This is a genomic window from Vibrio tetraodonis, from assembly GCF_003350295.1.
Taxonomy (GTDB): domain Bacteria; phylum Pseudomonadota; class Gammaproteobacteria; order Enterobacterales; family Vibrionaceae; genus Vibrio; species Vibrio tetraodonis.
This window is the reverse complement of sequence record NZ_QLYY01000022.1, coordinates 57,672-113,686: the sequence shown is the minus strand read 5'-3', so window position 1 is coordinate 113,686 and position 56,015 is coordinate 57,672. Positions and strand designations below refer to the sequence as shown.

The following is a 56,015-nucleotide window of genomic DNA, read 5'->3' as shown; positions in this document are numbered from 1 at the left end:
TTGTAGAACTAGCAGAAGCGCTAGATTCTTACATTCCAGAGCCAGAGCGTGCAGTAGACATGCCGTTCCTAATGCCGATTGAAGATGTATTCTCAATCCAAGGCCGTGGTACAGTAGTAACAGGTCGTATCGAGCGTGGTATCCTAAACGTAGGTGACGAAGTTGCTATCGTAGGTATCAAAGAGACGACTTCAACGACTTGTACAGGTGTTGAAATGTTCCGTAAGCTTCTAGACGAAGGTCGTGCGGGTGAGAACGTTGGTGCCCTACTACGTGGTACTAAGCGTGATGAAGTAGAGCGTGGTCAAGTACTAGCGGCTCCAGGTTCAATCACTCCACACACTAAGTTTGAGTCAGAAGTCTACGTACTGTCCAAAGATGAAGGTGGTCGTCACACACCATTCTTCAAAGGCTACCGTCCACAGTTCTACTTCCGTACAACTGACGTAACTGGTAACATCGAGCTACCAGAAGGCGTAGAAATGGTAATGCCAGGCGATAACATCAAGATGACTGTAGAGCTAATCGCACCAATCGCAATGGACGAAGGTCTTCGTTTCGCGATCCGTGAAGGTGGCCGTACAGTAGGTGCTGGTGTTGTTGCTAAGATCTTCGATTAATTCTCAAGAATTTAACGAAATCTTGCATTGTTTTCTTCTTGTATGAAGAAAGCAGGCATCGAGAAAAAGAGAAGCCTAAGCTTCTCTTTTTCATTATCTGGTTATAAAAAAAATCGTTTTATTTTCATCTCTAGTGTCTCCCCTTAGTCTTTATTGTTCCGTTAATTCAAAGAGCTAGATTTAATCTAGAAATAAACAGCCTCTTTGATTCGCTGGTAAGTATTCTTGTCGTCAGTTCTTACTGTTTTTATATAACAAATCATTCTTAGCGTATTTTTTACATTATTGGTAATAATAGTAATTATCGTTTGTGTTTGTTTTATGGTTTTTATTATGTATGTTTGTCTATGTCATGGTGTATCTGACAAGAAAATCAAACAATTGATTTTGGAGGAAGGTGTAACAGATATAAAGCAGATAAAGAAATGCACCGCACTTGGTAGCCAGTGTGGCAAATGCGTAAAAATGGCCAAAGAAATTCTAACCGAAACCGGAACGATAGAATACTCAGAAGCTAGCTGAGGATAGTTTTATTGTCTTTGACACCCCTTGAATTGGTTCTACAGTTTAAATTGGACCAACAGGAGGCGGTATGTCATGAAAGGCGATCCCATCATCATTCAACATCTCAATAAAATTCTCGGCAATGAATTGGTTGCGATAAACCAATACTTTCTCCACGCACGAATGTACAAGGATTGGGGGCTAAAACATTTAGCCGACAAAGAATATCATGAATCCATTGATGAAATGAAACATGCGGATCATTTGATAGAGCGAATCCTTTTTCTGGAAGGCATCCCTAACTTACAAGACCTTGGCAAACTCATGATTGGTGAAGACACCAAAGAGATGCTTGAATGCGATCTTAAACTCGAGATGATGGCTATTCCGGATCTCAAGTCTGCCATAGCGTATGCTGAAGACAGCCATGATTATGTATCGCGCGACTTATTTCAAGAAATCCTAGAGGATGAAGAAGAACACGTTGATTGGTTAGAAACACAACTGGGCCTGATTGAAATGACAGGTATACAAAATTACCTTCAAGCTCAGTATGTTGACGAAGAGTAACTCCACAATTCCATCCTAGTGTTAAAAGCAGCCTAAACGATCATCTTTTGATGGTTGGCTGCTTTATTATTTTCCTTGCTTAAATAGCTTTGTTTCTGTACTATTCGTGCTCCTTAATCTCAGTCAATTATCTTTAGTTCCTTGCTTCCTCTGGATGACTGAGCCATTTGTGGAAGCTGAATAATCCGTAAGGAGCAACCAATGCGTCATTACGAAATCGTATTCATGGTGCACCCAGATCAAAGCGAGCAAGTTGCTGGCATGATCGAGCGTTACACTGGTTCAATCACTGAAGCTGGCGGTACTATCCACCGTCTAGAAGACTGGGGTCGTCGTCAACTGGCTTACCCAATCAACAAGCTTCACAAAGCTCACTACGTTCTTATGAACGTTGAAGCTGACCAAGCTGTAATTGATGAGCTAGAAACTGCGTTCCGTTTCAACGATGCAGTTCTACGTAACATGATCATGCGTACTAAAGCGGCTATCACTGAGCAATCTATCATGCTTAAGCAGAAAGAAGAGCGTGCTCCTCGTCGCGAAGAGCGTGCTGAAGCTAAGCCAGAAACAGCTGCTGAGTAGTTGATACTCAGATTTAGTACTCAGCCTAGTTAGAGCCAAGAATTTATTCTGACCCTAACCTAGGCAGATAACTTTACTCAAATTTAAGATCAGGAGATAGCCCATGGCTCGTTTCTTCCGTCGTCGTAAATTCTGCCGTTTTACTGCAGAAGGCGTACAAGAGATTGATTACAAAGACGTAGCAACTCTTAAAAACTACATCACTGAAGCTGGTAAAATCGTACCTAGCCGTATCACTGGTACTAGTGCTAAATATCAGCGTCAGCTAGCTCGCGCTATTAAGCGTTCTCGCTACCTAGCTCTACTACCGTACACTGATAAGCATCAGTAATCGGTTCGTTTTATTAAGAAAGAGGATTAAACAATGCAAGTTATTCTACTTGATAAAATCGGTAACCTAGGTGGTCTTGGTGACACTGTAAATGTTAAGTCTGGTTACGCTCGTAACTTCCTTATCCCTCAAGCTAAGGCAGTTATGGCAACTAAAGCTAACGTTGAAATGTTCGAAGCACGTCGTGCTGAGCTAGAAGCTAAAGTTGCTGAGCAACTTTCTGCTGCCCAAGCGCGTGCTGAGAAAGTTAACGCTCTTGAAGCGGTTGTTATTGCTTCTAAAGCTGGTGACGAAGGTAAACTGTTCGGTTCTATCGGTACTCGTGACATCGCTGACGCAATCACTGCGGCTGGCGTTGAAGTAGTGAAAAGCGAAGTTCGCCTTCCAGAAGGTGCACTACGTAACACTGGTGAGTTCGAGATCAGCGTACAACTTCATTCTGAAGTATTCGCGACAGTAGCTCTTCAGGTTGTTGCTGCTGAGTAATTCAGTATCAAAGTATAAAAAGCACCTTCTAGAAGGTGCTTTTTTTATATAGAAAATAAAATATTGATTGAGAAGATGCTATCAGCATTTTGCAGACCTTCGGGAACCCGATCATGATACTGCCGAGAATAGGAAACTTTTAACGCTATATGTTCTGTTATGCTGTTTGTTGCATTAAGGTCAGTATCCGTTCTCACATTGCTATCACCGGCTACGAGTGTAACTGCCGCTGATAAATTCAAGCTTTTGGTGATATGCCAGTTACTTTTGACATGACCACGAAAGATAGCTTCTTGAACGGTTTCATCAAAAACGATGTCATCGTCGTCAATTTCATCAGTATTGGGCTCTTGATAGCGATAGCCTGGTCCAAGCTCGAGTTCAAGCAGAAACGTTTCTGTGTTGTAGAACTGGTAACCTAAACCACCAGAGAGTGTATAGTCTTTAAAATAAGCGCTATAACGTGAATCAACACCTTGAAAGTTACTGTAAAGGTACGTTTTAGGCCCAAGCTTGTAGTCACTCTGTGCTAAATACGTTGACTGTTTTTTGTCTTCTTCGCCATCTTTGTACAACTGGTAATATTTCCATTCTCCTGTTGTACGGTGACGTCCTGATAGATACTCAGCGCTTAACCTTGAGTTGACCGAACGTGAGTCAGAATTTCCCGTGTGCGATTGATAACCAAACTCTATTTCGCTCTTCCAAGGGGAGGGGACGTCAATCTTGTTTTGGCTTTGTTCTGATTCATCTGCATAGACGACTGAGCTGAGCAGTAGGCTAGTCGTTATGAGCCCAAGTTTTGTCACTCACTGCCTCTTTTTAATCATTGTATTAGGTGAATAGTAGAGAGTTTTTATATAATTTCAGTCAGTTCTAAGTTAATTCTATATGAGATGGATTTAAACCCCTTGTTAAATACAGACATCAGGTTCATTCTAGCTATAATGAGCGATCACAATTTTGTTGTTGAGCAATAGCATGGCAGATTTTAAAACAGACAATCGTAATAAAAAGCCAACCGACGCCCAAGTAGACGCAATCAAAGCGCCTCCTCATTCTATCGAAGCGGAACAATCCGTTATTGGTGGCTTATTACTTGATAACGAGCGTTGGGATACTGTGGCAGAGCGTGTTGTTGCTAAAGATTTCTATAGTCGCCCTCATCGCTTGATGTTTGAGGCGTCTCGAATGATTCTTGAAGAAAGCAAGCCGCTCGATTTAATTACTTTGTCAGAGTACCTAGAGCAGCGTGAGCAATTAGATGACGTTGGCGGATTCGCTTACCTTGCTGATTTGGTGAAAAATACACCGAGCGCGGCGAATATTAATGCCTATGCTGACATTGTTGCAGAACGTGCTTTGACCCGAGACTTGATAGGTGTTGCAAATGAAATTGCGGATGCCGGTTACGACCCTCAGGGACGCTCTTCTGAAGATTTGCTGGATATGGCGGAAAGTAAAGTTTTTGCCATCGCTGAATCAAGGGCCAGTGATAGCGACGGTCCGCAAAATGTCGAAAGTATCCTTGAAAAAACGGTTGAACGGATAGAAATCCTATATAAATCACCCCAAGATGGTGTCACTGGTGTGACAACAGGATTTACCGATCTAAATAAGAAAACCGCAGGTCTGCAAGGTTCTGATTTGGTGATTGTCGCCGCACGTCCTTCTATGGGTAAAACAACTTTTGCAATGAACTTGTGTGAAAACGCAGCGATGGAGCATGATAAACCTGTACTCATCTTTTCTTTAGAAATGCCATCAGAGCAGCTTATGATGCGTATGCTCGCGTCACTTTCGCGTGTTGATCAGACTAAGATACGTACTGGTCAAATAGATGATGAAGATTGGCCTCGTATTACTTCTGCTATGGGTTTGTTAATGGAGAAGAAAAACATCTTTATCGATGATAGTTCAATCTTAACCCCAACAGACCTGCGTTCAAGAGCTCGGCGAGTTGCTCGTGATAATGGTGGTTTGTCGATGATCATGGTTGACTACCTTCAGCTGATGCGAGTGCCGTCTCTCACTGAAAATCGAACCTTAGAAATTGCTGAAATATCCCGCTCACTGAAAGCGCTCGCGAAAGAGCTGAATGTGCCTGTTGTTGCTTTGTCTCAGCTCAACCGTTCATTGGAACAAAGAGCAGATAAACGTCCGGTGAATTCTGACTTGCGCGAATCAGGCTCTATTGAACAAGATGCTGACTTGATAATGTTCATTTATCGAGATGAAGTTTATAACCCAGATAGCCCGATGAAGGGAACGGCAGAAATTATTATCGGTAAGCAGCGAAACGGCCCGATAGGCTCAGTTCGACTGACGTTTCAGGGGCAATGGTCTCGTTTTGATAATTATGCAGGTCCTGCATTTGATGTGGATGATGAATAACCTATGAGTTATATGAAAGCCGCAACTGCGTGTGTCGATTTAGGTGCATTAAAGCACAATCTTAACCAACTCAAATCCCAAGCTCCCAACAGTAAGATCATGGCAGTGGTGAAAGCCAATGGGTATGGTCATGGCCTGCGACATATTGCCACCAACGCCGAGGGTGCTGATGCCTTTGGTGTGGCTAGAATTGAAGAAGCACTGCAGCTGCGCGCTAGTGGTATTGTAAAGCCAATCTTACTTCTCGAAGGCTTTTATTCAGCAGGTGATTTAGCCGTGCTGGTGACTAATAACATTCAAACGGTTGTGCACTGTGAAGAGCAGCTGAATGCATTGGAAGCGGCGACCCTTGATACTCCAGTCGTAGTCTGGCTCAAAATCGACAGTGGAATGCACAGGCTCGGCGTGAGACCAGAGCAATACCAAGAGTTCATCGCTCGTTTGAAAGCCTGTCCTAATGTAGCCAAACCGCTGCGCTATATGAGCCACTTTGGTTGTGCTGATGAATTAGATAAACCAACCACGACTGAGCAGACTGAATTATTTATGTCTTTAACTCAGGGCTGTGAAGGGGAGCGCTCTCTCGCTGCCTCGGCTGGTGTTTTGGCTTGGCCTGAAAGTCAATTGGACTGGATACGCCCTGGCATAATTATGTATGGCGTGTCACCGTTCGGGGACAAAACGGCGGAACAAATGGGTTACCTACCCGTGATGACTCTAAAATCCCACTTGATTGCTGTGCGAGAGGTTAAGGCTGGAGAAAGTGTCGGATACGGCGGGGTATGGACTTCACCTAGGGATACAAAGGTCGGGGTAATAGCAATAGGTTATGGCGATGGCTATCCAAGAATGGCGCCCAATGGAACCCCAGTCTTAGTCAATGGTCGTAAAGTCCCTGTCGCCGGCCGAGTGTCCATGGACATGTTAACCGTTGACTTGGGGCCAGATGCAGTTGATAAGGTCGGTGATGAAGCTGTTCTATGGGGTCGAGATCTGCCTGTGGAAGAGGTGGCTAACCATATAGGCACCATTGCTTATGAATTAGTGACCAAGCTCACTTCGCGAGTTGAAATGGAATACCTAAAAGCCCAAAAAAGCTAACCGTTTCCTTATCACCGTTTTATATCCAGATGACAGTCAGCAATAGCTCCTTTAGTTGGAGCTATTGTCTTTTCAGGCTTTTTCACCTTGCAAAGTGGCGATAATGTTACGATTTCCAGCCAGATCTCTGTGCTCACCTAAATAGATACCTTGCCAAGTTCCAAGTGCCAATTGACCATCTTTAATAGGAATATTGACGCAATTTCCCAAGATAGACGCTTTGATATGTGCTGGCATATCATCATCCCCCTCATAGGTGTGTTGATAATACTTGGCTCTTTCAGGAACAAAGTGGTTAAAATGCTGCTCCATATCGTGGCGCACCGTCGGATCTGCATTTTCATTTATGGTCAAACTTGCGGAAGTATGTTGGATAAATAACTGTAATATTCCCACAGAAATTGATGCTAATTCCGGTAATTGTTGTTCTATTTCATCGGTTATAAGATGAAATCCACGTACTCTCGCTGTGAGTCGAATGGTTTGTTGGCTCCACATACAGCCCCCTCTAAAATCTATTTGGCAAATGACATCATTATCGGTATCGTTATGCGTCAATGTTGTTTTAAGTCGACAAGCTTAATTAGTGTCTAATGTGATTTGACTCAATAATCTTATTGTGTGACTGAGTCATAATGTCGACCTGAAAATTTATTACAAGTTTTTGTTCACTTGTTTAGCTTTGAGAACAGAACTACTTTTGCTTAATTGGGACTGCTACTGATCGCAGTTTTCCTCACTATCATGACCAAACCAAGTAGAATTGTATCTACTCTAACACTGGGAACGTCACAATGTTGAAAAATATTAATCCAACACAAACACCAGCCTGGAAAGCGCTTACACAGCACTTTGAGTCAGCACAAGATATGGATCTAAAGGAGCTATTTGCTCAAGATGAGACACGCTTTGAGAAGTTCTCTGCTCGATTTGGCTCTGATATTCTCGTCGACTACTCAAAGAACCTAATCAACGATGAGACACTCAAGCATTTATTTGCATTGGCAGACCAAACTGAGCTTAAGTCGGCGATTAACGCTATGTTTGGTGGTGAGGCTATCAACAAGACTGAAGGTCGCGCCGTATTACACACCGCGCTGCGCAATAGAAGTAGCAATCCTGTGTTGGTTGACGGTGAAGATGTCATGCCTGCGGTCAATGCAGTGCTGGATAAAATGAAGTCTTTTACTGATCGCGTCATCGGCGGTGAATGGAAAGGGTACACAGGCAAAGCAATCACAGATATTGTCAATATTGGCATTGGTGGTTCTGATCTTGGCCCTTATATGGTCACAGAGGCCTTGGCACCGTATAAAAACCACCTTAATCTGCACTTTGTATCGAATGTGGACGGTACTCATATCGTTGAGACGTTAAAGCCATTAAATCCAGAAACCACGTTGTTTTTGGTTGCTTCCAAAACCTTTACAACTCAAGAGACTATGACGAATGCTCATACTGCTCGTGATTGGTTCCTCAAATCGGCTGGTGACAACCTTCATGTTGCCAAGCATTTTGCCGCGCTTTCTACCAATGCAGAAGCTGTGTCTGAGTTTGGGATCGATACCAACAATATGTTTGAGTTTTGGGACTGGGTAGGTGGTCGTTACTCGCTTTGGTCAGCGATTGGTCTCTCGATTGCCCTTGCTATTGGTTTTGACAATTTCGTTGAGCTGCTTGAAGGCGCGCATGAAATGGATAACCATTTTGCCTCGGTAGAACTAGAGGATAACTTACCTGTCATTCTGGCTCTGATCGGCTTGTGGTACAACAACTTCCATGGCGCTGAGTCAGAAGCAATTTTACCTTATGATCAATACATGCATCGTTTCGCTGCCTATTTTCAGCAAGGTAATATGGAATCAAATGGTAAGTATGTTGATCGGGATGGTAAAGCTGTCATCTATCAAACAGGACCTATTATTTGGGGTGAACCAGGCACTAATGGTCAGCATGCTTTTTATCAGTTGATTCATCAGGGAACAAAATTAATCCCTTGTGATTTTATTGCGCCTGCACTTAGCCATAATCCCTCTGGCGATCATCATCAGAAATTGATGTCTAACTTCTTTGCTCAAACTGAAGCACTAGCTTTTGGTAAGAGTGAAGCTGCTGTACGAGAAGAATTTGCAAAAGCGGGTAAGAGTGAAGAACAAGTTGCAGATCTGATTCCTTTTAAAGTCTTTGAAGGTAATCGCCCTACAAACTCTGTATTAGTCAAGCAAATCACGCCTCGTACATTGGGCAATCTTATTGCAATGTATGAGCACAAGATTTTTGTTCAAGGTGTTATCTGGAATATCTTTAGCTTTGACCAGTGGGGGGTGGAGTTAGGTAAGCAACTTGCCAACCAAATTCTACCTGAACTTGCTGATGAGTCAGAAGTGGTGACACACGATAGTTCAACCAACGGACTGATCAATGCTTTTAAAGCTTTTAAAGCATAAGGTCTAACCTTGATTAATAACGCCAGCTAACTATCTGGCGTTTTTATACCGGCATATCAATCTGATCAGACAGTATGGTCAATACTACCTTGGGAGTCTGTATGAGCGATGAATTTTTGGCTCAGCAGGGAAACCAATTGATCATAATATTGCATGTTTGGTTTGTTACCCAGCAGTTTACATAATTCATTACCCGTAGGACTAAAACGATAGTACAGCAGGCGAACACCTTTAGCATGAGCTTGCAGTGACAGTTGCTTACCTTGGTAATTAAGTGGCAATGGAGAGTCTAATTCTATCTCTCCAGACTCAAGTTCGGTTCCATGCATTAAACCAAGTTCAAACAAAACTAGCAGACTTGAATAGGGAAGTTGGAAGCTACCAACATTGATATTGCCGGTAATGTTACGTTTACCAAAGCTAAAAATCCCCCCTTGTGCACGAAAGCCGATTAAGAGTTTACGGCTAGTATCTCCCCCAAAACTGCAGGCTAGAGCAGCCGCTCTTTGTAATACCTGTGCTTCTTTAGGCGACATATCTTTGAGCGTTTTCAGTGCTTTCATCGAGGTAGAACCTGGGTTAGTTACCTCACGCTTGAGAACTTGAGCCCAAAGGCGCTGCATGGAAGGGTTGTAAACTTCTTGTGCCATATTGAAAAAGCGTTGTAACCAATCATGGTCAGGATCGCCTGCCGTTTCATTTTTACATGATAGATGGGCAAGTTTCAGGATTTGCTCAAGATTTTTTTGCTGTAGTTCTTTTTGTCGTCGCTCTCGGACTAGGGCTCGTTCCAGCGCCGTCTTTTCAGGTGTCTCCTTTTGCAACAGTGCATCAAGCCCATGAGAATGGGCGATGCTCATAATTCGGCTAGCGCTATCCTTGATGTAATTAGGTTTTTTCTCATGTCGAGATTCAGAGTTTGACTCATGATCGATAACCACGGGTTTTTGCTTCTCGGACATGTGAATACCTAGGGCCTATGGACCGCAATAGAAACGAACATCCCTTAAATCTACCTCTTAACAGGCTTATCTGCCAGAGCAACTCTGTGAGCAACCTTTGAAAATTGATTCTATGCCAAATGATAATAACTTGTTAAAATTGTTATGGATGCTTGGGGGGCTATATGAAGTTTTTAAATGATAATAAACTAAGAAAGCACCTATCAATTACCCTATTGTTTCTCGTATATCTGGCTGTATTAGTCTATTTGTCTAAATACGTGTGAGCAAAGCGGATAATTGACAGGTTGTATTCATGTTATGACATGTACTTTTTAGTAGTCATCGTATTCTTCGATACTGGTGCCTTCTAACATATAACCAGTCTCCGCTAATTCATGACTCATGGTGACCGTCTTCAGTTTTCCCACCACATAAATGACATCCCATAGCTGTTGTACCGGCGCCCCTTTGGGTAATTTAACATATACGATTTGATTTGGTGGCGGTGGTGGCACATGTATACATGCCCCAAAATAAGGAACGAGTAGAAACTCGGTCACTTTGTTAGCATCGCCCTCTAATGGAATAACAAACCCAGGGATTTTGACTGAGCTACCGTTAAGATCCTGACGTACTTTACCCGCTAGAGATTGCTTGGCGGCGCTGCCAGAGTGATTTTGAACAGGCATGCCTTGAGCGTTGAACTGGTTGCGTTCGCTTTTGGGGATCAAGTCTATCCAATCTAGTTGAAGAACACCGCCTTTCTTATTGTCCACAGCCTTGTTCTGATCGTTTTTGTTTTCGGCCTTTTGTTTTTGTTCAGCAGAAACTTTGGGCGGCGTTTGTGTGGCGTCTTGCTCAATATTCTTATTGTCTGCAATCTTGCTTTCGACCTTTTGTTTTTGTTCAGTAGAAACTTTGGGCGGCGTTTGTGTGGCGTCTTTCTCAATATTCTTATTGTCTGCAATCTTGCTTTCGACCTTTTGCTTTTGTTCAGCAGAAACTTTGGGCGGCGCTTGTGTGGCATCTTGCTCAATATTCTTATTGTCTGCAATCTTGCTTTCGGCCTTTTGTTTTTGTTCAGCAGAAACGTTAGGAAACTTTTGTGTGGTTTCTTGCGCAATATTGTTAGTATTGTCTTCCTTGAAACTCGCCAAGCTTACTACCAATGAAGTTGCTACAACAAAAAGAATAAGTAATTGTTTTTTCATAGTTAAACTCGAATTGTCATCCCATCACTTAGTGATTGTTTATAGGCGCGAAAGGCCGGTATGAAGCCTATTACTGTACCTGCTAGTTGCACAGCTGCAAGAAGCTTCCACTCGTAATGAGATAAGGCGACCATTTCAATATTAATTCCATAATTTTGTTGGATGAAAGGAGTAATACTTGCCAATACACCATACAGTATGGTGACTCCAGCGACCAAACCAAGCAAGGTAAGCGTACTAGCTTCGAGAACAAGTAGGGACAGTATATGTCTTGGCCTTGCGCCCATCGCCCGCAAAATAGCCATTTCGCGGCGACGTTCTTGCAGGCTAGTCAGTAAACTTGACAGCATCCCGAGAAGTCCCGCAATAACAACAAACACAGAAATGACCATGAGTGCTTGCTCTGCAACTGACATCATCCCCCAAAGTTCATGTAATGCCACGCCAGGAAGAATGGCACTTAAAGGCTCTTTTGGATAGGTGTTGATTTGTCGCTGTAATGAAAAAGCTTGAATTTTGGACTTTAAGCCGATGAGCATTGCAGTGATTTGCTTTGGCTGAAAATTCTGCTTTTCCAATTGCTGGGCACTTGGTGTGTTACCAAGGTGGGCTCCTGATTCCCAACCTACATGAATAGCTTCAATTGCCTCAAGTGATACGTGTACGGTTTTATCAACAGGGGTTCCTGTTGGTGCAAGTATGCCAACTACTTTAAATGGCAGGTTGTCATGCCGACTGAATCCAACATCACTGATCCCATGAGCAATAATAATTTCAGTCCCGATTTGGTATCCCAGCTCACGTGCTACGTCTGAGCCGATAACGGTCTCGAACAGACCTGAGAACTTTCTACCTTCTGACAATTTTAATGGGGATTTTTTCCCATAGCGGTAATGTTCAAAATAACTATGGTTGGTTCCCATAACCCGAAACCCTTTGTGAGAGTCCCCCAAAGAAATCGGAATTGCCCATTTTACTGCTCTGTGCTGACTGAACTCTTGATAACTTTTCCAGTCGATATTATTTGTGGCGTTACCAATTCGAAATACAGAATATAGGAGTAAATTAACTTGGCCTGAACGACCACCAACGATGAGGTCGGTACCGGAAATAGTATTCGCAAAACTGCTTTTGGCTTGAGTACGAACGCGCTCGACACCAAGTAGTAATACTACCGATATCGCAACCGTCATGATCGTTAACATAGCGGTGACTCGGCGGTTGCGGACGCTCTTCCAAGCAAGCATAAGTGTTGGGCTCATGATGTCACTCCTGCTCGATTAATTTCATTAAGGTGTAGAGTTCGATCAAACATACTTTCTAAGGTTGGATCGTGACTGACAAACAAAAGGCTTGCTTGTGCTTGTTTGATCTGATCCATCAAAAGCTCGATAAAAGCAGAGCGATTGTCATAGTCCAGCGAGGAAGTCGGCTCGTCGGCAATGATTAAAGCAGGTTTGCCAATTAGTGCTCGCGCCGCGGCCACCCGTTGCTGTTGACCAATACTTAATTCAACCACGGGCTTATGCATTAAATCACTCGGCAAGTGAAGGCTGTTGAGTAGGTCTTTTGCCTCGTTGGTCATAGGTTTGTCCAGTTTGGATTTTCGCAACTTGGAAAACTGACAGGGAAGAGTGACATTTTCAATCACGCTAAGGTAAGGCAACAGGTTAAATTGTTGAAAGATATAGCCAATATTATTGGCACGGAATGTATCTCGTTGGCTACCAGACATTTGTACCAAGTCTTCTCCCAGTACACTTAGTTTTCCAGTATCGATAGTCTGAATACCAGTCAAAAGCCCCAGTAAGGTTGATTTTCCACAGCCACTTGGACCTTTGATAAATAGATGCTCTCCTTCTTGGACAGATAAACTATCTATATTCAGTGTTGGCGTTTGGTTGCCCGGCCAAGTAAAGGACACTTGCTCCAGCTCTACTACGCCGTGATTAGTATTTTTTCTCATCGGACATAACCTGAACAGATAAGCCTGAAGGGTATACCTTCAGGCTAATGAGTTTTAAAGTGAAATCTTAGTCGTGCTAGGAGATAGTTCTAGGGCCGTCTGGGCCTTATCCGTTAGTAGATTAACACTGATTGACTTTGTCGATGGAAAGTGAGTAAACCATTGGGTATTGATAGATGAGAGAGCATCAAGATTGTCACACTGGTAGTGGTATTCAACCGCAAATTCTCCATGCCCACCCTCATGATCATGATGATGTTCTTCGTGCTTATGTTCTTCTTCATGATCATGATGACCTTCGTGACCATCGTGACCATCGTGACCATCGTGACCATCGTGACCATCGTGACCATCGTGACCATCGTGACCTTCGTGACCATCGTGACCATCGTGACCATCGTGACCATCGTGACCATCATGACCATCATGACCATCATGACCATCATGACCATCATGACCATGTTCATCATGTTCATCCGAACTCAAAGTATTGGTGACAGATTGATGCATGATTTTGCATCCAGCACTGGCAGTCAGAGCAAATAGAGAATCAGCATTTTCTAGTTTTGCGATGGTTTGCTCTAATGCTTTTTGTTGCTGCTCATTTTTAGGCGCATGCTCAAAGCCTAATACATCAGCTCCAGGTGCATGAATTTCCATGAGTAACTCATCACCATCTTGGGCAATATTGAGTTCTACGTGACCATGCTCGTGGGCTTCATGCTGGCGAAACTCTTCATCGGCTAAGGCTGAAGTACTTAAAACTAGGCTAATAATTGTTGCGACTTTTGTAATGGAATGCATTGTAAATCCTAATCAATGGTAAATTAAAAATGGGGGCTGTGTTTTGAGACAACCGATTGTATGACATTTCTTTGCTTAGATTAGGTTCACTGGTGGAGAACGAGCGAGGTAACTAAAAACAGTTTGCTCATATAAAGCATAATATTGGCCCAAGCCAAAAATATGGGTTGAGGGATTATTCGATACTGTGATCAGAGGATGGTTAAAGCCATGCTGTAAACAGGAAAAAAGTTGGCAGTGGTGCTCATCATGGTGGTTTGTACTGAATTGATACTGATGGAAAATAAAAGCCCAACTCATCCAGAGCACGAGCACGATTGCAATCACAGTCAGTGTGCTTGAATGTCGCGTTGGTGTTCGATGAGGTTGAGTCATAGCGCTTAAAGTCGTGTTTAATGTTAAAGTTGTTATGTTATAACAACTAGGCTGCAAGCGCTATGTTCAAATTTGTATTAAATGTTGTCTTTGATTAAAGATAGAACTTGCTCAATTTCGCTTTGGTTTAGCGCGCCTTCCTTGACGAAAAGAACTTTCCCTTGTTTATCTTGTACAATAATTGCCGATGATTCTTCCTGTAGATCCCAAGCTCCAGCCACTTTGCCATCTTCATCGAGTACCATAGAAGACCAAGGGAAATCTTTTTTGCTATCTTCCGCTGAAGACTTTACAAAAGAGCCTGTTCCCCAGATAGCATCATCTTGATTGATGATCGACGTGGTTTGATAGCTGTCCTGAGCAAACTTAGAATCTGTAATAGCTGCCATGAGTGGTTGGTTGAGAGCTTTTGAACTGCTGCGGCCTGCAATGGCCTGAATGACTCTTACTTTGCCGAGCATATCTTGAGATGACCACTCTTGATAACTAATGTCATCTCCTTTAACTAGGATCTCGCCGTAATTTTGAACTTCAACCAGAGGCAATGCCTGATCGACTTTGATGTTGTGTGCTGAAGCTGTAAAACTGCATGCCACCGCTAGGGCAACCAGGGTTTTTATTTTCATTTTGTTTTTCCTCTGGGTTGAGTGTACCGATTATATAGTGAAAACTGCTCACTGGGTCAGTGATATATTGATGCACAAAACTTTGTTGCATAATTGTGATCTCAACTGCAGCTAACTCAGAGTGGGTTGTCTAAAAACGAGGGTTACATTTTGGCGGCGAGCAACAACCCAATATCTAGCTTGATGTTATAGCCAGCACTCTTGCTGGCTAAATAGGACGAAACAGGACTATTCGGTTTATCCATTTGATGGAAAACAGACGCCAGTTCCATTTAAGCCACAATAGCCATTGGGGTTCTTAGCTAAATATTGTTGGTGATAGGTTTCGGCGAAGTAGTAGTGACCAGCTTTTTCAATCTCTGTCGTGATGTTGGAGCCGTTAGAGTTAAGCAGTGTTTGATACTCGTCTCTGGAATCTATGGCTTGCTCTAGTCGTTGTTCATTGTATGTATAGATGGCTGAGCGATACTGAGTGCCCATATCATTGCCTTGACGCATTCCTTGAGTTGGATTGTGGCGTTCCCAAAAAGTGCGCAGTAATTGTTCAAAGGAAATGATATCTGGATTAAAAACGACTCTCACGACCTCTGTGTGTCCGGTCTTCCCAGAGCAGACCTCCTCGTACGTCGGGTTGGGAGTATAGCCGCCAGAATATCCGACAGAGGTGCTGATAACCCCTTCTAACTGCCAAAATAAACGTTCTGCCCCCCAAAAGCATCCCATACCAAATAAGACTTCTTGGCAACCTTGAGGAGGTTTTGCTTTGATGTTTGATTGATTCACATAGTGCTTATCATCAACGTTTAGTGGCTGATCACGACCAGGAAGTGCTTGTTGGGAGGTGACGGGGGTTTGTTTATCGAGCATGATTCATCTCCTTAAAATGATATTCTTGGGAGTAGACCGCTTAATTGACGGTTTTCGTACAGACATCTTTTTGCAGTGACGTTATTATTTCGTAACGACGTATAGGCTACCAATAAACCATGATAAAACCGTTTTTTCCAGCGATTCTACTTTTAAGCAGTGTTTCAGCCTTCGGGCAAGAAGTATCGTTGTCGATTCGCGGAGTATCCGGAGAATTGGAGCAAAATGTTGAAACCTATCTGCAGGCAATTCCTAGCCAAGACTATAGTACCAGTTTGCGTTTTCAAGCTCGGGTCGAAAAGCGTTTAACTGAAGCACTCAATGCACTTGGCTACTATCATCCAAATTTTTCATTTGAGGCAAACAGTGGAGAGCAGGAATTAGTCATCACCATTGTGCCCGGAGAGCCAGTCTTGATTGCGCTGGTGGACATAGAGTTGAGTGGTGAAGCGCATGATGATCAAGCCTTTAAGACCTTGATTGAGCGCAGTGGTCTCAAACAGGGGCAAGTATTAAACCATAGTTTGTATGATGGGCTGAAATCGCGCATTCGTAACCTTGCTTTACAAAGAGGTTACTTTGATGGAGATTACACGGTAAGTCGACTGGAGGTGTCGCCAAATTTAGACCAAGCCTTTATTCGACTTCACTTTGATAGTGGTATGCGTTATGCCTTTGGTCAAAGCTCGATTACTGGTAGCCAAATAGACTTGATGCGTGTTGAATCCTTGTCACCTTACAAACAGGGCGATCCCTATTTGGCTACAGCAGTAGGCGAATATAACCAAAACCTGTCCAATACGGAATGGTTCTCATCTGTCCTAGTTGAACCTGATCTTTCTCATCTTGGAGAAGGGAGAGAGTTACCTATGAAGGTCTCTTTAGCGCCGCAGGCGAGAAATCAGCTAGAAACAGGCCTTGGTTACTCAACAGATGTTGGTGCAAAAGGATCGCTCAAATGGAAACAACCTTGGGTCAATAGCAGCGGTCATAGTTTCACTAGCCGTTTTTCAATTTCTGGGCCAGAACAAACCGTCACAGCAGGTTATAAAGTCCCACTAGAGGATGCTCTAAATGAGTATTATCAGCTTAAGTACGGTATGAAAAATCTAGATAATCGAGATACGCAAAGTTTAGAGTCGAATCTAGCCCTAGAGCGTCATTGGCTACTTGATAACGGATGGCACCGAGCCCTTTATATTCGATATTTGTTGGAAAACTATGAGCAAGGCCTCCAAGATGACTCTGGACAATTCTTATTGCCTGGTTTTAGTTTTAGCCGCAGCAGAATACGTGGCGGGGCAATGCCAAGTTGGGGAGATAAACAATCGCTGAGCCTTGAATTTGGTGACGACAGAGTATTATCAGAGACTAGGGTTATCCGCCTACAAGGTGGGATGACATGGATCCGCAGTGCAGGGCAAAATCATAGAGGGATCTTTCGTTTAGATGGAGGTGCCAATATCACTGAAGACTTTGAGCGATTATCACCGTCTTTGCGCTTTTTTGCTGGTGGTGATAACAACTTGCGTGGCTATAACTATCAATCTATTTCACCGACTGACAGCAGTGGAGCCTTGACGGGTGCTAAATATATGGCGACTTCTTCACTGGAATATCAATACCGAATTTATGGCAATTGGTGGGGAGCGGCTTTTTACGACTATGGCGATGCGTTTAATGATGAACCTGACTTCAAACGTGGTACAGGAGTAGGTGTTCGCTGGGAGTCTCCCGTGGGACCAGTCAGATTAGACTTTGCTTGGGGGTTAGATGCCACCCCAGGTGATGAGTTTAAAATTCATTTCACATTGGGCCCAGAGCTATGACCCAGTTTGTTATAAGGTGGTCTAAGTGGTTTTCAATTGCGGCAATGACGCTAATATTTGCTGTTGTTCTCGGCCTATCGGTTATTTTGTTTACCACTTCCGGGTTAAAGTTTGTCATTTGGGCGGCCGAAAAGTCGCTGCCACAGCTTGAAATCGAGTCCTACTCTGGAGCGGTTTTTCCGCGCTTCACTCTCAATAAGGTCTCATATCAAGACCAAGCACTCAATGTGGATGTAGGCGTCAATTCTATCACTCTTGGTGTTGATGTTTCGTGCCTTGTAGGGGCAAGTATTTGTATTGACGAACTTACCCTTAATGGCCTCAAGTTTTATATGCCTGAAGCATCATCAGATGCACAAAGTTCCGCTGAGCCAGAAACAGGTAGCCAAAGCAGTGTTAGCTTACCGATACCGCTTACTGCTAAACGTTTATCACTGTCTGATCTTGATCTCAACATTCTTGGTTATCAGGCTCAAGTCGGGGTTTTCACCACTGGATTGAGCTGGGTGGGACAGCGCTTAACTATTGATAAAAGCTTGTTAAGTAAGACTCGTCTAACCTTGGCGCCAGAACAAAATACGCCAGAACCAGCTAGCGCCGCATCGACAAGTCAGCAGCATGATATTGAGTTACCTAGTGTCGTTTTACCCTTGGATATTAACCTGAAAGGATTAGATATTCATGATTTTACTTTGGTACAAGACACACCTATTGTGGTAAACAATTTAGGAATTGAAGCACAGGCGGTAGGTTCAAAAATTAATCTACGAGCCATGCAGCTAGATATGCCTCAACTGGCTGCTAAGCTCAATGGTGAAGTTAATTTGGTAGAAGATTACCCTATCAGTTTGGATTTGAAAACGACCATTAAACAGCCGATTGCTAAAGGTCAAATCATCCATCTTAATGCTTCGGGCAGTGTTGCTAACCTCTCCTTAGACGCCGAGTTTGGTGGTTTAGCTAAAGGTCAAATTCAAGCCTTTGTTCAACCATTGCGCAACAACCTTCCATTTGAACTTTCCTTATTAGACGTTCAGGCCCAGTGGCCCTTATTGGGAGAGGGAGATTACTTTGTTGCTGTGGATAGCTTGAAGAGTAAAGGCTCGTTAGAGCGCTATGATATTGCTCTCGACGCCAAGTTTTCGGGAAAAGAAGTGCCCGAATCCAAGTTGACTATATTCGGTCAAGGTAATCTTAAACAAATTGATTTAGATACGCTTTCTTTGAAAACATTAGGGGGCGAAGTATCAGGTCAGTTAATGGCGAATTGGCAAGCCCCAATTAACTGGTCTACCGATCTCTTACTGACAGATATTCAGCCAGGTATACAATGGCAAGATGCTGAAGGAAAAATCAGTGGCCGTTTGGCTACCTCTGGTGTTTTGACCGACCAAGGTGGATGGAAAATAGAGGTTCCTAAGTTAGATGTTGACGGTGTTGTACGTGATTATCCACTCAAGCTCTTGGGTCAACTGTCAGCCTCTGATGAGACTGGAACAGGAGACATCAGGGTGACCACGTCGGGGCTCGCTTTATCCCATGGGCCAAACTTTGTGAAGGCCAGTGGTGTCATTGAGCAAGCGTCGGATATGAAGGTGGAGGTTTCTTTTGCGGATATGTCGCTAACCGTGCCTAATCTACGCGGTAACGTAAAAGGAAACCTAATATTGAAAGACAGTATCCAACAGCCTAGGGTTGGTGTGATGCTCAAAGCGAGGGATGTCGGCTTGGGTAAAGATATCGATGCTAAAACTATTGATTTAGAAGGTGAGTTATCCCCGCTTACTCAAATCGCAGGCAACATAAAACTATCGGTATTTAATGCTCACTATCAGAATTATGTTATCGATCAGGTTTTGTTAAATACAAAAGGTAATGAGAAAAGTCATACGCTTAGCTTAGATGTCATGTCGGATATCGTTTCCACTCAACTCAATCTCCGCGGAGAGCTAGAACGTCTTCCAGAGCTGGTTTGGAAAGGTAATTTAGATGGGATGTTTATTAAATCAAAACAAGGGGTATGGACTTTAGAGGGCGTGACTCCAGTGGGGTACTCCGCTCAATCTCAGCAAGTATTTGTTGCAGCTCACTGCTGGCAGCAAGAAGGGGCCTCAATTTGTTTGGATAAGGATATGAATGTTGGCCAAAAAGGTGAAGCCAAGGTTTCCATATCCAATATCGACTTTAGTCAGTTGCAATCTATGTTCCCTAAAAAGACAGAGCTTAAAGGCGATCTTAATATTTCCGCTATGGCGAGTTGGGCTCCTGATACTCCACCAGTCCTCACAGTGGACCTTGGGATGGGGCAGGGCATGGTGAATGATCATGGTGCACATCCAATTCGTTTGGGCTGGGAGAGCGTTAGCTTAAAGGCGGCATTAAAAGATAATGTATTATCAACTAATTGGCTAATTGATTTGGCTGACAATGGAAATTTTTCAGGTCATGCCAAGGTATTCAATGTTGTCGATACAAACAAGTCCTTGGATGGAAAACTGCAATTGACTGAACTCAAATTGGATTTTCTAGAACCATTTTTGGGCGACTATAGTCAGTTTAAATCAACACTTAATTCTCAATTGTCTTTCACAGGCCCGATAATGAAGCCCAAATTAAAAGGGCAGTTTGTGCTTGATGATCTCCTTCTAAAAGGCGAAGTAACCCCTGTAGAAATTGAGTCTGGAAATATTGATGTCAACTTTTCTGGATACGGTGCCAACTTGACTGCAGCTGTTGATACGCCTGATGGACAGTTACAAGCGAAAGGAGAAGCCGATTGGCGAGATCTTAAAAAGTGGCAAACTAATCTGCGAGTGTTTGCTGATGAGCTCATGGTAGATCTTCCTCCTATGGTGAAAGTTAAAGTTATACCTGATATGACAATATCAGCCTCGCCAAAACAAGCTCGCATCGACGGTACGATAGCTTTGCCGTGGGGAAAGATTGTGGTTGAAGAGCTGCCTCCTAGTGCTATTGGCGTGTCTAAAGATCAAGTGCTCCTAAACGAACATTTAGAACCAGAAAGTATACAGCCGACGATTCCGTTTAGTATCGAAACCAATGTTAATATTAGTATTGGCGACGAGCTTAAGTTGTCAGCTTTCGGTCTTGAAGGTGATTTGTCTGGAAACTTAAATGTCTCGCAGAGAGATAAAGGACCATTTGTGACTGGAGAGGTAAATATTATAGATGGCTCTTATCGGTCTTTTGGTCAGGATTTGATCATCCAACAAGGAAAAATCTTGATGAATGGACCTGTTGATCAGCCTTTTGTGCAAATCACCGCAATACGTAATCCAGATAACACTCAAAACGATTACATTGCAGGAATTAAGGTGATAGGTCCGGTTGATGAGCCAAACGTGACGATATTTTCAGAACCAAGCTTGCCACAAGCGAATGCATTATCATACTTACTACGTGGTCGAGATATTGATGGAGAGTCTGGAGGTAACACTGTGACTTCCACTTTAATCGGTCTCAGCTTGGCTAAGAGTGGTCGAGTGGTGGGTGAGATCGGTGAAGCATTTGGTGTTCAGGATCTGCAACTTGATACAGCAGGCGCAGGTGACCAATCACAAGTCACGGTTAGTGGCTATGTGCTTCCTGGTTTACAAGTTAAATACGGTGTGGGTATTTTCGATTCTGTTGGAGAGTTCACGGTTCGCTATCGTTTAATGCAAGATCTATACGTTGAAGCCATATCTGGGTTAGATAGTGCGGTTGAGTTACTTTACCAGTTTGAGTTTAATTAATAAGTGAGATTGCAGGATGCAACATTTAGTTTTTGTCTATGGCACATTGAGGCAAGGAGAAAGAAATCATAATTATCTTGCGGGGAATCAATGTTTAGGCCAGTGTGAGACCTTTCCTCATTACGCCCTCTATGATCTTGGCTCATATCCTGCCGTGGTCGAAGGCCATGACTCTATCTTAGGTGAAGTTTATCTTATAGATGATCAAACGCTTAGCCAATTGGATCAATTAGAAGATGTGCCGGTTGAATACCGGAGAGATAAGGTTGAAACTCCCTTTGGTCAAGCTTGGATATATATCTACCAAAACAGCAGTAAACTCGATACGCTCATTTCATCAGGAGATTGGTGCCAAAGGGTATAGTCTTGTTAAAAAAGAGCCCAAGAGGCTCTTTTACCATAATTACTTTTGTGCGCGTTGGTAAGATTCGAGGATCTCTTTTCTTGCTGACTCGACATCTTCCCAACCGTCTACCTTGACCCATTTTCCAGATTCAAGCTCTTTGTAGTGCTCAAAGAAGTGGGTGATTTGTGCTTTAAGCAGTTCAGGTAAGTCTTGAACATCTTGAATATGATCATATTCTTTAGACAGTTTGCTATGCGGCACAGCGACCACTTTGGCATCTTCGCCAGACTCATCTGTCATTTTCAAAACACCGACAGGGCGGCAGCGAATAACAGACCCCGGCATCAAAGGATGTGGTGTTGGCACTAGCACATCAACTGGGTCACCGTCGAGTGACAAAGTGTGGTTAACGTAACCATAGTTACAGGGGTAAAACATAGGTGCAGACATAAAACGGTCGACAAATACAGCCCCTGATTCTTTGTCTACTTCATATTTGATTGGGTCTGCGTTAGCTGGGATTTCAATCACCACGTAGATATCATCTGGAAGCGATTTGCCTGCCGGCACGTTATTTAAACTCATTTAGGTAGTTCCTTGTTTGTACTGACTTCTTCTAGGATCGGTTTTCTTACTGCGAAGCGTCGCTTAAAACCTTAAGGTGAGCCTTTGGAAGTACTGGGCTATATAAGATCGCAATACCTTACTGCTAAACTCGGTTTTTTGTAAACTGGATAAGGCGAGATTTGGTTCAAGAAAATGTTAAAAAGGCGCTAATTAGCGCCTTTTAGTTTAATCTTCTTGGTACTTGAGTAAAAATTCTTCTACTTTCTTAACCATGTTTTTAGAGCCGACAAAGAAAGGTACACGTTGGTGTAATTCTGTTGGTTTTAGATCCATGATTCGATTTTGGCCATCTGATGCCGTGCCACCAGCTTGCTCAATAATATAAGCCATAGGATTGCACTCGTAGAGTAGACGCAATTTGCCATTAGGGTGGCTTTGAGTACTTGGGTACAAGTAAATCCCGCCCTTCAGCAGATTTCGATGGAAGTCTGCGACTAGCGAGCCAATATAGCGAGAAGTGTATGGCCTGTGTTCAGTTGGCTCGTTTTCTTGGCAATACTTAATGTATTTTTTTACGCCCATAGGGAAGCGAATATAGTTCCCTTCATTGATCGAGTAGATGGTTCCATCGTCAGGTATCATCATATTCTCATGGGAGAGGCAAAAGGTACCTAAAGAAGGGTCATAGGTAAAACCGTTGACTCCTTTGCCCGTTGTGTACACCAACATGGTGGATGAACCATAAATAACGTAACCAGCGGCCACTTGTTTATGTCCGGGTTGAAGAAAATCTTCCTGAGTTGGTGGTGTACCAATAGGAGAAACGCGACGATAGATAGAGAATATGGTACCAACAGAGACATTAACATCGATATTGGATGAACCATCAAGAGGATCCATGAGGACCACATACTTAGCATTTTTGTTGAGCTCTTTATTAAAGGCTACTGCTTCATCTTCCTCTTCACTTGCTACGCCACAAACTTGATCTCTGGCTTCTAATGCTGCTTTGAACTTATCGTTCGCGTAGACATCGAGTTTTTGCTGATCCTCACCTTGGATGTTCTCACTTCCAACGGCACCTGTAATATCGCCTAGACCAGCGGCGTTAATTTCACGGTTAACAATTTTGGCTGCAAGACGGATTGATGAAAGTAGAGATGACAAGTCACCGCTAGCGTGGGGGAAGTCCGCTTGTTTCTCGACGATAAACTCGCCAAGCGTGCGCATACCAGACATGGTTTTTCCTTTAAGTCACTTCAATAGTAGGGTATTGGCTTTGGTGTTCTCTGACGGAGCACTCTATTGCCAAGCCTTATTCTAAAAGCTATTTCTTATTATTGGTAATAAACTAACTGACCAAGATCTCGTTTTACTGGTTATGTAACAAAACTTTTCGCTAGAGTCGGCTGAATTCCCTATTTTAGCTTCTCTTATCTCAGGTAAAAGCCATTCATTTTTAGTTTTACTATGTTGGAGGGCCGATATTTGTGGCTTTTCAACCAAAACCTAACCAAAGGTTCTCGCATTTACGCGTATAATCACCATAATAGCTAGTCAACTCTAACCTGTGGAGAAGGTTGTAGATGCATATTCATATCTTGGGGATTTGTGGCACTTTTATGGGCGGAGCTGCGGTTTTGGCTCGTCAGTTAGGCCATAAAGTTACTGGTAGTGATACAAATGTTTACCCGCCGATGAGTACTTTACTTGAATCTCAGGGTATCGATATCATTGAGGGTTTTGACCCTTCTCAGCTTGAACCCGCTCCCGATCTTGTTGTGATTGGTAATGCGATGAGCCGTGGTAACCCTTGTGTCGAACATGTTCTCAATAGCAATATGCGTTACACATCAGGTCCTCAGTGGTTGCAGGAGTTTCTTCTTCATGACCGTTGGGTGCTTGCAGTATCTGGGACTCATGGCAAAACCACCACTTCAAGCATGTTGGCATGGATCTTAGAAGAATGCGGTTATCAACCCGGATTCTTGGTTGGAGGGGTATTAGGAAACTTTGGTGTCTCAGCCCGTTTGGGCGAAAGTATGTTTTTTGTCGTTGAAGCCGATGAATATGACAGCGCTTTTTTCGATAAGCGGTCAAAGTTTGTCCATTACCACCCTCGCACCTTGGTGATCAACAATCTTGAATTCGATCATGCAGACATATTCGATGATCTTGAGGCGATCAAGCGCCAATTTCATCATTTAGTCAGAACGGTTCCTGGAAACGGACGTATTCTTGTACCACAAAATACAGACATTGATGATGTACTTGAGCGTGGATGCTGGAGTGAAAAAGAAGTCACAGGTTTACAAGGTGATTGGCGAGCAGAAAAAATGGCGGCAGACGGCTCTCAATTTAAGGTGCTTTTCCAAGGTGTGGAGTCTGGTGTGGTTAAATGGGACTTGGTCGGAGATCATAATGTTGACAATGCTCTGATGGCGATTGCTGCAGCTCGCCATGTTGGCGTTGTACCAGAGCTGGCATGTCAGGCGCTAACTAAATTTATTAATACCCGACGCAGACTGGAGCTAAAAGGCGAGGTTAACCAAGTTCGAGTCTATGATGATTTTGCTCACCACCCAACAGCGATTGAACTTACTCTTGGTGGATTGCGTAATAAGGTTGGCAGTCAGCGTATCTTTGCTGTGCTCGAGCCGCGCAGTGCTACGATGAAAAAAGGCGTGCATAAAGATACACTGGCTGCTTCACTCGACCAAGCTGATGAGGTCTTCTTGTATCAGCCAGACAATATTGAGTGGTCTGTTGCCGATATTGCAGAGCAGTGTAACCAGCCTGCATATACGTCAAACAGTGTCGATACTATAATTGATATGGTCATCGAGAGAATTATGCCAGGCGATCAAATCCTGGTAATGAGTAACGGCGGTTTTGAAGGCATACAAGAAAAGTTGTTGGCCAAACTAGCCGAGTAAATGAATCTAGTAGTATGAATCAAATAAACAACAAAGCGATAACATTAGCCTTTACAGGTGCGTCGGGCGCACCATACGGATTGAGGCTTCTGCAATGCTTACTAGCCGCAGAGTATCAGGTTCACTTGCTGATATCTTCTGCAGCACGAGTGGTGCTTGCCACTGAGCACGCTATGAAATTGCCCGGTAACCCTCAAGCAATCCAAGAAACACTTGTGGAGTACCTTGGTTGCGATGCAGAACAATTGCACGTTTACGGTAAAGACGATTGGTTTTCTCCCGTGGCATCAGGTTCTGCAGCGCCGAAACAGATGGTGGTTTGTCCTTGTTCTTCAGGTAGTGTTGCAGCAATTGCTCATGGTATGTCAGATAATCTTATTGAGCGGGCGGCAGATGTGGTCATAAAAGAGCGCGGCCACTTACTCTTGGTTGTGCGAGAAACACCGTTTTCGACTTTGCATTTGGAAAATATGCTCAAACTGTCTCAAATGGGCGTCACTATCATGCCAGCAGCACCTGGCTTTTATCATCAGCCGTCTTCAATTGAAGATTTGGTGGATTTTATGGTTGCTCGAGTTTTGGATCATTTAGGTATAGAACAAAAGATGGTGCCACGCTGGGGATATGACTCTAGATAAATAACTCAATTCCCATTACAATCCGGTCAACACTCAACGGGGCGCTGGTTATCACTATTGTTGATAAGGCTGAGATAAGGTATCGCCTTGGACCCGTATACCTGAACCAGATAATACTGGCGTAGGAATTGAGTCAAAATATTTGCGATAAATATTTACTCAAACCTGTGCCGCTCAATCAAGGAGAGCGAGCAGTGAAAACCCTTCATAGCACTATAGCTTTAGCGCTACTTACATCATTTTCAGCATCATCAGCGGATAATACATTAACCGTTTATACCTATGACTCCTTTGCGGCTAAGTGGGGCCCTGGCCCTAAAATAGAGCAAGCATTTGAGGAAAAATGTCGATGCGACCTGAATTTTGTTGCTCTAGATGATGGTGTATCAATTCTTAATCGCTTGCGCTTAGAAGGTAAAAATAGCAAGGCAGATATCGTACTCGGCTTAGATAAGAACTTAATGCCTGAAGCAAAGAAAACTGGCTTGCTCACTGAACATCAGGTTGATACAAAAACGGTCGACTTGCCTAATGGCTGGAGTGACTCAGTATTTCTGCCCTATGATTTTGGTTATTTTGCCTTTGTATATAACAAGGAAAAATTGTCAAAGCCGCCTAAAAGCCTTAAGGAGCTGGTTGAATCTCGTGACGACCTTAAAGTCATTTATCAAGATCCGCGTACTTCAACTCCGGGTCAAGGCTTGATGTTATGGATGAAGTCTGTCTATGGCGATGCAGTCTCTCCTGCTTGGCAGCAGTTAGCGAAGAAAACAGTGACAGTCACGAAAGGGTGGTCTGAAGCCTATTCGCTATTTCTTGATGGTGAAGCCGACATGGTACTCTCGTATACCACATCTCCTGCTTATCACTTGATTGCTGAGAATGACGCAAAGTTTGCTGCTGCGGATTTTAGCGAAGGCCATTATACCCAAGTTGAAGTTGCTGCTAAGGTCAAATCATCAAAAAATCCTCGCTTGGCTGACCAATTTATGGCCTTTATTTTGAGCGATGACTTTCAATCTCTGATGCCTACGGGTAACTGGATGTATCCGGTCACAGACGTCACTTTACCTGACGGCTTTGACACTCTCACCATTCCCAATAAAGCACTCAGCTTGAATGAAGAAGAGGTGGCTCAAAACCGCAAGGCGTGGATTAGAGAATGGCAAAGCGCTTTGACTTTCTAAGGGTACCTTTTGTATAAAATCCCTAAATTAGGACTCTTGGTCGCGATATTCATCGCGGCCTTTGTTGTTTGTGCCATTGGTGCATTACTATCTTTCGCTCCTTCATTAGAACCATCACAAATATGGTCTGACCCTTATTATCGACACGTCACTAAGTTCAGTTTCTATCAAGCCTCATTATCAACTTTGTTGAGTGTAGGGCTGGCTATTCCCGTTGCTCACGCTTTGTATCGTAATTCATTTGTTGGTAAGCAGTGGGTGCTCAAGCTCTTTTCCTCCACTTTAGTATTACCTGTGTTGGTCGGAATATTTGGCTTGGTGTCCATCTATGGCAATAAAGGGTTAATAGTTGAACTACTTGATTGGATTGGGTTTGAAGCGTCATTTTCTATTTACGGCCTGAAAGGCATTCTACTTGCCCATGTATTTTTTAATTTGCCCTACGCCAGCCGACTATTACTTATGGCACTAGAGTCTATTCCTTGTGAGCAACACAAACTTTGTGCTCACCTTGGAATGACACATTGGCACAAATTTAAATGGATAGAGTGGCCTAGGCTGCGTCAGCAGCTACCCCATGTACTTGGTTTGGTGTTTATGCTGTGCTTTACCAGTTTTGCAACTGTAATGGCACTGGGGGGAGGCCCCAAATCAACTACCATTGAATTGGCTATCTATCAGGCGATAAAGTTTGACTTTGACTTGCAAGCAGGCGCGATTTTAGCGTTATGGCAAATGCTTTTGTGTAGCTTTATTGCTTTCGCTGTGCATCGCTTGGCAACGCCTATTTCGGTGACAGCTTCGACGCAAATTAGTGACCATTTCTCTCTATCATCTTCGTTGAGATCTCGCATATGGGATGGCTTTTGGATTATCTTTAGCCTTTTGTTGGTGATACCACCCCTGTTTATGGTGGTGTGGAGTGGATTAAATGCCCAAGCGGTCAAGGTGCTTAGCGATCCGGCGTTTTGGAATGCTTTGTGGACATCGTGCAAGATAGCACTGTTGGCAAGTGGTTTTGCTCTTTTCGCTGGCATTGCTATTCTGTTGACCAGTCGACGTCTGAGGTTGAATACCAAAGCCCGTTTTGCTGATCAAATTGAACTGATCGGAACCATCATTCTAGTCACACCGAGTTTGGTTGTTGCGACTGGATTGTTTTTGTTACTACGAAGTTTTACGGATGTGTTCAGTTTAGGTTTTGTGGTGGTGCTGGTTAACGCTTTGATGGGATTGCCCTATGTGATCAAAACTCTATCCCAACCTATGTTGCATATTGAGCAACAATATCAATATTTGTGTGCCAGCCTTGGTATCAAAGGTTGGCAACGTTTTCGATTGATTGAGTGGCGAGCGCTACGTAGGCCACTGGCTCATGCATTTGCTATCAGTTTTATGTTTGCGATCGGCGATCTTAGCGCTATCGCTTTGTTTGGCAGCCAAGAGTTTCGGACTTTACCGCTGTATTTGTTCCAACTATTAGGAAGTTATCAAATTGCAGCAGCAGCTGTGGTCTCTCTTACTCTCTTAATTTTGAGTCTAGGCTGCTTTGCTTTGATAGAAACCATGTTCAAAGCTAACTCTAAGGTGAAATATGCTCACGTTTAACGCCGTTTGTTACCATTACCAGCAAGATACCTTCCTGTTTGAATTAGATATTCAGCAGGGAAGCCGAGTTGCTGTTATGGGCCCAAGTGGTGCTGGTAAATCAACCTTATTGGCTCTCGCTGCGGGTTTTATACAACCAAAAAGTGGTGAAATTGTTGCTAATGGAGAGGATATTGTAAAACTTGAACCTTATCAGCGGCCATTTGCATTCTTGTTTCAAGAGCATAATTTGTTCGCTCATCTTAGCGTAAGAGAGAATATAGGTTTAGGCTTACACCCTGGCTTGAAGCTGAGTCAAGAGCAGCGTTTTATGGTTGAGCAAGCCGCCAAGCAGGTTGGTATCGACGAGTATTTGGATCGTTTACCCGAACAACTATCTGGTGGCCAGCGCCAGCGGGTGGCGTTAGCTCGATGCTTTGTCCAGCCTCACCCTATATGGCTTTTGGATGAGCCCTTTTCAGCATTAGACCCCATGTTACGTGAAGAAATGCTCGCATTGGTCAATAAACTTGCCACTGAACGTAATATTACCCTTGTGATTGTGACCCATCATCTCAGTGATGCCAGAGCCATAGGGTCACATTTTGCTTATGTCGATAAGGGCAAAGTCTGGGCATCAGGCAATATTCAGGACTTAACGCCCGATCATAAAGACCCAATATTGAGTGAATTTGTCAAAGCAGGTCAGGGTTGAAGTACACAACTAAGGCTAGCGATTTAGCTCGCTAGCCTTAACTATTTACCAAGTTTAATGCTCAGATCGTGGAGTGTTAAAACTCTTCATCATGGAGTGTTTTGAGCAGTTGGAATATCTCGCGGTACGCTTTGGCAGGTTTACCGGCGCTCTTTTCTTTTACTGCTTGACGCGCTAACTGGCGTAGGCGCTGGCGATCAGCTTGTGGGTAAAGTTCCAGTACGTCAGCAATCGCGTCATCGCCTTCTGTGAGCATACGATCGCGAAGCTGCTCTAACTTATGTAAGGCAGCGGTTGCTTGTGAGTGCTTGTTACGTACTTTGTCTAATGCTGCTTGCAAAGGCTCTGGGTCTTCAAAGCGCATCAACTTGCCGATATATTGAAGCTGACGCCTGCGAGCCTCGTTTTTAAAACGTTGCGCATCTTTAATGGCGTCTGCCAAGTCTTCACTGAGCGGAAATTTTTCAAGTACAGAAGGTTTTAGATTCACTAACTCTTCGCCTAGCTTCTGCAACTCTTCCATGTCACGTTTCATCTCAGTCTTACTGACCCAAATGATTTCTTCCTCTTCTTCCCATGGCGCTTTTTGGTTCTTACGTGCCATTTTTCTGCCTTAATTTAACTGTCTATTTCTCTATTTTAACAAGAATCATGGGGAGAAAGCGAAATTCTTGTTATCCTAGGAAGAATATACCTGAAGCATGAAGAAAATATGGACGTAAAACAGCAAATTGCTCAGCAAAGCGTTGAGCTCGAAGCCGTGGTTGCAAAAGCACTCGAAATGGCTGCGCAAAAATCCGATGGTGCTGAAGTCGCGATCACAAAGAGCACTGGACTGAGTGTTTCTACTAGGATGTGTGAGGTAGAAAATGTTGAGTTTAACAGTGATGGTGCCTTAGGTATTACTGTGTTTAAAGGGCAGCGAAAGGGCAGCGCCTCGACATCTGATTTGAGTGAAAAGGCGATACAACAAACGGTTTTGGCGGCGCTTGATATCGCCAATTATACTTCTGAAGACCCTTACGCAGGTCCTGCGCCAAAAGAGCTGATGGTCAAAGAAATACCCGATCTGGATTTATTTCACCCTGATACTCCTGACCCTGATCAGGCAGCGCAAATTGCGATACGGGCTGAGCAGCAAGCGTTATCACACAGCGACAAGATCAAACAAAGTGATGGCGCCAGTTATGACAGTCACTATGGCCTAAAAGTCTATGGTAATAGTCATGGCGTGCTGGCGAGTTATGCGTCAAGCCGTCACAGCACCAGCTGCTGTGTTATTGGTGAAGGCAAAAGTGGTGTGATGGAGCGTGATTACAGCTATACGGTTGCGCGCTGCAAAGACGACTTGTGGACGCCAGAATCGGTTGGTGAAAAAGCGGCAGAAAAGACCATTCGTCGTCTTGATGCGCAAAAGCTAAAAACGGGTCAGTATCCAGTTATGTTTGCTGCCGATGTTGCTACTGGCTTGCTTGGTCATCTCGTGATGGCAATCAGTGGGGGAAATTTGTATCGCAAGTCTTCTTTCCTACTTGATCGTTTAGGTCAGCAGGTTTTACCTAACTGGTTCAATATTGCAGAAAAACCCCATGTATTGAGAGGACTGGCTTCAAGCCCATTTGATAGTGAAGGTGTGATAACCCAAGATCGCGAAATTATCTCCGATGGTGTGCTATCGACCTATCTTTTGACCAGCTACGCGGCGCGCAAATTAGATATGACGCCAACAGGTCATGCTGGTGGTATTCATAACTGGTACGTGCAATCAACGGGACAAGACTTTGAGCAAATGCTTAAAGAGTTAGGTACAGGCTTTTTGGTTACTGAAGTGATGGGGCAAGGTGTCAACATAGTCACTGGAGACTACTCTCGAGGAGCAGCAGGCTTTTGGGTAGAAAATGGTCAGATACAATATCCGGTTTCTGAAGTGACAATTGCCGGCAATCTTAGCACTATGTTTGATAAAATCGCAGCAGTTGGCAGCGATATCGAAACACGTTCTCAAATTCAGACCGGTTCTATTTTGCTAGAAAGTATGAAAGTGGCAGGAGACTGATAGTCTATAGGATAGTCAGATATTGCTAGTGATAAAAAAGGGTTGAATGTTCAACCCTTTTTCATTTTCAGTGAATTTATTCGAACAACTGATTATGCAGCCTTTGAATAGCGAGCTTAGAATCTGCTTCATTGACCAAAAAGCAAAGGTTATGTGGACTGGCTCCGTAACAAATCATTCTGAGATTAAAGTCTTCAAGCGTGCCAAAAACGTGTTTTGCATAGCCCTTACTTTCACTCATCTTGTTGCCAATTAAAGCCACTAGACACAAGTCATGTTCTACTTCAACACTGCATAATTCTTCAAGCTCTTCGCGTACTTCTTGTGGCAGTTGAGGCGCACCTCCTGCGGTATCAGTTTGATCCAAAGTGAGACTGACACTGATTTCAGATGTAGTAATTAAATCGACCGAAATCTTATGTTTAGCTAAAATTTCAAACACTTTAGCCAAAAAGCCATAAGCGTGAAACATGCGTGCGCTACGTAGCGTAACCATAGTTTGATTGCAGCGCAGAGCTAGTGCTCGAAATAAAGGCGAATCCTCTACTTGGTGGCGAATCCAAGTTCCGCCTTGATCTGGCTGCTTGGATGAGCCTACAAATACGGGGATTTCATGACGAAGTGCAGGCACTAATGTCGAAGGATGGAGGATCTTAGCGCCAAAGTTGGCCATTTCCGACGCTTCGCTAAAACTTATCTCTGCAATAGGTGTTGCCTTAGGGGCAATGCGAGGATCTGTGGTGTAAATGCCCGGAACATCTGTCCAGATCTCAAGACCTTTAGCTTCCACGGCTTCTGCTATCAGTGCAGCGCTATAGTCACTACCACCTCGGCCCAATGTGGTCGTATTGCCTTGCTCATCTGAGCCAATAAATCCTTGTGTAACAACGATGTGCTCCTGGCATAAAGGGATCAACCTTGACCGAGCAAGACTGTAGATGGTGTCGAGTTCAGGTTCGGCTTTACCAAAGGCGCTGTCTGTTCGTAGCACCTCGCGAATATCAAATCGATGAGCATTAATACCGCGCTCTTGCATTAGTTTAGTGAGAAGATGAGTAGACATTAACTCACCACAAGCAACGAGATGATCGGTTAGCTTTTTACTGGGTTGAATAGAGGCGGCTTCAGCCAAACTAGTCACGGTATCAAGGATTTCATAGATGTCACTGGCGGTTTTGGTGGCATCACTTAACTGGCTAAGTACGTTTTCGTGGATAGTGGCAAGTTGAGTGAGAAGCTGGCTTCGATGATCATTGTCTGATACGCCATTGGCCAATTCAACCAATAGATTGGTAACACCAGAACAAGCACTAATCACAACCAGCCTTGTATTTGGTCTTTGCTCGACAATTGCCGCGCAGCGATTCATGGCCTCAAAATTAGCTACACTGGTTCCACCAAACTTAGCAACATTAAAATTGCTCACAGTATTTCTCCCAAAACTTCCTGAAAATGAATAGTAATCCTTTGCTTGAAGAGAGAATGAGCGAGTCGAGGGGCTTATTATTAGGGCGACCTCAGAAGCTCTTCACCAGACTGGGCTGGTGACAGTTGATGGGACTCAACCCAAGTCAACCGACAGATCAAAACCACAATGTTGATCTACCTCGGCACTACTCCCCCTCAGTGTTATGTATTGGAGTTGTGGCCCCACAAAACACCTACCTGGGTAGTGCTCCTCTTCTGCAAAATGCATAAATACAGTGATAATAAACACTGTACCTCTGGCATTGAACGTGTTTATGAGCGGTTTGTCAACGGAAACTTTAGTTGGATAATCTTTAAAGTGGCGAGGAAAACCGATAGGTTTTCCACTTATTCAAATCAACAAAATAGTCGTGCTAGGGCTACGCTTATCGGTTGGCGAAAAAGTTGGTTAACCATGACCAACCCAGCCTACCACTCGGCCAACGACTTCTCCCTGATCGATAGTTTCAAACTCTCGGTTTGCTGGAATAAATTTACCGCGATATTTACGTCTGAAGTGGAAAGTGCCACCCGCTTTAACTATCACTAAAGTGTTATCACTAGCCGATTTCATTGGCTCTACGATAATAAAGCAGCCAATAGGATAATTGATGGCAAAGTCTGAAGAGATCATTGCAGCATCACGAACTCTGAGAGCGTAGCTTTCCGGCTTAGCGCCATTGGGATAAAAGGTCGAACCTTGTGAGTCTGGCTGCTCTTTTTCTATGTCTGCCCAACTTAGAATATTCACGCTTTTGGTGTGATAACCATGCATTTCTTCCGTTTCCATGCGTGTAACGAACTCACCCAGTGTGGTATCCATTTTTTCGAGTGCGCGTACCAGTACTTGGGTGGGTAAGTCACCCTCTCCCTGTTCAAACCTTCCTATCGTTGCTCGGCTTGCGATACCGACAAAATCTTTTTGCTTTAACTTTTTCGATTTTCGTATTGCTGTAAAAACCTGATGTGCATCTGGCATATGCTTTACTCCTATTTTGAATCTAAACGCCCAACTCAGTTGTTTTACTCTAGAAAAAGAGTCCAGTATGCCTCTGGTTTATCCCAGTGGTGCTGTTGTTATTTTTTCGCTCGATTATAAAGCATCTTAGAGCAATAAGAATGATTTTAGAGTTTTTTTACAGATAAAGTCACTTTATGACACAAAAATAGTGCTTTTGATATGCTTGTAACCCGATTTTCCATAGTGATGTTAAGGGCTATAGCTGTGTTTTATTTGTTCTACCGCCTATAAATATTGCTATGTAGTGAGTTCTTATCATCTAGTTTACTTTATCTGAGTTTTTTAAATTAAAGGATGAAATTAAAAGCTCAAATTTGAGTTGTTTTGTTGATTTTTTGATTTTTTGGATCTAATAATTACTGATTATTGGTTCTTAGAGTTTTATTTACGCTCTTAATAGACAGATTCCATATTCAGTAAGGGGGAGTAACTTGACTAATTATGACCAACAGCAACTAGAGGAAACTCGTGCTTTGATTGCGCAGGCGCTGGCCATTTATCAACCACGCAAATCAAGTGCTGGTTTTGATGGTGCTATGTATAAACTAGAGCAATGCCCGAGTTCAAAAAGGCAAGGTGAACGTATAACAGATCCACTGCACATCAAGGCTTCTCGTTCCCATAAGGGCGTACGGCTGAACTGTTCAGATGATGTGTTTGAGCACTTAAGGGTGCAGAGAGTTCTCAAGTCATTGCCTTCGCATCTAGCTAAGTGGTTGATATATAAGTACGGTGAAAGCTCGCCTGATAGTATGGTTCCAGAGTTAGTTAGCATAGTTGAAGGAGAGCTACCTATAGAGAATTGTCGTAAGCCAACTAAAGCTAAGATTAGGAATATGGTCTTTGAGCGTTTAACACGGCGTGAGTTTGTTGACTGCTTACAGCGAAACTTATTTGAGGCAATCGGTGTGAAAAAGCAGACATACTTTCAGTGTTATGCCAAGCATAATGATAGTATCACTGATCAGTTTCAAGCTCTCGATGAGCTCTCGTTAAGGACTTTTCAACGGCAATTTTTGAATCATTAAGTTGATTATTGAAGTTATAAATAAAAAAAAGACTCAAATATGAGTCTTTTTTGTTGCGTTGTCCTGACCTTGCATGATAGTATTTTGTCATCGTCGAAGAATTGTTAAGTTTTCACGATGACCAATCTAAACTGACTAAGCCCCTCTTATCCATATGAGGGGCTTTTTTGTTAGCATTGCAAATAGATAAATGCATAAGGCTATTAAATACTTATTTTATTTGATGTATATGACTATTTTTTAAGTTGGTTACGGCAGCTAGCCCTTACAATGAGAATCAAGTATCAATGTAGTATCTATGTTCAAGCCTGCGTTATCTAATGTGAAATCATAATACTGATGGCTAAAACTAACAGTGGAAAGACTAGGTTTCTCTATTTCCACTCAAGATGTTAACGTTTATTTTCGAGTTGTTTTTAAGTTAAAAATAAAAAAAGCTCAAATATGAGTAATTTTTTGTTTCGTTATCCTGACCTTGCATGATAGTATTTTGTCATCGTCGAAGATTTCCTTAGTTATTACCATAACTAGACAAGACTTCTCGACTTAAGCCCCTCTCGCCGCAGAGGGGCTTTTTTGTTGGTATCGCTTTAAATCACCACTCACACCCTTAAGTTGTAATTTATGTTAACGAATGATGAAGAGACCAATGGCTTTTGGCTGTTTGTTGCCGTTTTTATCATTGCGAGATTAGGCGTGATGTTAAAAAAGTCAGAGAAAATCTCACCTAAGATATTTTTTGCAGAGGTGTTTATTGCTTTAGCAATGGCATTTGGGGCGTGGCACTTAGGTTTGATGCAAGGAATGACATACAGCCAAATTGTCGTTTATGGCCTTTTTGGGGCGCTTGGGCATGTTCATATCATTAGATTTACAGTTCAACAAGCGTTTCGAAAAGATGTTTAACTTATTTATGGAGCCCAAAAATCAAGGTAGATCGCACTACCTATCAATTGGATCCTAATCACTAGGAGCTGAATTAATGGAGCATGGCGCTTTGTCCTCACCACATCTTAAAGAAGCCTGTTTTCTCGTAGGAAAAGCATTTGGAGTTCGTAATTTAGGACACTTTTTGTATGAAATTACTCACATTGAGTCAAAGTCAGGTCAAAGAAAGAGTAAGTTTGGCGGGGTTTGTTCAATCTCTCACTATCAATTTGGATTAATGCAGCAACACCACAGGTTCTATCACCATCGTAAAGTGATTCTGAATTCACTGGGTATCGATTTGAAATCCATTAATTTTGCTCATTTGTCCAATAACCCCACACTGTCTTTGATCATTGTCGCCGCATGGTTGTTAGCCAATATCGAACGAGTACCAAAACGGCGCTTGGATAGGGCCAAGTTATTTTCCAAGTGGTGGAGAGCGATGCCTTGTAGTGAGTACATGGAAAAAACCTATGATTTGCAATGAATTAACTGACTCTAGGTTTGAATATTAAATGCTAAAGCGCCTGTGACAACGGCGCTTTTTTATATGTTGAAGTGAGGCATTGAAAATGAACTACATTACTGGCCTTGATAATTATCTCGAGCGGCTTAGCGCGCTACTTACCACCACTCTTGGGCAAAGCGTTAAGGTGCAATACTCAGAGACACCAGACAGCCAACAAGTGAATAAGCCAATTGTTAGTTTGCCGCTGCCAAGTATCGAGCAGTGCAATTACTTAGCCGATGACCGTTACCAGCATCTACTCAAAGTGACGGTATTGATTAAACCAGACGTGAACAATGCCAATCCTACTCTCGCAGTGGCTAATGTGGCACACAAGATAATCACCTTATTAACAGGCCAGCTTTTTTTAGATCCTGCGCAAATGGGCAACAAAGACAACGGCGAGACTATGGCGCTTGACGCAGATTTTGATTGTTTAGATGAACCGCAAGAAATCCAAGCAAACAACTTAGATTTGAGCGCAGAAAATATGGCTTATGCGATTAGGTTTACACAAAAGGTCCGTTATGGAAGCCCGCAGCAGGAAACCTTCTGGATTAAGTCATTAAACATTAAAGAAAGCAAGGGCGATGAGAAGGTGATCTATGAATTTGAACCAAGCAATACTTGATCTAATTGGTCGGGTGAACGGTTTAGAGCGCCAGCTTAGAAACCTTATTAGGCTAGGGTGGGTAAAGTCAGTATCAGGCTCAAAAGCTGTGATTGATTACGCGCCCAATACTGAAGATGACTATCTTTCACCGCCTATTCAGTGGGTGGCTTTTGAAGCAGGTGAGGTAATTAAGTGGCGAGCGCCCAGCATTGGTGAACAAGTTATGGTGCTCAATTTATCTGGCGGCGTTGATGAAGCACATGCGATCGCTCTACCAGCCTCCTATTGTACCGACTTTAGTCCCAAAGAGACGGACCCACGTAAAACCACCTTAAGCATTCTCGATGTGTTTAAAGTCACCGCAGATTTTGCGGGTAATTACTTGGTCGAAGCCGATAGCTCGGTCAAGTTTGTCACGCCGTCTTTCTCAGTCGATGCCTCGGAGGTTATTTCAATGCAGACCAAACAATATAACCGAACCGCGAACACGGCTAACACCAAGGGAACTCAATCACAAGAGGGCAATGTCAGTATTAAAGGTTCGCTTGATGTGAGTAATCAAATCAAAACTCCAGCTCTAGTGAGTTATGCGCCGGGTGCTTTCTCCCTTGCAGGTAGTGGCGCCAACTTCTCTGACGCTGTGATCGCCAATGTGAAATTTAGTACCCATCGCCACAAAGTGAACCGTGAAGGCTCGCCAACTGAAGTTCCTATTAATTAAGAGGTTATTATGCAACAAGGTATAGACCCTACAACAGGCTTAAGTGTATGGGGGGCTAGGCAAGCTGAGTGTCGATTATTCAAAGCAATCACTACTCAGTTAGGTTCAAGAGAAAAACGGCGCAATGTTGGCGGCGAGTTTCGAAAACTCATGGGCCTTGCCAATGAGCACAATCGCATGCAAGCCATTAACCGTATTCACCGAATTATTGCTAATCCTGCCAATGATTTATCAGACATAGTTAACCCAAAAGTTGACATTCGAATACATGGGGCGGGTTTTCTTACCCGCATTAACTACACATACGACGGACAGAAACAGGTGTTGGAGCTATGAGTAAAATAAAAATCCCGCAAATATTGACCGTTGAAAAATTTGCAGACATGCGTGAGCGGTTTATCAATGACTTTTTTCTTCCACACGCAGAAAAGGAAGTGGGTAATGAAAAAGCGCGCAACTTAACCGCGGGCCTACGTAGCCCCAACGAGTCTGCTGCCCTTTTGCTTGATGCCATGATTTTATTTCGCCAACAAGAAACCCGTAACGATAACTACAAATACTTACAACACTTTGCAAAAACCGTTACTGACTCGGAAATGGTAGATGTGGTGGTTTCCCGCTTGGGTTTGAAACGTCAAATCATTAAAGCGGGGGATGATACGGTCTCGCCTAACATTCCAGCTGTAAAGGAATCGGATGCCTCGTTACTGCATCGCTACAGCTTAGCACCCTATGGTTTGGCGACCACAGGAACCCGAAGTGGCTATAAATTCCATGCCATGACGTTGGGAGCGCGCCCTTTGATCACGATTTCTAGCGAGTCGGATAATGTGGTGACTCAACGCTTTGAGTTCACGCCAACCGAGGGTGTGATTCGGCCTAAAGATGCTAAAGCAAGGATGCTCAAAAAAAATTCAGGGGAGGTGGAAATACGCATACTCTCGCCTGAAGGAAATGGTCAAGCGAGCCAAAAACTGCAAGATGAGGTGTTAGAGTATTGTCGCCGCCCTGATATTGCTCAAGAGTCTGATCATATTAGCGTGCGCTCAGCCAGCATCAAACCCTACAAGATTGAGATTGAGGCATGGGAAGAAACCGCGCCTACCCGTTTAATTGACGAAAAGGCGTTAGAGCAAGCGCTTAGTGATTACGCTGAGCAGCAGCATAAACTCGGCGCAAAAATCCAGCGCTCGCGGATAAGCCAAATTGCGCACAACCATAACGCCACCAAGCTCAATATCTTGCAGCCATCAGCCGATCTGGTGTGTGAATGGTTTGAAGCGCCGTATTGTCAGGAGGTGGACGTGCATGTCAAAGCCAATCGATGAGCAGACTCTTTTACCCGACAACCGTACCTCTTTTGAACGCAGCTTTGAAGAGGGGTTTAAAAAACTGGTTAAAAGCACAGATGTGCTAGCCGCCATCGCAGACCCTTGCACCACCAGCCAAGAGATTTTGCCCATTATCGCCTCGGAGCGAGGGGTGAATGATTGGTTTTTTAGTGATACTGAAGATCAAAAACGCGCGATAACCAAGGTTTCTTATTCAGTGCATCAAACCAGTGGCACTAATGCGGGCATTGAGCTGGCGCTGGAAGCGGTGGATTTCTCTGCCAAGATTGAACATTGGACCAAGGTGCAAGGCGGTTTGCCCTACACGGTTTATGTCACAGCGCGGGCTAACACCACGCAGAATGTTACCAAAGAGCGGGCGCACCGCCTTATTGAGCGGCTAAATCACGTTAAATCCGAGCGTGATACGGTCGATTTAACTTTGGCCTATGATGTTGAACAAAAATTTAGAGCTCAGGCGGCGGTGTTGCCGAGAGTCAATATTCAGCCGACCAAAGCCCAAGTTAAGCTATGGCCGATAAGCACCAGTGGACGCGTTTCACTTGGCGCTGGTGGCGGTGCGCCCATTTCGGTTAGCCCCATGTTGGTCAAAGCCAAGCTTGCTCAAACTAAGTTAACGGGCAATGACTACTTGGGTTCAGCCCTTGGTCTTCATCCCTTATCCGTTAGCCCTATTTACACAATAGCGAGAATGCCATGACACTAGCCGTAACCATTACCGAGCACGGGTTAGCTGAATGTATCAGCGCCAAAGAAAAAGGATTGCACGCCAAGATCGAATGGATCTCGGCAGGCGATAGAGCTTATAGCCCAAGCCCAACCCAAACCAAGCTGCGCCGCGAAAAGCAGCGGGTAAAGATATCAGAGTACAAAGACACAGGTGACACCTCGCTGCAATGCACCGCCAAATTTGACGGTGATTCAGAGTTTGCCATTCGAGAGATAGGCATTTGGTTAGCAAGTGGCACCTTACTTGGCGTGATTTCAGCGCCGGATAGAACCCTGAACTACAAAGCGGCCAAAGCCCAGGTGATCATTCCCTTTACCATGGACCTATCTGTACTGCCAACCGATTCGGTGCAGGTATCAGTTGGGGTGGAAAACCTCAATATTTTGATTGATAGCGAGATGATGAAAGATGCGCTGGCGTTTATGCGCTCACAAGCGGTGCAAACTCAACAATCTCATATGCTAATGCAACAAGCAGAGCGATTAAGACAACTGGAGACACACTAATGTCTGAAATTTTAAACCAATTGCAAGAGGTCAAACTGGCGGCGCAAGCCCAAACCGAGGCCAGTCAGGCGCAAACCACCGAAGTGGCCAATAAAATGGGCCACATTGACCAAACACTGCAACAAGCCAAACAAAGTTTTGATGCATGGAAGGAGGAAACCAAAGCAGTAGATATTGAAGGCCAAGGCCGTTATGAGACTGAATTTTTTGTTGATGGTGATAAAGATACATTTTATCCGGTGTATTTTGAAATGCCTTCAGGGGATGAAAGCGAGATTCAAATATATAGACACTATAGTTGGAACAAGGATAGTAATGATTTTAATGCCAATCGTCATGTGGCTTCAGCTCTAGTCATCCTTAAAGGGCAAACATGTCCTTGGAGTGGTGACGCCAACTACTTGCGCACTGTAGTAAATCGCCAGCGCTATCGTCCATCTGTGGCCAAAGTAGGTTTCTATGCTTGGTGTGAGACCCAAAAAATGGATCCAGACGGGCGTGATGTAAGCTACAACAGAGCTGGGGCCGGTTATAAAGCAAGAACACATTCTGGGTTTATGCTTAGGGGCGGTAAACTTAAATACAAAATCTACTCGAATAGGCCTATTGTTTTTAAATTATGTAAAACGGATGGAGAAGAGATTTATTCCAATTCTGCCAGCCATGTTAATGCTAGCTGGCTATCAAAAACGGTTTCTTTGGCGGAGGCTGAAGCAGGAGACTCGGACAATAATGTGCCACTTAACTACATAAGCTATGATTTCTCTCAACCCGCCCCTTCATCATTTACATCCAACTTGACTACATAAGTTACGATCTCTCAACCTAGCGCCCCATCATTTAAGACTATAGATAAAATGGATTAAATACCACTATGATCAAACAACTTAACTTTCGCGGTGAAACGCTTATTAATGTTCCCGCTGATATGCACATACTACTTGAAATGGGCTTATCTAAAGCCGAAGCAGAGCAAGCCCTAAGCGCTTACCAAGTAGAAAAAGAGCTTGAGAAAATACGCGCCCACCGCGCGCCTTTGCTGATTGAAGCGGATCACTTGGTCAATATTGCGTTGGATAAAGGCCTTGATATTAAGCCTGCACGCGACTATCGCCAAGCGCTTAGAGACATTACCGTTGAAAATCAAGTGTTTGCTAACGTAAGGTGGCCGACAAAGCCAACCGATGTACAACCAGGGAGAATAACGAATCTTTTGGTGAAAGTCGGCGCAGTAAAACCGGCGCAGTAAAATCAAGCGATACCAAGTAACACCTTGGTCGACATCCGCTTTTGATATGACGGGGATAACCCCAAGCTATTTTCTCTATCTTCTCAATACCGCCGCCGACGTTGGCCTAACGGCGGACATCAATCACAAGATATTGAGCGCTTTCTTATAGCAAGAGGGTTATCCCTGTCTATCCAAACTACCTATTTTTACTAAAGTGAGAATGCTATGACACTAGCTGTCACCATCACAGAGCAAGGGTTAGCTGAGTGTGTGAACAAGAAAACCAAAGGAATTCATGCTGAGATCAAATGGATTTCTGTTGGTGACCGAGACTACACACCTAGCGCGACTCAAACTAGCCTGCGCAATGAAAAGCAGCGGGTTGAAATTTCAGAATACAGGGACACAGGAGAAGCATCACTACAATGTACCGCCAAGTTTTCCGGCGATAGCGAATTTGCCATTCGTGAAATCGGTATCTGGTTATCAAGCGGCACCTTGCTCGGGGTCATCTCAGAAAAAGACAAAACCCTCAACTATAAAGCCACCAATGCACACGTCATTATCCCATTTACCATGGACTTATCGGCGCTGCCGACCGATTCAGTCAAGGTCAATGTCGGGGTAGAGAATCTTAATATTCTCATTGATGAAGACTTCGCGGCGCTAAGCGCCAGTGTGGTCAATAATCAGGCTCAATCGTTAAAGCAAGAGCTGCGTATGCTTGAGTCAGAAAAGCAGCGCGATGAGTTTGCTGGGCAAGTTAACCAAACGCTTGAAAATCAAACCACCCATTTGCGCAGTCTTGATAGTCAGATAGAGCGCTTTCAAGGCCGTATCAATACCGAGTTTACTGCGCTAAGCACAAGCCTAGTGAGTGTCCAAACCAATGATATTCAGCAGCAGTTGGACTTGCTGGCAGCTAACAAAGAGTACAACCAGTTTACTGGTCAGATGCGTGAGCAGCTCGAAAGCCACTCGACAAAACTAGAATCCATCATCGCAGACTTGGATAGGTCTCGTGAACAATTAAGTAACGATTTTACCAGTTTGGCCGAAGGCCATGTCTCGACTCAGCTGAGTGTTATTAAGCAAGAGCTGCGACTCAACGCATTGGAAAGTCGCATTAAATAAACACAAATAAGGAATACCATGGCCAATACAAGTGAAATAGCCAACTTAATTAGCGCGGTGACGGAATTAACCCAAACCGTGTCGGATAAAATGGCGGATATCGACCAAACCGTAGACAGAGCGGTCGCTAAAATCCCAGCCATGTTTGCAGAAAAAAGAGTTACCGTCGATGTAAATAATGGTGATGACAACAATCCCGATGGACCATTTAAAACCCTAAAAGCCGCTATTTTTAGTGTCTCCGACGGGGGGCATGTGAGGGTCACTTTACCACAAACTAAAGAAGGCTTTATCTATGAGCTCAATACTAGAATCAATATTGGCTCAAGAAAAGTGACTATTGTTGGTGGTTATTCCTCTATGGAGAGTGAAGGCTACAAACCCACAATCATTAAACCAATAAAAGAATTAAATATTCACAATCACACCGCATTGAAAGGTTGTTTTTATGGGCATACAGGGGGAGAGTTGGAATTCCTTTACTTAAGAACCATGCTTCCGCGCCTATTCTCAAATAGTGAAGCGTGGCATGCCCACTCTGGAGCTTTTATTAGTGGTGCCATTGCATTCAAACAACATAATTACAACCTTAAGCCCCCAGGTATTTTTGTTGAAAGTAATGGTTCAAATGAAGCGCCAGTTCCTTTTTTGCGTTCAAGTGCACGTGATGTGAAAGGGGATATGTCAGTTGCCTTGTCCTATGTTGATATCGAAACAACTGATAAAAAACCACTGTTTGAATTGCAATATGGTGGATCTACCATGCGTTTTAGTATGCATAATTCAAAAGTGTTCGACTCGTCTGGCGCTAAGGTAGAAGCTCGAGAGTTATTTAGTGGGTTGCAATATGGCTTACATGGCTATGCCACCAATTTATTAGCCAGCTCAGTATTAACAGAAAAGAAAGGGTAAAGCATGTTATTAACGTTTTTTCATCAAGGTGCACATTATATTAACTACACAGTAGAGGATGCTCAACAAGCAAACATTCCCGATGCGGTTATCAACCAAGCGCAGCAAGAGGCAATTTACGATAGTTTGGTGGCCGAGCGTCGCCAAGCTTATGCACTGGAATCCGATCCGATTTACAGTGAATGGCAATACGACAAAACAGCCGAAAAAGAACAACAATGGCGCGATAAAGTCGCTGAAATTAAAGTCCGCTATCCATTGCCACCCAAAGCATAAACTACCGCCAATTCGGCGGTTTTTTTATGCCTAAATTAAGCCCAAATCATGCAGCTGTGCCCAACCATATCACTAAGCAGAGCCGCTAACCCATTTAATAAGGAATACCATGGCCAATACAAGCGAAATAACCAACTTAATTAGGGAAACGACTAAATTAACCCAAGCTGTGTTGGGTAAAATGGCGGATATCGATAATAAAGTCGCCAGCGCCGAGAGTGATTTTCAAAAGTTTAATCAAAGTGTGGTCGATAACACCGGCTTTACCGCGATGAATTATAACCATGACTTTAGAGATATCCATGAACTTGAAGCCAATGCTCATGGTCATAAAAACGTGTATCCCCTGGGTATGGGGATAAATAAGTTGCGTAATGATTGCGTTAAAACTGAAATGATTGGAGTGCACAGTGGTGTTAACCCAGAAAGTCGCGACGAAGAAGCGAAAAAGCTCCTCGATTTTATGGGGATCACACGAGGACGTCGGAACTTTAGCCGAAGTTTCAATATATTAAAAATGACGGTGCTTGATACATCGTTTCAATCTGAGCTACATTATGATTTTTATATTCCCGATCGACACGTAAAGGATAGTCCTTCGGCTACCTTTATGGCGTACGCCAAAATCAAAGGCACCTCGAAAATCAATTGGTTAAATGTTAAACAAAAAGATGAATGGCAGCAAATAATAGAACATCGTTCAGGCCGTGATCCTGGTCGTTACATACATATCGACCTTGACTTTACTAATGCCAGTGTTGGTGATGTTCTTTATTTGGCTCTGCCGACCATTTGTACTGGGCACTTTCCTAAATCAAAAAAACACGGCGTGCTATACAGCCCGAAAACTGAGTTGATCCGTAAAATCAATAAACTTCATCCAGCATAAGGAAAATAAGTAATGACAATGTTAGTTGTAACTCACCGTGGTCTTGTGGCAGAAGATTGGGTTGAATCGATTGAAAAGCGCGATCAGCTTATGTTTGAAGCCGATAAGCTGGTTAATACCGCTTTAGATAAAGGCCTCGATGCTGCGCCGTTTCGCCAGTATCGCCAAGCCTTGCGCGATATTCCTCAAACTTTTACTGATGCTACAGAGATTATCTGGCCGCAAAAACCCACACTAGAGCAAATATAAACCTATGACCGCGTTAAGCGGTTTTTTTATATCTAAATAACGCCCCTATCTGTGTTGGCAAAACCAATAGCCGATAGGGTGTTTTTCTATCTTTAATGAGGAAAGTAATGGCAAGTTCAGAGACAGGTCAGTTGATTCAGGCGGTGAATCGTTTGACCCAAACCGTTCAAGATAAAATCGCTGATATAGACAGAAAAGTGGATTCGGTAGCGAATGACATTCGCGCTAACACAGGGCTTACCCAAAAGCAGCTGTTTTATGTTGATGCCGAAGCGGGTGATGACTCAGCAACAGGCTCAGAGCAGCGCCCTTTTAAAACCGTAAAAAAAGCGCTCAGCTCTGCTCATTCAGGCGCCGTGTGCACCATCCGATTACAACGAAATCAAAGGCATGTGGTAACAGGAGAGACTAGTGTTTTTGCTAATCAGCTTGACATTGTGCCTTGGACTAAAAACCAAGATATGAGTCTTGATTATCACTATGATGCATCTACCCCAGTATTAGATATGCAAGGCGAAATTTATTTATTTGGGAGCATCAGAATCGGCGGGAATAAGCAATCAATTGTTATCGAAGCAAGTGGTAAAGATTTCAATGATTCAGCTCGGTTTAATTTCTATGCTGGAGGCAGCTTTACGCTTGCACGCAGTCGTATGATTTTAAACTTTCCTCACGATAAAGCAGTTTTGTTAGGCGGACCACACATCCATACATGTTCTAACAAAGTTTCGTTAAATCAGGCGGATATACAAATAAACAAAGGCTATCTTTCTAATCCTGCTCATCTCGTTGTGAGATCCTCCACAGGCTTTGAATATGTAGAAGATCTTATCCTAGGAGCGAATAAAGATAATACCCTATCTAACGTTCCATTTAAGTCATAGGAGGCAGCATGGAAATCTCTTTTAATTACAATAACCAAAGTTATGTCAACTTTGACCCTAGCTCCGAGCTATTTGAATCACTCGAAATTCCGGCGGAAGAAAAAGCGCGAATTGTTTTGGCAGCGCAACAGCAAGCTGTGGTAGACAAAAGAAATGCAGCGTATCAAAAAGAAGTCTACCCCATGCTGCTTGATTTGCAATTTGAACGAGATGCGCAAAAAGAGCAAGCGTGCCGAGAAAAAGTCGAACAGATTAATGCTCGATACCCACTACCCCAAGAGCTATAACCAAACGCCTATTCGGCGGTTTTTTTATATCTAAATATCAACTTTGGCCCTGCACTTTTGCAGGGCTTTTTATATGGAGCAAATGCCAATGGCAAGCAAAAAAGCCTCAACCTCTCGCGCTAAGGGAGAAAACGATCCGCGTGATTACCGAATGCTGGTGGAAAAGCGCATTCTTCAACGCTGGCGCGAGCCTGGTGAGATCATCAGTTTGATGCCTTCTCAAGCTGAATACCACCTGATGAATAATACCCTTGAATTAAACGAAGAGAGTAAATAATGGCAAAGATAACCACACAAACTCATAACGGGATTTCTCTGGAAGTGAGTGAACCGCTAGGCCCTATGGGCGGTGTAGATAACCAGCTTGGTGGCTTTATTGGTACGACCAAACACAAGAGTCAAGATGTTGACTATGGCGAGCCAGTGAAAATTCGCACCCTTGCTGACTTAGCACTGATTGATACAAGAGAAAAGCCAGCCGGCGTTTTGTATAACAGCGTCAAGTATTTTCTAGAAGTGGCTCAAGTGCCATGTTACGTCATTATGTACGAAGAAAATGCTAACAAAGCAACCAACCTTAACAATGTGATTGGTGGGACTTCAAGTGCCGGCCGATTAACGGGTATTCACGCCTTTAAAGCTTGCCCTGAAGCGCCAACCAATATTGCCGCGCCTGGTTTTCACAGTATTGAAGTTGCTCATGCACTGGCTGGTGTTGCCAACCAAACCTACTGTGAAGCTTGGGTCGATGGCCCCAACGGTACCACAGAAGCGGCGAAGACATTTGCTGCATTGCTTGGAGATACTCACAAGCGAGTATGGTGTTGTGATGTTAATGGTGAGCGCTGGGATCATACTATTCCACCTTCTGTGATTGGTATGGCGGCGCGGTGCAGTGTTAAACCTTCTCAAACACCAAATGGTGCTTCGACTCCTTTGGATGATATTTCACGTATTGTCGGATACCGCGTGAATGATAAAAACAGTGAAGGGGTTGAGTTGAATAAAGCTGGAGTATCGGTAACGATTCGCGATCCAAATGGCGGCTTGATGTTCCTTGGCACTCGCACCGCTGATGGCAGTTTTGGCAATATCATCGGGATTGAAAACCAGTTGTGCCGCGAGCTCATTAAGTCGCACCGCGACACAATGAAATACAACCTAGACTTTGACTTCTTCAAACAGCGCATTGCTCAGTTAAGCAACTGGCTGTCAAGCCTACAAGCTGATGGCGAGATCATCGGCGCGCGATGCTATCTGCATGAAACTCGCAACAACTTGCAAAGATATAAAAACGGCGAATGGGTCTTGGTTATCGATTGGGGCGCTTATCGTCCAAATGAGCACTCAATTATTGAACTCAATCAAGACGATGAACTGCTTAAAGTATACGTCGACGACGCAATTAAAACATTCGGTTAATAAAGGTTAAATATGTCTAATAGAGTTACTCACGCGAGAAAACTAACGCTGCCAGGCGGTATTAAAATCACTAACAACATGGAAGAGTTCACGCCACCAAAATACACCAAGGTGTATGCGGATGTGCCGGGATCTTTTATGGGCAAGAAAGTGTGTGTTGGCTACGAAGCCTCTGAGTGGTCAGTCACCATTAAAGGTGAAATGGCTGCGGTTGTAAAAAGCGCACTAAAAGATGCAGATAAAACTGTCATAATCTACAACGAAAATGGTGTCAATAAACATAAACGTTATGACGCTGAGCACGCAATGACAGGCGAAGTAGTGGTTGAATACTCCGCAAATAAGATGCGTGAGCAGCAAACGCTAACCCTAACGGGGCAAATCACTAAGCATTTGTGGAAAGAAAACGGTAACACGCTTGCTGATGTTGATATTGACAATGGTCGATACATCATAGGTGGTAAGCAATTTAACGTTTAAACCATTTATTTACCTGACTAAAGGCCGCCCATGGGTGGCCTTTTTTATACCAGAAAAGAGACACGAGCATGAGCCAAACTCACTATCTAGAACGCACTTTCACGCTTTTAAAGCCTGTTGCAGACCACCGCCAAGTCACAGTAAAACCCATGAGTCGTCAATCGAGCATGGAGATAGAACCTAAGGGAGACACTTTTACTCAAGAAGAGAAAGAAGCTCTAGTGATGGCCTCTACCGGTTTGAATCAAGAAGAGCTTGATGCCTTATCAAGTCCAGATTGGCTGACGCTGTATAGTGCATCGTACGATTTTTATCATCAAACAGGCTACCAATTGGCGGGTGAAAAACAAGCTGATACCGCCAAAGACGCGATCCTCTTTTTCAGTGGTGAGCGAAAAGTATCGTTAGAACTTCCTACGCTCAAACTATCCAAAATGGCCGATAAAATGAGTGATGATATCAAGCGTGCTTGCTTTATTTTGGCCAATCTGACTGAGCTAGAAGAAGCAGAGATCATGAACTTACCCCTGCCTGATTATCGCAGCCTTGTTAGTGCAGCCTCCCATTTTTTAACCAAACCAGCGGCTTACTTTCAGTAAAGAGCGTTGAAACCATTTTAGATATTGTGCCCTTGGCGGGCTATTGCGCCACGGATGCACTTGAGTGGACAACGGAAATTGCCTTAAGGCGTTACGAGCTAGCTTTGGCTCATTTGGGGGTGAAGCGTGGATAAAAAAACACAACCTGGCATCACCATAAGCGCACAACAGGTGGTCGCTGGGTTCAAAACACTAGAAAGTGTGCAACAAGGGTTAATCAACACACTAAAGCAAACCCAGAAACAATTTAGTGCATTAAATGAAACACTTAGGTTAACGAATGCAGGATTAAAAGACTCAGCCAAAGAGTCAGAGTTAACCACGCCTAGATCGCAGTCAGGCCAAGACGTAGAAAGTCGCTGGGAAAAACAAAAGCAAGAGGCTTTGGAAGCTTTGCCTGGCGTATCCGATAAGGTTATGGACGTGATGATAAGCACCGCAAATAATGCATTGCGTTCATCAATGAACAATGAGGCGTCCTATATCAATGTTGCCAATAATTTAGATTTTGGCGAACAAGGACTTCTTAGTGAAGAGGCTAAAGAATTACGTCATGCTCTCAACGCTCTGGCGGTTGAAATGGCAGGTGCAAAGCATGGTGATGTATTAAACATTGCCAAGTTAGGTGCCAATGGAGGGATTGCCAAGCAAGACCTAGAAGTGTTTACCCGTGATACCATAATGACGGCGCAAGCTTGGGGGATGACCAAAGAGGAGTCTGCTCAGAAAGGTATAGCGCTTCGTACGTCTATGGGGTATGAAGAGGGAGAGGCTGGCCAAAAGCAGTTTATGCAAATGGCCAACATGATCAATGAGGTGAACAAAAATAGCGGCATAGCAGAGAAAGATCTGATTGATGTTATGATCAAGGCCGCTCCTCGCTTGTCACACTCAGGCTTTAAAGATCAAGAAGCTCTGAGTCTCGCCAATTCACTTTTGCTAGCCGGCGCGAACAAAGACGATGCGGCAAGATCGGCAGAAGATATTGCATCAGCGCTTAACCTTGGCTCTTTGGCAAACGATGATCAAGTTGCTGCCTTTGAAAAGCTGGGCATGGATGCAACGTCAGTATCAACCGCAATGAAAACGGATGCGATGGGGACTCTTGTTAAAGTACTTGAGGGTATAAAAGGACTTAATAAACAAGATCAATTCGCTACGGTGAAGACTTTATTTGGCACTAACTCCCCTCTTGCTGCTAATGCCTCAGTTCCTTACATTGAAAGTCTTTTGGACGATCCTACAAGGCTTATCGAAACTAAGAATCAAGCGGAGAATGCTAATCCGGATTCGGTAACCAAGGAGTACGCTGCAAGCGCAGATACCAAGCAAGCTGATATGGAGCGTTCGTTAGACGCTTTTAACAATTTATCCATTGTTGTCGGGGATAAAATATGGCCCGCATTTAGTGGAATATTAAACGCCATTACTGATGTAACCATAGCCACTACTCAATGGATAGCCGAATCAGAAGGTGCGGCTTCTGCTATTTTAGGCTTTGGGGGAGCGATACTCGGTGGCCTCGCTGCGTATAAAGCATATCGACGTGTTAAGTTTATTGGCACTCTTGCAGGTATTGCCAAAGAAGCGCTGGGAATGAAAAAGCAGCCTAGTGCCGTTGATGGAGCATCGAATGCGGCTTGCACACAGTGTGATGATGTCGATCGCCCAGAAAAAGCCAACCTCAGTAGGCGTGTGAATCAGTCTGGAGATCAAGTTAGAACCAGAAGTAATCCCAAAACAAGACAACCCCGCTCTCGTCCTCGAAATAAGCTCAAACCTCGCATCCTTAGTTTTGCTACTAGTGCAGCTTCTTTCCTTGCTGATAAAGCGAAGGGGGTGCCTAGTCTTATTTCCAATGGAGCTAAGAAGGTAGCCCAAACCACACATACAATTCGTGACAAGTTAAAAGATAAGCGTGTTAATCCACTACCTAAAAAACTGTTGGCTTTTGGTCCTTTAAAAATGGGGCTAAGAGCTATTGATATTGGAACCAGCCTAGCTCAAGGCGATACGGCTTCAGCCGTTGAAAGTGGCGGAGGGTTGTTAGGAGGCATGGGCGGTGCCGCGGCAGGAGCCGCTTTGGGAACTATGATACTGCCTGGGGTAGGCACTATAGTCGGCGCCACTATTGGCGGTATGTTGGGAGACTCTGCGGGCTCGGATATCGCATCTAGCCTGTTTGATTGGTTTTCGAAAGATGACTTACCCAACAAGTCTGAAGAAATAAAAGCAGCGCAAATTCAAAAAGCAGAACAGGCGCAAAAGCCAAATGTGACTTTCTCTCCTGTGGTTCAGGTAACTGGTTCTGAACAACCCGAGAAAACGGCGGCTTTGACTATGGAGGCAATACAACAAGCCTTAGCGCAATTTGCTCGCGAACATGGCCTAGATTCTGACAATCTTACTCAAGATTTTGAACATTCACTGGTGAACTAATGCAGCACTTAGCACTTAACGATCATGTGTTAAGCGTAGTGAAAGGCAATCCATTAGAAGAGCACTCGTATGATTCTTCTGCTGGATGGTCTGATTTTGACGCGATACACAGTCCACGACAAGACCCAACCGCCAACCCTTTGGATAACTGGACCCTGAACCTGGTTGCCTTTACTGGCAATGGGGAGAGTGAAGCAAAGGCTCTGCGAACTATGATGAAGTCACATGAAATCATTACCGTTACCGATGGCAAAGGGCAAAAATGGGGCAGGTTTACTCTTCGCAATATCAAAACTAGCTATACACGCATTGTTGAAAAAGGCCAAGCCCAAATTGTCAAAATGACCCTGACGTTAAAGGAATATCGACAACAAGATGAAAACCCGAGCAAAACCGTATGAAACCGTTAATACCTTACTTTACCGGGTGTTTGGTGTGGATTCTGACGACCTTGAAGAAGAGTTTTACAGACTTAATCCCACTCAGAACACCCCTTTTTTAAGGGCTAACCAAGAAATAGAGCTTCCTTATCTCGAGGAAGATTTAGAGACTACAAGCGATGATATTATTGTATGGACGTAATTGATATCAAAGGTGATGGAGCGGCAAGCCTGATGCCGCTTTTAACCAATTGGTCGTTGTCGGACAGTGAAGGCATGCAGTCTGACCGGTTATCATTAACCTTTTCTGGCATGGAGTCACAAACTCTTATTCCTAAAAGTGGTGCCGAATGGCGTGTATTTATCGATGGTGAGAAGAGGGGAGTTTACCAAATCTCTTCAATATCTGAGTATCTACATCCGGTCAGATTGGTTGTGCAATTGACCACTGCCATTTTTTGTGTGGCGGACGAAAAAGGCTTTAAAGAGCCAAGGCGACGAACCTTTCCACCAGCAAGAATACAAGATGTGGTTAAAGCAGTAATGGAACCACATGGTTATGAGGTGAGAGTGAGTCCCAAGTTTGCGTATAAGCCAACCGAGCATCTCAATCAGAATGAGGAAACAGATTCAGCTTTTATTGCTCGTTTGGCAGCAAAGCATGATGCCATTGCTAAACCTATCGATCGTATGTATGTGTTTGGTCAGAGCGGCAGTCTGAAGACCTTATCTGGTAATGAAAAGCCAGTGGTGACCATTACTCCGCAAGATGTACAACAAGGCAGTGCGAAATTAGCCCATCCGAGCTTTGTGCGCTTTAACGGCGTTAAAGCACATTGGCAAACACCGGATACCGGCCTGAGTGACACTCAAGTGATTGGTTCTAAGCCTTACTTTAGTATTAAAAACGTGTTTAAACACCCTGGTGAAGCTCAAGTGGCAGCAGAGGCTAAATTGGCGGAATTTAAGCGCAAAATACAAAAGTTTAGCGCTACTTTGCGCGGTAAGCCTGGCTTATTTGCAGAGTCAGTAATGATATTACAAGGCTTTCAATCTCCTCGCGCAAAAGGTCACTGGTCAGTCGACAGTGTGACATTATCTGGCACCCGTACTTCTTACACTATTCAAGTTGAAGCGACTCGGCCCATATAATTATAAGGAGGTATTATGAAATACCCTCAATCATATTTAATTGCATTTAACAGAGTGATAGGCCACGAAGGTAAATATCAAAATTCGTATTACGACCGCGGAAATTGGACAAGCGGAACTGTGGGTAAAGGTATTCGCAAAGGTACTAAGTTTGGTATTTCGGCCATGAGTTACCCGAGCCTTAATATTAAGCAATTAACCATAGAGCAAGCTAAAGATATTTATTATCGTGATTTTTGGTTGAAATTAGGCGGAGATAAAGTCCATAAAGCCGTTATGTATCAGCTTTTTGATGCCGCAATTCATCATGGTAGCTGGCGAGCTGTTCAGTTTCTGCAACGTTCTGTAGGCGCTATAGATGATGGCCACTATGGTGTAAAAACCCATGCTGCGGTAGAAGCGGCAGACCATAATGATCTTCTTCTGAAGTTTTTAGCCGAACGTTTGGACTTTATGAAAGAGGTTAAAACATGGTCGTTGTTTTCACGCGGATGGTCACAGCGTATTGTCGATAACCTGCGCCTTGCAGCGAGTGATAACTGAACAGTATCAAATAGTATTATATTTTATTAATATATTTAATATGAGATCATAATAAATATTATAATTGATAATAGTTATTGTGCTATTTCTTGCTAGTAATAACTCAATCTTCGATGAAGATGATTCTTATTCAATATTGGTTTTAATAACACTATCTTTTCTTTATGACCTTACTGGCTTTTGTATGGTTGTGATTTATTAGTTTATTAAACCATGGATAATGGAAAATTATCGGCTTTGTTAATAGTGATACTGAGATTTTTTTCTATTTAGGTTGTACCAAGAATAAGTTAGATAATAATCCTATGTACTTTAAATGGAAATAAAAATGCCATACCTAAAATTATTTATAGAAATGTTAAAAATTGCACCTTATTTAGTTGATAGCTACCAAGATCAACGTAGAGAGAAAGTAAAAAGAAATAACAATAAGCACAAGGAGCGTATTAATGAAAAACCTATCGAAACTTTTAGTGATGACTTTGGCGCCGCTTCTGGTAGCGTGCAGCTCGATAAGAGTATCCGACGCAAACTGCCCTCCAGCGCCAATAAATCTTGAGTGGTATACGGTCAACGATAATGGTGAGCAAGGTGTTTATTTACCTGAGCAAAGCTTTAAAGGCCTACAACACTACATTGCTCAGCTCAAATTATGTAGTGCTAATGACACATAACACTTGGCCCAACTGGTATGACGTTGGGCCTTAATTCCAGTTGCTTAAATTAGATTTCCTCAGCTTCAATTAAGTTTTGTAAAGCCCTTTCAATTTTCCTTTCAATTTCGATGAACAAGCAGACTAGATGGGCTTGTTCCCAGTTGGTAGCAGCTTCACTTCCGCAAGCAGCCAAGCCTTTTGCACTCTCCAGTAAATCCAAACTTTCCTCATTGCTCATACAGCCACTCCGGTCATTGAGAAATATTTCCACTCTATTAGGATAGAATTTGTCCAATCAATAAATATAGAGATTAGACTGAAAACTATTAGCTGTAGCATTTTAGTTTTTTTATAATACGTTTCTAATATAAGGTTAAATAAAGTCATGTTTTCCTAGCTTAGTTTTTATTATATAAAATTTTCTATTTTTCTTTTATTAACTAATTGGCATATAGTTAAATTTCATAATATAGGAAACACATAACACGTAAATACCTTCAACTCTATAAATCTCTTTTTAATCATATTAGGGATTGAACAATCACACCAAGGTAGGCGTATGTCGCATCATGACTTAATGCTGGTTATAAAAAGAAGGCGTGAACGTGATCAATTGACCCAGATGGCCATCGCTAAGGCAATAGGCGTTAGTCGGCGACATTATGTTCGATGTGAGTCAGGAAAAGCAGAATTGAAGCTGTCACAATTTGTTAATGCGATGAAGTTTTTAAATATCACCTACTTGGATTTGGCTTTGGATCTACTCAATCTAACACCAGTGACGGCGTGTGATGTTGCGGCGGCAGCACGGACGCTCAGTGCTGCTGCCCGTAGGTCGTTAGTGGAGTTTATGATGAAAAATCATCATGATAGAAAAAAGATTAATTAATAATGCAGGCATTTTAATAATGGCTTCTTTAAGCTTCGCTTGTGAGTTCTGCGTGGTTTATGTGTTGTTGGCATTCTCTTCCTAGCTGTTCGATAACTTGAAAACAGAGAGATAAAGTAGCGTGATCTATTTGGTTTGCTGCTTCTCCCGCTGCAATTGCAACGGCTGTGAGTTGCTGTACTTTTACGTCCGCACACTGAATGTGCTCGGTTGCATCAAAGTTCATTGTTACCTCGGTAAAGAACAGGATAAGTACTGTATATTTAAACAGTATTTTGGTTTGATTTCCATGTTTTTCTACAGAAAAATAGATGATTACTAAAGGTTTTTTTGCTTGCTGAAAGTTGTTCTAACTAGGCTGAAACTTGAACCAAGTAAAGGCTAATTAAATGTCAATGTTAAGCTTTAAGCCTTGGCCGAAAGCCTATGAGGTGACTAGTTAGATTTTGTGCTTGGCAATCGTACAAGCTGACATAGCGGTAACTGAAACATGCTTTTTGTCAGATGCGTAAACTTGTGACAAAGATTTCTATTTCACATGCCTAGTCAAATTGCTGGACTGGTCAATATGTTTTATCGTGGCAATTACACTTTGTGACATGCACAGCTTCTAAGGAGCATAGGATGACTATTCAGAGCTTTATTCCTCCCAAACGTATTCTCATGGGACCAGGTCCATCGGATATTTCACCGCAAGTATTGCAAGCATTAAGTCGCCCTACGGTCGGCCACCTTGATCCGCTTTTTGTTAACATGATGGATGAATTGAAACAGCTTCTTAAATACGCTTTTCAAACCGATAATGAGTTTACGATAGCAGTCTCAGCGCCAGGAAGCGCGGGCATGGAAGCATGTTTTGTTAATCTGATTGAACCTGGCGATAAAGTGATAGTGTGCCGCAATGGTGTATTTGGAGAGCGAATGCGCGAAAATGTTATTCGCGCAGGAGGAAGCGCCGTTATAGTCGATGACAACTGGGGTGAGGCTGTATCTTTAGATAAAGTGGAGAGCGCTCTTAAAGCACATCCTGATACTAAGGTACTGGCTTTTGTTCATGCGGAAACGTCGACAGGTGCGCAGAGTGATGCGAAGTCTCTGGGAAAGTTAGCAAAGCAATACGGCGTCTTGACTATTGTTGATACTGTTACATCACTGGCTGGGATACCTCTAAAAGTTGATGAATGGCAGCTAGATTCCGTCTATTCGGGAAGTCAGAAATGTTTATCTTGTGTGCCTGGGTTATCTCCGGTTACTTTCTCACCCCTTGCGATTG

General features: G+C 43.4%; 65 protein-coding genes and 2 riboswitches (1 of these 67 only partly in view). Of the genes, 48 read left to right on the top strand and 17 right to left on the bottom strand.

What is annotated here, in order from left to right; genetic code table 11:
- The 6 genes from DPF90_RS17140 to rplI form a co-directional block, all read left to right on the top strand.
- Positions 1-620, top strand: a 620-nt coding sequence (locus DPF90_RS17140; protein WP_240314537.1) for an EF-Tu C-terminal domain-related protein, incomplete at its 5' end; no start/stop codon positions are given.
- Between the two features lie 333 nt (positions 621-953).
- On the top strand, positions 954-1,142 hold the full coding sequence (locus DPF90_RS17135; RefSeq protein ID WP_114787542.1) for a (2Fe-2S)-binding protein: 189 nt from the start codon (positions 954-956) through the stop codon (positions 1,140-1,142).
- A 75-nt stretch (positions 1,143-1,217) separates the two neighbouring features.
- Complete coding sequence (bfr, locus tag DPF90_RS17130) at positions 1,218-1,694, top strand: bacterioferritin (RefSeq protein WP_114787541.1); 477 nt, start codon at positions 1,218-1,220, stop codon at positions 1,692-1,694.
- Positions 1,695-1,895: 201 nt separating this feature from the next.
- Positions 1,896-2,276, top strand: coding sequence for a 30S ribosomal protein S6 (rpsF, locus tag DPF90_RS17125; protein WP_114787540.1), 381 nt, complete (start codon positions 1,896-1,898; stop codon positions 2,274-2,276).
- A 103-nt stretch (positions 2,277-2,379) separates the two neighbouring features.
- Positions 2,380-2,607 carry a 30S ribosomal protein S18 gene (rpsR, locus tag DPF90_RS17120; protein ID WP_000090472.1) on the top strand — a complete coding sequence of 76 codons (228 nt, stop codon included), beginning with the start codon at positions 2,380-2,382 and terminating at the stop codon, positions 2,605-2,607.
- Positions 2,608-2,640: 33 nt separating this feature from the next.
- Positions 2,641-3,093: a 50S ribosomal protein L9 gene (rplI, locus tag DPF90_RS17115; protein ID WP_114787539.1), complete on the top strand. Its 453-nt coding sequence runs from the start codon at positions 2,641-2,643 to the stop codon at positions 3,091-3,093.
- 44 nt (positions 3,094-3,137) lie between these two features.
- Here rplI and DPF90_RS17110 read toward each other — a convergent pair whose 3' ends face one another.
- On the bottom strand, positions 3,138-3,902 hold the full coding sequence (locus DPF90_RS17110; RefSeq protein WP_114787538.1) for a DUF481 domain-containing protein: 765 nt from the start codon (positions 3,900-3,902) through the stop codon (positions 3,138-3,140).
- Between the two features lie 172 nt (positions 3,903-4,074).
- Here DPF90_RS17110 and DPF90_RS17105 point away from each other — a divergent pair, with 172 nt between their 5' ends.
- Together DPF90_RS17105 and alr are read left to right on the top strand one after the other, a co-directional pair.
- On the top strand, positions 4,075-5,487 hold the full coding sequence (locus DPF90_RS17105; protein WP_114787537.1) for a replicative DNA helicase: 1,413 nt from the start codon (positions 4,075-4,077) through the stop codon (positions 5,485-5,487).
- A 12-nt stretch (positions 5,488-5,499) separates the two neighbouring features.
- Entirely contained in the window at positions 5,500-6,588 is a 1,089-nt protein-coding gene (gene alr, locus DPF90_RS17100; RefSeq protein WP_114787536.1) for an alanine racemase, read from the top strand.
- 72 nt (positions 6,589-6,660) lie between these two features.
- On the opposite strand, the gene DPF90_RS17095 is transcribed toward alr, so the two are convergent.
- Positions 6,661-7,086, bottom strand: a complete 426-nt coding sequence (locus DPF90_RS17095; RefSeq protein ID WP_114787535.1) for a secondary thiamine-phosphate synthase enzyme YjbQ — start codon at positions 7,084-7,086, stop codon at positions 6,661-6,663.
- Between the two features lie 296 nt (positions 7,087-7,382).
- On the opposite strand from DPF90_RS17095, the gene pgi reads away from it, so the two are divergent.
- Complete coding sequence (gene pgi, locus DPF90_RS17090) at positions 7,383-9,035, top strand: glucose-6-phosphate isomerase (protein ID WP_114787534.1); 1,653 nt, start codon at positions 7,383-7,385, stop codon at positions 9,033-9,035.
- Between the two features lie 65 nt (positions 9,036-9,100).
- On the opposite strand, the gene DPF90_RS17085 is transcribed toward pgi, so the two are convergent.
- From DPF90_RS17085 to msrA, 8 genes are all read right to left on the bottom strand, one after another.
- Complete coding sequence (locus DPF90_RS17085; protein WP_114787533.1) at positions 9,101-9,997, bottom strand: TIGR03899 family protein; 897 nt, start codon at positions 9,995-9,997, stop codon at positions 9,101-9,103.
- Between the two features lie 314 nt (positions 9,998-10,311).
- Complete coding sequence (locus tag DPF90_RS17080; RefSeq protein WP_114787546.1) at positions 10,312-10,755, bottom strand: DUF3299 domain-containing protein; 444 nt, start codon at positions 10,753-10,755, stop codon at positions 10,312-10,314.
- A gap of 437 nt (positions 10,756-11,192) precedes the next feature.
- The gene (locus DPF90_RS17075) at positions 11,193-12,452 is read right to left on the bottom strand and encodes an ABC transporter permease (RefSeq protein ID WP_114787532.1); all 1,260 of its coding nucleotides are present in this window, start codon (positions 12,450-12,452) and stop codon (positions 11,193-11,195) included.
- Positions 12,449-13,156 (bottom strand): ABC transporter ATP-binding protein, encoded by a 708-nt coding sequence (locus DPF90_RS17070; protein ID WP_114787531.1) that lies wholly within the window; start codon positions 13,154-13,156, stop codon positions 12,449-12,451. The genes DPF90_RS17075 and DPF90_RS17070 overlap by 4 nt, the downstream gene beginning before the upstream one ends.
- Positions 13,157-13,210: 54 nt before the next feature.
- Complete coding sequence (gene zrgA, locus DPF90_RS17065) at positions 13,211-13,960, bottom strand: zinc uptake protein ZrgA (RefSeq protein WP_114787530.1); 750 nt, start codon at positions 13,958-13,960, stop codon at positions 13,211-13,213.
- Between the two features lie 75 nt (positions 13,961-14,035).
- Positions 14,036-14,335: a DUF2607 family protein gene (locus DPF90_RS20640; RefSeq protein WP_114787529.1), complete on the bottom strand. Its 300-nt coding sequence runs from the start codon at positions 14,333-14,335 to the stop codon at positions 14,036-14,038.
- A gap of 77 nt (positions 14,336-14,412) precedes the next feature.
- On the bottom strand, positions 14,413-14,961 hold the full coding sequence (locus tag DPF90_RS17055; protein ID WP_114787528.1) for a YtfJ family protein: 549 nt from the start codon (positions 14,959-14,961) through the stop codon (positions 14,413-14,415).
- A gap of 237 nt (positions 14,962-15,198) precedes the next feature.
- A complete protein-coding gene (msrA, locus tag DPF90_RS17050; RefSeq protein ID WP_114787527.1) occupies positions 15,199-15,828 on the bottom strand; it encodes a peptide-methionine (S)-S-oxide reductase MsrA in 630 nt (209 codons plus the stop codon).
- Positions 15,829-15,947: 119 nt separating this feature from the next.
- On the opposite strand from msrA, the gene tamA reads away from it, so the two are divergent.
- From tamA to DPF90_RS17035, 3 genes are read left to right on the top strand one after another with little or no spacing between them, the layout of a single operon-like run.
- Positions 15,948-17,657 (top strand): autotransporter assembly complex protein TamA, encoded by a 1,710-nt coding sequence (gene tamA, locus DPF90_RS17045; protein ID WP_114787526.1) that lies wholly within the window; start codon positions 15,948-15,950, stop codon positions 17,655-17,657.
- Entirely contained in the window at positions 17,654-21,412 is a 3,759-nt protein-coding gene (gene tamB / locus DPF90_RS17040; protein ID WP_114787525.1) for an autotransporter assembly complex protein TamB, read from the top strand. The genes tamA and tamB overlap by 4 nt, the downstream gene beginning before the upstream one ends.
- Positions 21,413-21,428: 16 nt before the next feature.
- The gene (locus DPF90_RS17035; RefSeq protein WP_114787524.1) at positions 21,429-21,776 is read left to right on the top strand and encodes a gamma-glutamylcyclotransferase family protein; all 348 of its coding nucleotides are present in this window, start codon (positions 21,429-21,431) and stop codon (positions 21,774-21,776) included.
- A 39-nt stretch (positions 21,777-21,815) separates the two neighbouring features.
- On the opposite strand, the gene ppa is transcribed toward DPF90_RS17035, so the two are convergent.
- The gene (ppa, locus tag DPF90_RS17030; protein WP_114787523.1) at positions 21,816-22,343 is read right to left on the bottom strand and encodes an inorganic diphosphatase; all 528 of its coding nucleotides are present in this window, start codon (positions 22,341-22,343) and stop codon (positions 21,816-21,818) included.
- A 207-nt stretch (positions 22,344-22,550) separates the two neighbouring features.
- The gene (gene fbp / locus DPF90_RS17025) at positions 22,551-23,564 is read right to left on the bottom strand and encodes a class 1 fructose-bisphosphatase (RefSeq protein WP_114787522.1); all 1,014 of its coding nucleotides are present in this window, start codon (positions 23,562-23,564) and stop codon (positions 22,551-22,553) included.
- A gap of 347 nt (positions 23,565-23,911) precedes the next feature.
- Here fbp and mpl point away from each other — a divergent pair, with 347 nt between their 5' ends.
- The 5 genes from mpl (at position 23,912) to thiQ (ending at position 29,388) form a co-directional block, all read left to right on the top strand.
- Entirely contained in the window at positions 23,912-25,261 is a 1,350-nt protein-coding gene (mpl, locus tag DPF90_RS17020; RefSeq protein ID WP_114787521.1) for a UDP-N-acetylmuramate:L-alanyl-gamma-D-glutamyl-meso-diaminopimelate ligase, read from the top strand.
- A 14-nt stretch (positions 25,262-25,275) separates the two neighbouring features.
- Positions 25,276-25,899: a flavin prenyltransferase UbiX gene (locus DPF90_RS17015; RefSeq protein ID WP_114787520.1), complete on the top strand. Its 624-nt coding sequence runs from the start codon at positions 25,276-25,278 to the stop codon at positions 25,897-25,899.
- A gap of 27 nt (positions 25,900-25,926) precedes the next feature.
- Positions 25,927-26,044: riboswitch (TPP riboswitch) on the top strand.
- 49 nt (positions 26,045-26,093) lie between these two features.
- A complete protein-coding gene (thiB, locus tag DPF90_RS17010; protein ID WP_114787519.1) occupies positions 26,094-27,086 on the top strand; it encodes a thiamine ABC transporter substrate binding subunit in 993 nt (330 codons plus the stop codon).
- Between the two features lie 9 nt (positions 27,087-27,095).
- Positions 27,096-28,694: a thiamine/thiamine pyrophosphate ABC transporter permease ThiP gene (gene thiP, locus DPF90_RS17005; RefSeq protein WP_114787518.1), complete on the top strand. Its 1,599-nt coding sequence runs from the start codon at positions 27,096-27,098 to the stop codon at positions 28,692-28,694.
- Entirely contained in the window at positions 28,681-29,388 is a 708-nt protein-coding gene (gene thiQ, locus DPF90_RS17000; protein WP_114787517.1) for a thiamine ABC transporter ATP-binding protein, read from the top strand. Before thiP ends, thiQ begins: the two co-directional genes overlap by 14 nt.
- A gap of 76 nt (positions 29,389-29,464) precedes the next feature.
- Here thiQ and yjgA read toward each other — a convergent pair whose 3' ends face one another.
- Entirely contained in the window at positions 29,465-29,992 is a 528-nt protein-coding gene (yjgA, locus tag DPF90_RS16995; RefSeq protein WP_114787516.1) for a ribosome biogenesis factor YjgA, read from the bottom strand.
- A gap of 108 nt (positions 29,993-30,100) precedes the next feature.
- On the opposite strand from yjgA, the gene pmbA reads away from it, so the two are divergent.
- Positions 30,101-31,444 carry a metalloprotease PmbA gene (pmbA, locus tag DPF90_RS16990; RefSeq protein WP_114787515.1) on the top strand — a complete coding sequence of 448 codons (1,344 nt, stop codon included), beginning with the start codon at positions 30,101-30,103 and terminating at the stop codon, positions 31,442-31,444.
- Positions 31,445-31,520: 76 nt separating this feature from the next.
- Here the strand turns inward: pmbA and lysC are convergent, their stop codons facing one another.
- Positions 31,521-32,870, bottom strand: a complete 1,350-nt coding sequence (gene lysC / locus DPF90_RS16985; protein ID WP_114787514.1) for a lysine-sensitive aspartokinase 3 — start codon at positions 32,868-32,870, stop codon at positions 31,521-31,523.
- 87 nt (positions 32,871-32,957) lie between these two features.
- Positions 32,958-33,135, bottom strand: a riboswitch (Lysine riboswitch).
- A 185-nt stretch (positions 33,136-33,320) separates the two neighbouring features.
- Complete coding sequence (locus DPF90_RS20305) at positions 33,321-33,890, bottom strand: helix-turn-helix domain-containing protein (RefSeq protein WP_162814056.1); 570 nt, start codon at positions 33,888-33,890, stop codon at positions 33,321-33,323.
- Positions 33,891-34,363: 473 nt separating this feature from the next.
- Between DPF90_RS20305 and DPF90_RS16980 the strand changes: the two genes are divergently transcribed.
- The 28 genes from DPF90_RS16980 (at position 34,364) to DPF90_RS20300 (ending at position 53,871) form a co-directional block, all read left to right on the top strand.
- The gene (locus tag DPF90_RS16980; protein WP_114787513.1) at positions 34,364-34,960 is read left to right on the top strand and encodes a hypothetical protein; all 597 of its coding nucleotides are present in this window, start codon (positions 34,364-34,366) and stop codon (positions 34,958-34,960) included.
- Between the two features lie 624 nt (positions 34,961-35,584).
- The gene (locus tag DPF90_RS16975; protein ID WP_114787512.1) at positions 35,585-35,866 is read left to right on the top strand and encodes a hypothetical protein; all 282 of its coding nucleotides are present in this window, start codon (positions 35,585-35,587) and stop codon (positions 35,864-35,866) included.
- Positions 35,867-35,942: 76 nt separating this feature from the next.
- Positions 35,943-36,377: a hypothetical protein gene (locus DPF90_RS16970; protein ID WP_114787511.1), complete on the top strand. Its 435-nt coding sequence runs from the start codon at positions 35,943-35,945 to the stop codon at positions 36,375-36,377.
- An 85-nt stretch (positions 36,378-36,462) separates the two neighbouring features.
- Complete coding sequence (locus DPF90_RS16965; protein WP_114787510.1) at positions 36,463-37,029, top strand: hypothetical protein; 567 nt, start codon at positions 36,463-36,465, stop codon at positions 37,027-37,029.
- Positions 37,004-37,732, top strand: a complete 729-nt coding sequence (locus tag DPF90_RS16960; RefSeq protein WP_114787509.1) for a phage baseplate assembly protein V — start codon at positions 37,004-37,006, stop codon at positions 37,730-37,732. Before DPF90_RS16965 ends, DPF90_RS16960 begins: the two co-directional genes overlap by 26 nt.
- A 9-nt stretch (positions 37,733-37,741) precedes the next feature.
- Complete coding sequence (locus DPF90_RS16955; protein ID WP_114787508.1) at positions 37,742-38,068, top strand: hypothetical protein; 327 nt, start codon at positions 37,742-37,744, stop codon at positions 38,066-38,068.
- On the top strand, positions 38,065-39,060 hold the full coding sequence (locus DPF90_RS16950) for a baseplate J/gp47 family protein (RefSeq protein WP_114787507.1): 996 nt from the start codon (positions 38,065-38,067) through the stop codon (positions 39,058-39,060). The genes DPF90_RS16955 and DPF90_RS16950 overlap by 4 nt, the downstream gene beginning before the upstream one ends.
- Positions 39,041-39,784 carry a phage tail protein gene (locus DPF90_RS16945; RefSeq protein ID WP_114787506.1) on the top strand — a complete coding sequence of 248 codons (744 nt, stop codon included), beginning with the start codon at positions 39,041-39,043 and terminating at the stop codon, positions 39,782-39,784. Before DPF90_RS16950 ends, DPF90_RS16945 begins: the two co-directional genes overlap by 20 nt.
- Positions 39,781-40,320, top strand: coding sequence for a phage tail-collar fiber domain-containing protein (locus DPF90_RS16940; RefSeq protein ID WP_114787505.1), 540 nt, complete (start codon positions 39,781-39,783; stop codon positions 40,318-40,320). The genes DPF90_RS16945 and DPF90_RS16940 overlap by 4 nt, the downstream gene beginning before the upstream one ends.
- A complete protein-coding gene (locus DPF90_RS16935; RefSeq protein WP_114787504.1) occupies positions 40,320-41,129 on the top strand; it encodes a hypothetical protein in 810 nt (269 codons plus the stop codon). Before DPF90_RS16940 ends, DPF90_RS16935 begins: the two co-directional genes overlap by 1 nt.
- Before the next feature lie 65 nt (positions 41,130-41,194).
- Positions 41,195-41,569, top strand: coding sequence for a phage tail assembly chaperone (locus DPF90_RS16930; RefSeq protein ID WP_240314536.1), 375 nt, complete (start codon positions 41,195-41,197; stop codon positions 41,567-41,569).
- Between the two features lie 207 nt (positions 41,570-41,776).
- Complete coding sequence (locus tag DPF90_RS16925) at positions 41,777-42,685, top strand: phage tail-collar fiber domain-containing protein (protein ID WP_114787503.1); 909 nt, start codon at positions 41,777-41,779, stop codon at positions 42,683-42,685.
- 18 nt (positions 42,686-42,703) lie between these two features.
- The gene (locus DPF90_RS16920; RefSeq protein ID WP_114787502.1) at positions 42,704-43,597 is read left to right on the top strand and encodes a hypothetical protein; all 894 of its coding nucleotides are present in this window, start codon (positions 42,704-42,706) and stop codon (positions 43,595-43,597) included.
- Between the two features lie 3 nt (positions 43,598-43,600).
- Positions 43,601-43,873 carry a hypothetical protein gene (locus DPF90_RS16915; RefSeq protein WP_114787501.1) on the top strand — a complete coding sequence of 91 codons (273 nt, stop codon included), beginning with the start codon at positions 43,601-43,603 and terminating at the stop codon, positions 43,871-43,873.
- Between the two features lie 109 nt (positions 43,874-43,982).
- Positions 43,983-44,762, top strand: a complete 780-nt coding sequence (locus DPF90_RS16910; RefSeq protein ID WP_114787500.1) for a phage tail protein — start codon at positions 43,983-43,985, stop codon at positions 44,760-44,762.
- 12 nt (positions 44,763-44,774) lie between these two features.
- The gene (locus tag DPF90_RS16905) at positions 44,775-45,011 is read left to right on the top strand and encodes a phage tail assembly chaperone (protein WP_114787499.1); all 237 of its coding nucleotides are present in this window, start codon (positions 44,775-44,777) and stop codon (positions 45,009-45,011) included.
- A gap of 107 nt (positions 45,012-45,118) precedes the next feature.
- Positions 45,119-45,895, top strand: a complete 777-nt coding sequence (locus DPF90_RS16900) for a DUF1565 domain-containing protein (protein ID WP_162814055.1) — start codon at positions 45,119-45,121, stop codon at positions 45,893-45,895.
- Positions 45,896-45,903: 8 nt separating this feature from the next.
- Entirely contained in the window at positions 45,904-46,182 is a 279-nt protein-coding gene (locus tag DPF90_RS16895; RefSeq protein WP_114787497.1) for a hypothetical protein, read from the top strand.
- An 88-nt stretch (positions 46,183-46,270) separates the two neighbouring features.
- The gene (locus DPF90_RS16890) at positions 46,271-46,459 is read left to right on the top strand and encodes a hypothetical protein (protein ID WP_114787496.1); all 189 of its coding nucleotides are present in this window, start codon (positions 46,271-46,273) and stop codon (positions 46,457-46,459) included.
- Positions 46,459-47,604 carry a phage tail sheath protein gene (locus DPF90_RS16885; RefSeq protein ID WP_114787495.1) on the top strand — a complete coding sequence of 382 codons (1,146 nt, stop codon included), beginning with the start codon at positions 46,459-46,461 and terminating at the stop codon, positions 47,602-47,604. The genes DPF90_RS16890 and DPF90_RS16885 overlap by 1 nt, the downstream gene beginning before the upstream one ends.
- 12 nt (positions 47,605-47,616) lie before the next feature.
- Positions 47,617-48,084, top strand: coding sequence for a phage major tail tube protein (locus DPF90_RS16880; RefSeq protein ID WP_114787494.1), 468 nt, complete (start codon positions 47,617-47,619; stop codon positions 48,082-48,084).
- A gap of 68 nt (positions 48,085-48,152) precedes the next feature.
- A complete protein-coding gene (locus DPF90_RS16875; RefSeq protein ID WP_114787493.1) occupies positions 48,153-48,683 on the top strand; it encodes a phage tail assembly protein in 531 nt (176 codons plus the stop codon).
- Between the two features lie 126 nt (positions 48,684-48,809).
- On the top strand, positions 48,810-51,122 hold the full coding sequence (locus tag DPF90_RS16870) for a phage tail tape measure protein (RefSeq protein ID WP_114787492.1): 2,313 nt from the start codon (positions 48,810-48,812) through the stop codon (positions 51,120-51,122).
- Positions 51,122-51,523 carry a phage tail protein gene (locus DPF90_RS16865; RefSeq protein WP_114787491.1) on the top strand — a complete coding sequence of 134 codons (402 nt, stop codon included), beginning with the start codon at positions 51,122-51,124 and terminating at the stop codon, positions 51,521-51,523. Before DPF90_RS16870 ends, DPF90_RS16865 begins: the two co-directional genes overlap by 1 nt.
- Positions 51,498-51,704, top strand: a complete 207-nt coding sequence (locus DPF90_RS16860; RefSeq protein WP_114787490.1) for a tail protein X — start codon at positions 51,498-51,500, stop codon at positions 51,702-51,704. The genes DPF90_RS16865 and DPF90_RS16860 overlap by 26 nt, the downstream gene beginning before the upstream one ends.
- Positions 51,695-52,654 (top strand): contractile injection system protein, VgrG/Pvc8 family, encoded by a 960-nt coding sequence (locus tag DPF90_RS16855; protein WP_114787489.1) that lies wholly within the window; start codon positions 51,695-51,697, stop codon positions 52,652-52,654. Before DPF90_RS16860 ends, DPF90_RS16855 begins: the two co-directional genes overlap by 10 nt.
- 15 nt (positions 52,655-52,669) lie before the next feature.
- Positions 52,670-53,197 (top strand): glycoside hydrolase family 108 protein, encoded by a 528-nt coding sequence (locus tag DPF90_RS16850; protein ID WP_114787488.1) that lies wholly within the window; start codon positions 52,670-52,672, stop codon positions 53,195-53,197.
- A gap of 449 nt (positions 53,198-53,646) precedes the next feature.
- Complete coding sequence (locus DPF90_RS20300) at positions 53,647-53,871, top strand: hypothetical protein (RefSeq protein ID WP_162814054.1); 225 nt, start codon at positions 53,647-53,649, stop codon at positions 53,869-53,871.
- A 49-nt stretch (positions 53,872-53,920) separates the two neighbouring features.
- On the opposite strand, the gene DPF90_RS20295 is transcribed toward DPF90_RS20300, so the two are convergent.
- Positions 53,921-54,091 (bottom strand): hypothetical protein, encoded by a 171-nt coding sequence (locus tag DPF90_RS20295; protein WP_162814053.1) that lies wholly within the window; start codon positions 54,089-54,091, stop codon positions 53,921-53,923.
- A gap of 321 nt (positions 54,092-54,412) precedes the next feature.
- On the opposite strand from DPF90_RS20295, the gene DPF90_RS16840 reads away from it, so the two are divergent.
- A complete protein-coding gene (locus DPF90_RS16840; protein ID WP_114787486.1) occupies positions 54,413-54,742 on the top strand; it encodes a helix-turn-helix domain-containing protein in 330 nt (109 codons plus the stop codon).
- Between the two features lie 28 nt (positions 54,743-54,770).
- Here the strand turns inward: DPF90_RS16840 and DPF90_RS16835 are convergent, their stop codons facing one another.
- Positions 54,771-54,968 (bottom strand): hypothetical protein, encoded by a 198-nt coding sequence (locus DPF90_RS16835; protein ID WP_114787485.1) that lies wholly within the window; start codon positions 54,966-54,968, stop codon positions 54,771-54,773.
- A 398-nt stretch (positions 54,969-55,366) separates the two neighbouring features.
- On the opposite strand from DPF90_RS16835, the gene DPF90_RS16830 reads away from it, so the two are divergent.
- Positions 55,367-56,015, top strand: the 5' portion of a protein-coding gene (locus DPF90_RS16830) for a pyridoxal-phosphate-dependent aminotransferase family protein (RefSeq protein WP_114787484.1). Its footprint extends 473 nt past the window's final position; only the first 649 of its 1,122 coding nucleotides appear in the window; the start codon lies at positions 55,367-55,369; the stop codon falls past the right edge of the window.

What these genes read in the sequence shown, in the direction of transcription:
- DPF90_RS17135 (WP_114787542.1), top strand. Translation starts at nt 954, where the DNA reads ATGTATGTTTGTCTATGTCATGGTGTATCTGACAAGAAAATCAAACAA.
- bfr (WP_114787541.1), top strand. Translation starts at nt 1,218, where the DNA reads ATGAAAGGCGATCCCATCATCATTCAACATCTCAATAAAATTCTCGGC.
- rpsF (WP_114787540.1), top strand. Translation starts at nt 1,896, where the DNA reads ATGCGTCATTACGAAATCGTATTCATGGTGCACCCAGATCAAAGCGAG.
- rpsR (WP_000090472.1), top strand. Translation starts at nt 2,380, where the DNA reads ATGGCTCGTTTCTTCCGTCGTCGTAAATTCTGCCGTTTTACTGCAGAA.
- rplI (WP_114787539.1), top strand. Translation starts at nt 2,641, where the DNA reads ATGCAAGTTATTCTACTTGATAAAATCGGTAACCTAGGTGGTCTTGGT.
- DPF90_RS17105 (WP_114787537.1), top strand. Translation starts at nt 4,075, where the DNA reads ATGGCAGATTTTAAAACAGACAATCGTAATAAAAAGCCAACCGACGCC.
- alr (WP_114787536.1), top strand. Translation starts at nt 5,500, where the DNA reads ATGAAAGCCGCAACTGCGTGTGTCGATTTAGGTGCATTAAAGCACAAT.
- DPF90_RS17095 (WP_114787535.1), bottom strand. Translation starts at nt 7,086, where the DNA reads ATGTGGAGCCAACAAACCATTCGACTCACAGCGAGAGTACGTGGATTT.
- pgi (WP_114787534.1), top strand. Translation starts at nt 7,383, where the DNA reads ATGTTGAAAAATATTAATCCAACACAAACACCAGCCTGGAAAGCGCTT.
- DPF90_RS17085 (WP_114787533.1), bottom strand. Translation starts at nt 9,997, where the DNA reads ATGTCCGAGAAGCAAAAACCCGTGGTTATCGATCATGAGTCAAACTCT.
- DPF90_RS17075 (WP_114787532.1), bottom strand. Translation starts at nt 12,452, where the DNA reads ATGAGCCCAACACTTATGCTTGCTTGGAAGAGCGTCCGCAACCGCCGA.
- DPF90_RS17070 (WP_114787531.1), bottom strand. Translation starts at nt 13,156, where the DNA reads ATGAGAAAAAATACTAATCACGGCGTAGTAGAGCTGGAGCAAGTGTCC.
- zrgA (WP_114787530.1), bottom strand. Translation starts at nt 13,960, where the DNA reads ATGCATTCCATTACAAAAGTCGCAACAATTATTAGCCTAGTTTTAAGT.
- DPF90_RS20640 (WP_114787529.1), bottom strand. Translation starts at nt 14,335, where the DNA reads ATGACTCAACCTCATCGAACACCAACGCGACATTCAAGCACACTGACT.
- DPF90_RS17055 (WP_114787528.1), bottom strand. Translation starts at nt 14,961, where the DNA reads ATGAAAATAAAAACCCTGGTTGCCCTAGCGGTGGCATGCAGTTTTACA.
- msrA (WP_114787527.1), bottom strand. Translation starts at nt 15,828, where the DNA reads ATGCTCGATAAACAAACCCCCGTCACCTCCCAACAAGCACTTCCTGGT.
- tamA (WP_114787526.1), top strand. Translation starts at nt 15,948, where the DNA reads ATGATAAAACCGTTTTTTCCAGCGATTCTACTTTTAAGCAGTGTTTCA.
- tamB (WP_114787525.1), top strand. Translation starts at nt 17,654, where the DNA reads ATGACCCAGTTTGTTATAAGGTGGTCTAAGTGGTTTTCAATTGCGGCA.
- DPF90_RS17035 (WP_114787524.1), top strand. Translation starts at nt 21,429, where the DNA reads ATGCAACATTTAGTTTTTGTCTATGGCACATTGAGGCAAGGAGAAAGA.
- ppa (WP_114787523.1), bottom strand. Translation starts at nt 22,343, where the DNA reads ATGAGTTTAAATAACGTGCCGGCAGGCAAATCGCTTCCAGATGATATC.
- fbp (WP_114787522.1), bottom strand. Translation starts at nt 23,564, where the DNA reads ATGTCTGGTATGCGCACGCTTGGCGAGTTTATCGTCGAGAAACAAGCG.
- mpl (WP_114787521.1), top strand. Translation starts at nt 23,912, where the DNA reads ATGCATATTCATATCTTGGGGATTTGTGGCACTTTTATGGGCGGAGCT.
- DPF90_RS17015 (WP_114787520.1), top strand. Translation starts at nt 25,276, where the DNA reads ATGAATCAAATAAACAACAAAGCGATAACATTAGCCTTTACAGGTGCG.
- thiQ (WP_114787517.1), top strand. Translation starts at nt 28,681, where the DNA reads ATGCTCACGTTTAACGCCGTTTGTTACCATTACCAGCAAGATACCTTC.
- yjgA (WP_114787516.1), bottom strand. Translation starts at nt 29,992, where the DNA reads ATGGCACGTAAGAACCAAAAAGCGCCATGGGAAGAAGAGGAAGAAATC.
- pmbA (WP_114787515.1), top strand. Translation starts at nt 30,101, where the DNA reads ATGGACGTAAAACAGCAAATTGCTCAGCAAAGCGTTGAGCTCGAAGCC.
- DPF90_RS20305 (WP_162814056.1), bottom strand. Translation starts at nt 33,890, where the DNA reads ATGCCAGATGCACATCAGGTTTTTACAGCAATACGAAAATCGAAAAAG.
- DPF90_RS16975 (WP_114787512.1), top strand. Translation starts at nt 35,585, where the DNA reads ATGTTAACGAATGATGAAGAGACCAATGGCTTTTGGCTGTTTGTTGCC.
- DPF90_RS16970 (WP_114787511.1), top strand. Translation starts at nt 35,943, where the DNA reads ATGGAGCATGGCGCTTTGTCCTCACCACATCTTAAAGAAGCCTGTTTT.
- DPF90_RS16965 (WP_114787510.1), top strand. Translation starts at nt 36,463, where the DNA reads ATGAACTACATTACTGGCCTTGATAATTATCTCGAGCGGCTTAGCGCG.
- DPF90_RS16960 (WP_114787509.1), top strand. Translation starts at nt 37,004, where the DNA reads ATGAATTTGAACCAAGCAATACTTGATCTAATTGGTCGGGTGAACGGT.
- DPF90_RS16955 (WP_114787508.1), top strand. Translation starts at nt 37,742, where the DNA reads ATGCAACAAGGTATAGACCCTACAACAGGCTTAAGTGTATGGGGGGCT.
- DPF90_RS16950 (WP_114787507.1), top strand. Translation starts at nt 38,065, where the DNA reads ATGAGTAAAATAAAAATCCCGCAAATATTGACCGTTGAAAAATTTGCA.
- DPF90_RS16945 (WP_114787506.1), top strand. Translation starts at nt 39,041, where the DNA reads ATGTCAAAGCCAATCGATGAGCAGACTCTTTTACCCGACAACCGTACC.
- DPF90_RS16940 (WP_114787505.1), top strand. Translation starts at nt 39,781, where the DNA reads ATGACACTAGCCGTAACCATTACCGAGCACGGGTTAGCTGAATGTATC.
- DPF90_RS16935 (WP_114787504.1), top strand. Translation starts at nt 40,320, where the DNA reads ATGTCTGAAATTTTAAACCAATTGCAAGAGGTCAAACTGGCGGCGCAA.
- DPF90_RS16930 (WP_240314536.1), top strand. Translation starts at nt 41,195, where the DNA reads ATGATCAAACAACTTAACTTTCGCGGTGAAACGCTTATTAATGTTCCC.
- DPF90_RS16925 (WP_114787503.1), top strand. Translation starts at nt 41,777, where the DNA reads ATGACACTAGCTGTCACCATCACAGAGCAAGGGTTAGCTGAGTGTGTG.
- DPF90_RS16920 (WP_114787502.1), top strand. Translation starts at nt 42,704, where the DNA reads ATGGCCAATACAAGTGAAATAGCCAACTTAATTAGCGCGGTGACGGAA.
- DPF90_RS16915 (WP_114787501.1), top strand. Translation starts at nt 43,601, where the DNA reads ATGTTATTAACGTTTTTTCATCAAGGTGCACATTATATTAACTACACA.
- DPF90_RS16910 (WP_114787500.1), top strand. Translation starts at nt 43,983, where the DNA reads ATGGCCAATACAAGCGAAATAACCAACTTAATTAGGGAAACGACTAAA.
- DPF90_RS16905 (WP_114787499.1), top strand. Translation starts at nt 44,775, where the DNA reads ATGACAATGTTAGTTGTAACTCACCGTGGTCTTGTGGCAGAAGATTGG.
- DPF90_RS16900 (WP_162814055.1), top strand. Translation starts at nt 45,119, where the DNA reads ATGGCAAGTTCAGAGACAGGTCAGTTGATTCAGGCGGTGAATCGTTTG.
- DPF90_RS16895 (WP_114787497.1), top strand. Translation starts at nt 45,904, where the DNA reads ATGGAAATCTCTTTTAATTACAATAACCAAAGTTATGTCAACTTTGAC.
- DPF90_RS16890 (WP_114787496.1), top strand. Translation starts at nt 46,271, where the DNA reads ATGGCAAGCAAAAAAGCCTCAACCTCTCGCGCTAAGGGAGAAAACGAT.
- DPF90_RS16885 (WP_114787495.1), top strand. Translation starts at nt 46,459, where the DNA reads ATGGCAAAGATAACCACACAAACTCATAACGGGATTTCTCTGGAAGTG.
- DPF90_RS16880 (WP_114787494.1), top strand. Translation starts at nt 47,617, where the DNA reads ATGTCTAATAGAGTTACTCACGCGAGAAAACTAACGCTGCCAGGCGGT.
- DPF90_RS16875 (WP_114787493.1), top strand. Translation starts at nt 48,153, where the DNA reads ATGAGCCAAACTCACTATCTAGAACGCACTTTCACGCTTTTAAAGCCT.
- DPF90_RS16865 (WP_114787491.1), top strand. Translation starts at nt 51,122, where the DNA reads ATGCAGCACTTAGCACTTAACGATCATGTGTTAAGCGTAGTGAAAGGC.
- DPF90_RS16860 (WP_114787490.1), top strand. Translation starts at nt 51,498, where the DNA reads ATGAAAACCCGAGCAAAACCGTATGAAACCGTTAATACCTTACTTTAC.
- DPF90_RS16855 (WP_114787489.1), top strand. Translation starts at nt 51,695, where the DNA reads ATGGACGTAATTGATATCAAAGGTGATGGAGCGGCAAGCCTGATGCCG.
- DPF90_RS16850 (WP_114787488.1), top strand. Translation starts at nt 52,670, where the DNA reads ATGAAATACCCTCAATCATATTTAATTGCATTTAACAGAGTGATAGGC.
- DPF90_RS20300 (WP_162814054.1), top strand. Translation starts at nt 53,647, where the DNA reads ATGAAAAACCTATCGAAACTTTTAGTGATGACTTTGGCGCCGCTTCTG.
- DPF90_RS20295 (WP_162814053.1), bottom strand. Translation starts at nt 54,091, where the DNA reads ATGAGCAATGAGGAAAGTTTGGATTTACTGGAGAGTGCAAAAGGCTTG.
- DPF90_RS16840 (WP_114787486.1), top strand. Translation starts at nt 54,413, where the DNA reads ATGTCGCATCATGACTTAATGCTGGTTATAAAAAGAAGGCGTGAACGT.
- DPF90_RS16835 (WP_114787485.1), bottom strand. Translation starts at nt 54,968, where the DNA reads ATGAACTTTGATGCAACCGAGCACATTCAGTGTGCGGACGTAAAAGTA.